Below are 51475 nucleotides of genomic sequence, written 5' to 3'. Positions count from 1 at the left end.
GCAACCGCCTCGTCGGCATCCTCCACGGATGCCTCAAAACCCGCACCCACTACGACGAAGCAACCGCCTGGTCACACCACGCCCAGCCTTATCCCTCTTGACATGAAACGGCATGGGATGTCTGACCTGCACCAGCCACTCGTTCGGGCAGCCCTCCTGTCATTCCAAGCCCTGTCGATGGCCATGGTTGGCGAAGGGTCGACAATGGCAGGCGGCGTAGCCCCCCTCGTCCGCGTGGTCGCGCTCGCGGTGAACTTATGGGGCACGGCCTGGTCGCTCAAGAATCACGCGGGGAGTCGGGCGGCCCCACCACAGGACAGTTCTGTGCCATCAGGCGGCGGCGAGGACCTGTTGGGAGCGGTGGAGGAAGCTGCTGACCGGTGGAGGAAGCTGCTGACCTTCGGCTCCTTGGACCAGGGCTGGAGTTCGCGGTTGAGGGCGCGGAGGTAGTCGTGGGCTCGGGTGGAGCGGACCCGGCCGAGGATGTTGACGGCTCGATCGCCCATGTCGAGGCCGAGATCGAGTTTGTTGGCTTTGAGGTGGGCGGAGGCGACGACCGCGGCGCGGATACCGACGGCCCGGGTGAAAACCCCAGGCGGCATGACTGCGGCCTGGGCGTCCAGCGCAGCGCGGCCGCGGGTTTGCCGAGGTCGCGGTGGCTTTCGGTGGCATCGGCGCTGATCCGTGCGTGGGTGAGGTAGGCGATCCACTCGGGTCGCGGGTGCCCGGGCGGTCCTGGAGGTGCTGGACGGTTCGTCAATCACTGAGGTCGCCCTGCGGTACCGGGTTTCCCGGCAGTCGGTCTACACGTGGAAAGCGAAGTACGCCGCCGGTGGCATCGAGGGCCTGCGGGAGGCTTCGCGTCGGCCGAAGACCAGCCCGACCGGGCTGCCGGCCGTCGAACGGGTGGGTGACCTTCCGGCCCACCAGGCGCTCGAAGTCGACCGAACCGTGGACGCGAACGGCTGGATCATCTTCGATAGGCAACGCGTGAAGATCGGCGCCGAACTCGCCAACAAGCGGATCACCGTCCGCCTCGACGGCCAGCTCCTGCACGCGGTCCACGACGGAGCCCGGGTCAAGACGCTGCCCTCACCGTTCACCGCAGACGAGCGCCCCAAAGTGCTCGGCGCCCGCGCTGCGGCAACCCAGCTGCCACCACTCCCGGCTGCCGTCAGCGTCGAGCGGAAGGTCCCCCGCGACGGCGTTGTCATGGTGGCCCGCCAGCGACTGCGGGTCGGTCGCACCTACACCAACCGGATCGTCACCATCTACGTCGAGGACACCCACTTCCGCGTCACCTACGAGGGCGCCGAGCTGTCGCTTCACGCGCGCAAGGACGACCATCCCGTGAAGCGCTGGAAGGCCAAGATCCATACACCCAGGCTCTGGCCAGGCCAAAAATTGGCTCGGCGCGCAAGCCGAGGTGCTCTAGGTTGACCGCCATGAGCGCGTCGAGGCGAAGCTATCGGTATGTCGGGCCCGAGCACCTGAGGGCAGCCGTTCAGCCGGGGGACGGTGGGACCGCCATCCGAACGGCAGCCGAGTTCACGTTCTGGGCAGCGGCCCGGAACGGGGAAGAACTGGCTGAGCCCTTCACCTTCGTCGTCGCCATGGACGGCGTCCTTCGCCTTGCCCCGCGCCGAAGCGAGCACGTGTCCTGCGCAGGAGGCAAGCAGGTGCTCAGCGCAGGTGAGATGGCCTTCCACAGCGAGGCCGGACGATGGGCGGCCGAGGAGACCAGCAACCAGTCGACCGGCTACTGCCCCGATGCGGCCTCATGGCCAGCCGTGGCGCACGCGCTTGACCAAGTCGGCCTGGAGCACCCGGACCGCTTCACGCACGAGGTGGTCTTCCGCCGCTGTCCGGACTGCCAGGAGCACAACATCGTCCGAGAGGGCTACTTCGTCTGCGTCTTCTGCGACGCGGACCTGCCCCAGCTGTGGAACGTCGACCCAGACCCTGAGGACCCAGAGCCTTCCTGATACCCGTCTCTGCCATTCCTGCGGCTGCGTCCAGCGAGTCCTGAGCCTGTCAAGGATCTGATGAGTCAGAAGTGTCAACAGACTCCTGAGACCTCACACCACAGGGACAGCCCGGACAGGCGGCAGAGCTCATGACACGACTCGTCGGAGGCATGGAGTAGTACGTCGAACGCCGTCGTCGCTGGAAGCCGCATCGGCGTTCTTCTTCACCGGGATGAGCCTGCCTCGTTCGACCCTGAGCAATCGCGCGTCTTTTGCCATCTGCACGACGTCCTGCAGATGCGGCAGGTGACGGCTTGTCTGGACACACCTGACATCCCCACCAGGCGCATGCTGCGTATCCGGCGTGCCCAGCAGTTGCACCATGACGCTGGCATCGGCGATTCGCAGTTCGCCGGTAGTGGTCAGACTTCGGCCAGCTCCAACCCAGCGAACGAGCGATCGGACCTCGGAAATCATCATGGGAGTATCGGCGGCCGTACCTACCAGCGTACGAGTCCCGAATCAGCCCCATCGGGCTTCGGTCTACCGCTCGTCAATCCGGGGGAACCTCGGCAAGTTCGCTGCCGGACCGGCGGAACACCGCTACGAGCCCACCGGGCACTTGATGCACCTGGTGGGCTATCAGGCCAGGGAAGCGATGCGGTCGAGGACTTCGACTGCGTCGCGGTTTCGACGGTGTCGGGCTAGGTGGCCTGCGAGGTCGTGAAGGTGATCGCTACTTCGTCCGGACTGCAGGTCGGCCGCTAGGTCGAGTGCTTGGTGGGCGGTGGCGCAGGCGGTGTCGATCTCCCGCTGCTGGAGTTGGGCGGTTGCTATTCGGGAGGGGTACAGCACGTGCGTGCGGACGTATTCGGGGCCGAAGGCGGCGTCGGCGTCGGCGAACTTTCCGCTCGCGGCTGCGGGATCGCCGAGGTCGAGCATGCAGGATCCGGTGAGCATGTCGATTTCGGGGTGGGTGACCCAGTATGTCCAGGACGGGTCCTCGGCGCTAGGTGTACTGACCCGTGAGGTTGGGGACGCGGCTGGCGGGTGGCTGGCCTTTGAGCGCGGTGTGTCCGCGGTGGTGATTGTAGGTGTGCAGCCAGGCGGGGTATGCGTCGCGTCGCTCGGCCTCGGTCCGGTAGGGCTGGGCGTAAGCCCATTCGTCCAGCAGGGTCCGGTTGAAGCGTTCGACCTTCCCGTTGGTCTGGGGCCGGTAGGGGCGGGTCCGCTTATGTGAAATACCGCTCTCGGCGAGGAAGTTGCGCCATGCATGCGACGTGTAGCAGGCGCCGTTGTCGGTCAGGACGCGTTCGACATTGATCCCGGCCTGGGCGAAGAACGCGTGGGCGCGCTGCCAGAAGCCGACGGCGGTTTCCTTCTTCTCGTCGGCGAGGATCTCGCTGTAGGCGAGGCGGGAGTGGTCGTCGACGGCGTTGTGGAGGTAGCTGTAGCCGGCGCCGGAGCGGGTCTTGCGGCCGGCCTGGCGGCCCAGGTTCTTGTGTCCGCCGCCGTCGGGGATGTTGCCGAGCATCTTAATGTCGACGTAGACCAGGTCGCCGGGTCGTTCGTGTTCGTAGCGGCGGATCGCCCGGCCGGTGGCGCGGTCCAGGTGTGCCAGGCGGGCGAGGCGGTAGCGGCTCAGGACCCGGTAGAGGTGGCGGGGTTGAGCCCGAGGAGGTAGGCGATGCGGGCCGGTCCCCACCGGCGCAGGACACGGACCTTGATGATCCGCCGCTCGGTGCGGGTCGGGGTCCGGCGTGGGCTGTGGTGCGGGCGCGAGGACCGGTTCCCGCATGCCCGCCTCGCCCATCTCGCGGTAGCGGCCGGCCCACCGCTGGGCGGTCGTGGGCGAGACCTGGAAGCGTTCGGCGGCCCGGCGCAGCGGCCAGCCGCCCTCCACGACGCAGCGGGCCAGACGCAGGCGTCCGGTCTCGGTCAGGGGTGCATTACGGTGGGGCATGAGGGCCTTCTGATCGTTCCGTGTAGATGTCGCAATCCACACCGAACCCGGAAGGCCCTCACTCGTACAAGATCACCCAGCCGTGATCGCTGTCACCAACCTCCATGGACAGAACAGCTAGGGCCCTTGTTGAGGTGGTCTTCGGCGGGGTTGAGGGCGCGTAGCAACCGGGTGCGTCGTGGGCTTTGGCCAGGGCGCGGGCTTGGCGGGCGCAGAGCATGGCGTCGACGAGGGGTGTGGAGCGGCTGCGGACGGCGGTCTGGGCGGTGCGGACCATGGCGTCGGCGTCGAGGGGGTTGCGATTGGGTGACACGGGACAGTGACCGTCACGAAATGTGGACCACAGCCTCGATTTTCCCCAGCCCTGCTCGCATTCCACACTTGGTTGCTGACTCAACAAGAGTGATCATGTCGGGATGACTCAACCTGGCCCGTCCCGGCAGCCACTCCAGCCCGATCCCGAGCTGTACCCCGATGTTGCTGCCACGGGGAGTCTCCGTGCAGCCCTCGCCCAGTGCGCCGCCGAAAACAACCTGAACGTCGGTGAGGTTCGGTCCGCGTCTGACGGTTCGTCGCTCATCCACGCATGGATCACCAGCCGCAACCCACGACTGGACCGATTCAGCGTAGACCTCGGGTCCGCGGATCGAGTGTTCCTTATCGCCGCCTGGGGGCAAGGTGTGAATCTCACCAGCGGCTCCACCAGCGACCTCGCTGAGCTCGCCGAAGCGGCTGCGGCCTGGCACGCAGGCGTCACACTGGCCGAACTGCATACCGCGGCACCGTTCCTGCAAGTCAGCGACCTCGCTTCGGCCCACGAACGCGGCCCTGAGCATGCCGTGGCAGAGAAGTGGAGTCGCTTCCTGACACCGGACCCGTACGAGGACCTGGAAATGCTCTATGCAGCCCACGCCGAGCCCCGACTGAGGTCGCTCTTCCCCTTCACCAGCCACGGGGCCCTGATGTCCAGCAGATGCACCGGGTTCCCGTTCTCCCCGGATGTCTCGGCGATCTACCCGCTCGGTGACCGCCGCTATGCGGTCCATCACCGCGGCGAGCCATTCTCGCGCGAACCCAACTACACGGCCCAGGAAGCCGCAGCGGTGGTCGTCGCTCGCATGCCACAGACCTGGGGGCCGGCGGTCGCAGGGACCCAGCACGACCTGCGTGACCGTGAAAGCCAGTGACCCTGAAAGGGCGCCCCCGCCGAACGCTGCAGACTGGGGAATCAATACGAGCAGGTCTGTCCACCCCCTGAGCCGGGGGTGGGGAATTTCAAGGTTCTGACCGCGATTCCGTGAAGGATCTTGGAGTTCTTCGGCCCAGTGCGGCCCGTCCGGAGCCGCCTGGTTGGATGAACGCATGACGGATTGGTCGACACTCACCGACGCGTGCGGTTCGGCAGAGCACGTGACTGCTCTCTTGGACCGGTTCGAGGCCGATCCGAGCGGTGTGTGGTCCGAGCTGATGGACCACCTGTGTCCGCAGCTGGACACCGCCTTCGCCGCCAGCTTTGCAGCGCTTCCGCGCTTGGCCGAGATCGCGACCGCGGGCAGCCCGGAGACCCTGGGCGAGGTGCTGCTGGCGGCGGGAGCCATCGCTTCCTGTTCGCCCGGGTTGTCCGATCCCAACAGCCCTCTGATGGTCTTCTCGGCTCCGATTGCAGTTCTGCATGACCTCACCGATCGCCGCCTGAGCCAGACGGCTGGGGCCGACGAATACGTGAACCTGCTGCAGGCCCTGCTCTCCTTCGAGGGCGTCGAGATCTGGGACCGCTCCCTGGATGGCCTGCAGACCGGAGAGTACGAGGTCGACTGCCCCTACTGCGGCATCAACATGTTCGTCGTCATCGGACAGGACGACTCATTCTGCTGCACCGACGACTACGCACTGCGACAAGTGCAGAAGTCACCTCTCCAACCGGCGCGAACGCAGCAGCTGGAAGGGCTGCCGCGGAGGCTGTTCACGCGGGCCTTGGCAGACGGTCAGGAGAGCCTGGCGGATGGCGTCCGTTACCTGTTCGGGCGGGCCGCATGCCCGGACTGCGAGACCGACTTCTCGGTGGCCGAGCGGGTGGTGGCCTGCTGGATTCCGTGACCGGGCCCGAGGCTATGTGCGGGCGAGGATTCGGGTCCGTAGTAGTCGGAAGCCGGCCCGTCCGTACATGGCTCGCTTGATCGTTTTCACGCGATTGACATGGCCTTCGACCCTGCCGGAGCTCCATTCGTGGGTGAGGCCGCCGGTGACAGCGTCGAGGTCCTGGCGGAGGAACGCGGCGAACTTGGCGACCGGGAGAACGTCGGACCGTTCAGCCTGGCGGATCCAGGCAGGCAGCAGCTGGCCTCGGCGGTTGCGGACGAGGTCAGTGAAGACCCGGGCGAGGTCACATGCCCGCGCGATGTCCGGGCACGCGAGGCGGGCCTGGTCGAGGTGCTCGACCTCCTGGGTGCTGAGGAGCTCGCGGTTGCGCATGATCCAGGAGGTGATCCGGCGCGGGCTTGGGATATCCGCTGGTGCGGCCGGAGCTGTGCCGGCTTTCAGGGTTCGCAGGTAGGGCGTGAGTGTTGAGTAGCCGCCGCGGAATCCCCGTTCGCGGATCTGCTGGAACAGCGTGCGGCCGTTGGTGATGCCAGCGGCGTACTGCTGCTGCAGGAATGGTTTGAAGGCGTCCAGCTTCTCAGGGCGGCGGTCGCGGGCGCTGTCGAGGAGGTGGTCGAGGCCGGTGTCGCGGTAGCGGCGGACCGTCTTGCGGTCGAGGCCGAGGCGGCGTGCGATGTCACTGAGCGGATGGCCGACCGCGACCATGCGCGCGACCTCGGCGTGGTGCTGGAGAACACGCTGCACAATCCGCGTGGGCGGCAGTGCGTCCACCAGTGGCATCTGGGTCAGGCGGTCACCTCCCCTTTCCGCGTACTTCTTCAGGCACGGCCGGTGCTGATGGCAGGTCTTCTCAACCGCGCCGGAGAGGTTCTGGAGCAGGTGCCAGCGGTCCGCGATCTCCATCGCGTCCGGCGCGGCTTCCTTGATCGCCTTCGTGTAAGCGCTGGCACGGTCGCGGCAGATGATCTCCGCTCCGGGGTGGGCGGTCAGCCAAGCAGCGAACGTCTCCGAAGTACGGTGGGGCAGGACGTCGACCACCTGCCCGGCCTCGACGTCGACCAGGATGGTGCCGTACCTGCGCCCGCGGCGGAAGGCGAACTCGTCCACCCCGAGGACCCGCGGTGCCCGCCCCGGCGCCGGAGGCTCCTCCAGCAGTCCCACCAGGCGGGTACGGCCCGCCGCCAGGTTCAGCTTGCGGCAGAGCCGCTCGCCGGCCCGGCCGCCGAGCTCGACGGCCACCGTCGTCAGCCACTCCTTCAGCCCGAGGCTGGAGCGGCGGTACCGTTCGGTCAGTCGGCCGACCTGCTCGACGAACGTCCTGCGGGCGCACGATTTTCGATCGCAGGAGAAGCGCCGTACCCGCAGACGCACGATCAACTTATGCCCGCCCAAAGGCCGCTCGGACAGATTGCGGCGGTAGGTCGAGTGCACTCTGCGCCCCCGCCATCGGCAGTCCGGGCAAGCTGGTGGTCGTCCGCACGCCGCTGCATCGACGAACAGCATCGCGGGCTTCCCCTGGTCCCAGGACCTGCCCTCGATCTTCCCCCTCGATGGTGAACGGTTTCACGTGCTACGACTGCACGAACCACAAGGCTCCGGGCGGGAGCGGATCGGCGGAGCCTTCACTGCCCAGGAGGCCGTCGAAATCGCTGCCGCACACCTTCCGGCCGGCTGGGGTCCCGCCGTGGACGGCAAGCCCGACATCCTCGAACCGCTCAGCTGACAGCCCTCCGGACTTGACGGATCTGATTCCACAGAACGCCCTGGAACCGGGTACGCGTCTTCTGCCGCTGGCGTGATCACGGCCTGGTCGGGGAGTTCCACGACCGGTTACGCGGGCAGGTCCGCACCCGTGCGGGCCGGGACACCGAACCGACGGCCGGGGTGATCGACTCGCAGTCGGTCAAGGCGGACGCGGTCGTCGGATTCGACAGTCGGGGCTTCGACGGCGTGAAGTTGATCAACGGCCATTATCTTGAGCCGGCTCGACGATCAGCATTCTGAGCTGTGGCTTTGCGATGTGGACAATGACCGCGACGCGACGGGCGGATCGTCTTCGCGGGTGCGGAAATATCGTCGATCGGCGTGTCGCGGGCAGCGCTGCTGACAGTCATCGGGGTTCTGGATCGATGGTTGCTCCAACGGAATGGTGCCGGAGGCGGCTGGCGATGAGTTCCACCTCGACCAGCGTTCCGATCAGCCCGGTCGTGCTGAGCTGGTCTGCCGTGGATCGGGCTTGCGCCAGTGTCAGCGCGTGGACTTCTCGCAGAGCGCGCAGGACGGACACCGGACTGGCCACGGGCTCTGTCAGTCGAAGTCGGGCAGCCCCGTGTTCGGCCAACAGGGCCTGGCGGATCGCCTCGGGAGTCTCGCCGCCGCTGTCCTGCTCGGACCAGGCGACGGGGCAGGACAGGCACCACCCCTCGGTTCCCCACCACAGCTGATCACGGTCGATGAACTGGCCGGTGTCGCGGATCAGCACGCCGCCGCAGGCTTCGCACCGTGCTGTGATCTTCACGCCCTGGGTGATCACCGAGCTCCTGTCATCCGATCTCCCCGAGGATGCTCTCGCAACACTTCCCTTCCGTCGACCTCGTATTCCCGCCGTGGGCCTATGCGGCCGCGCGAGCGAGCGGTTGTGGCGCCGACGCGGCGGCTCTTCAGCAGGGGCCGAGCGTCCTTGGAACTGCAGCCTTCGCGGCGGCACCGCGAGTGCCTCGGACCTCGGCAGCACGTTGTTCGCCAAGAGCCAGAGCAAGGGCTTCCCTGAGCTTATGGTTCTCCGCTTCCAGCTGCCGTTTGCGTGCGGTGGCGGCTTCCAGACGGTGAAGCAGGGAGGCGTCGGAGGCGCGTTGCCGCTCGGGGACCGGCCTGGATGCGGGGGCTGTGCGGTGTCGGGCTCGGAGGCGTTCGATCTCGGCTCTGATGTCCGGCTGGTTGTAGAGCCAGGACCTGGAGACCTTGGCCTCGCGGGCGACGGTCTCGAAGGTGATCTTGGAGCCGGTGGTGTCCATGCGCCGCAGTGCCCTGGTGGCGCGTTGCCGGGTGCTGCTGCGCGACGTGCTGCGGCGGCGGTGATCAGGCGGGTGTTGTCAGCTCGCATCGTCGGTCTCCTCGCCTGTCCCGGGTCCTCCTGCATCAGTTCGATCACGCGATCGAGGTTGTCGGCAACCTGCTGGTTCATCTCCGCGACGCGGGTGTGTCCGCAACGCGTGGCGTTGTCGATCGGCGTCAGGGTCCTGGTGCGCTGGTCGCGGAGCTCGGGCAGGAACTCGGGGCCGGTGACGAAGACCGGGCAGTTCAGGCAGGCGTTGGCGTGCGGGCAGGTCTTCTGGACGGGCAGCCCGCAGTAGCCGTTGGGCAGCGTCTGGGTGGCGATGCCGTAGCTCGTCTTGGCCCACTGGGCCTGGCCAAGCGGCCCGTCGGCCGGCCCGTCGGCGTCCAGTGCGACGCGTTCGCCCTTGATGTTGACCTTCATCGCCTCCTCCCAGCGCCGCCGCACCGTCTGATCGGTGATCCGCGCGTAGTGGGCCGTCATCTGGGACGACTCGTGGTCCAGGAGGACCCGGACCACTTCCTGCGGGACGTCGCGGTTGATCAGTCGGCAGGCGAACGTGTGCCTTGTGTCCGCAGAGACCGTGTGCGGATGAACTCGTGTGGCGATTGAGCAGGTCGCTCTTCGAGACACCGTTCGCGACGCTGATCGTCGAGCGTGTTGCATTCCGTGAGATCTCCTGTGGTGCGTATCACTTGCCTATGGTGCTCGTCGGGCAGCGTTGTCAGTGGGGGCTGGGATCGTGCCTCCATGAGTGAGCGGGTTGAGCATGTGGATGAGCATGACCGGGTGCTGGGAGTCGTCGACCGGGATGAGGCGGTGCGTGAGAACTGGCCGCATCGCATCGCAACGACGATCTGTCGTGATCGCGAGGGGCGGATCTTGGTGCTGCGACGGGCCGAGACGTTGTCCCGGTTCCCGGGCTACTACGACGTGATGGTCGGCGGCGCCGTGGACGTGGGTGAGTCGTATGAGCAGGCGGCCGTTCGCGAGCTGACTGAAGAGCTGGGGGTTCGTGTGCCGGTGCGGTTCCTGTTCAAGTTCCTTTGCCGGGCAGGGATTAGCCCCATCTGGTTCGGGGTGCATGAGGCCGTCGTGTCGGAGGCTCTGGTGCCGGACCCGGTTGAGATCGAGTGGCAGGACTGGATGACAGTGGACGAACTGCGTGAAGTCGCTGATGAATGGCTCTTCGTGCCGGGAGGGCGGGAGGCTTTGCGCCGATATCTGGAGTCCGGATTCGGCAGCGGTGCGGGCGGGCCAGCGGCCGGATGATCGGCGATGAGGGTCGCCGCGGTTCAGGGCAAGCATCAGCTGCAGGAGCCGATGACGGCGGTTCGCGGCGTTGGAAGGCGCCGGACCTTGGATTCCCCGGCGGTAGCTTCGCGGAGCCGGACGACTTCCGGACGGGCGGCGCTACGGCCCCGCGTTGGTGCCGGGCGCGACCGATGAGGACGTGCTGGGCATCGGAACCTCTGACCCGGCCTGGTTCGACCGGCTGTGGCTGCGGGGCATCGGCATCGTCGTCGAACCGGCATCATTGCGGTGCAGTGGGAGGTACAGAGTGAAGGCCGACCCAGCGTTCAACTCGCTGACCACATGAATCTCTCCGCCAAGGAGCCGGGAGACCTCTCGGCTGAGCGTGAGACCCAAGCCCGTGCCCCCGTACATCCTGCTCGTGATGCCATCGACCTGCTTGAAGGCCTCGAAGATCACATGCAGATCGCTCGCCGCGATTCCGATCCCGGTGTCGGTGACAGAGAAGGCGATCAGTTCCGCGCTCGGGTGGCTCAGGGAGCCGGCCTCCAGCAGTTGTTCCCGGATGTCCGACGGCACGTCGGCTCCGGCTGCCCTGATCACAAGCTCTACTGCTCCGGCCGGGGTGAACTTCACCGCGTTCGACAGAAGGTTGCGCAGTACCTGCAGTAGCCGCCGTTCGTCCGCGTACAGGGCAACCGGCAGATCAGGGGACACCCGTACGGAGAAGGTCAGGCCCTTCTCCATGGTCAAGGGGCGGAAAACGGACTGGAGGTATTCGACCAGCCGATCGAGCGCGATCCGGGTCGGGTGGATATCCATCTGTCCTGTCTCCAAGCGAGACTGGTCCATGATGTCGTCGACCAATTGCCGCAGATCACAGCCTGCCCCATGAATAGTCTCTGCGAACTCGACATCCTTGGGCGTAAGGTTCCCGTTCGGATTCTCGGCGAGCATCTTGGCCAGGATCACAAGAGAGTTGAGTGGTGTTCGCAGCTCATGCGACATGGTCGCCACGAATTCTGTTTTGTGTCGCATGGATACCTTCAGCTGTTCGGCTCGCTCCATTAGCACTTGTCTGGCTTCGTCTATCTCCATGTTTCTGTGTTCAATTTCCCGATTCTGGCGCGCCAGTTCTTCGGCTTTTTCTTCCAATTCTGCGTTGGAGGCTTGAAGGGCTTCCTGTCGCATCATCAATTCTGCCGAACTCATGCGAAGCTGTTCGGTGAGTTCCTGAGACTCTGTCAGTAGCCGCCGAGTCTGCTGTTGTTCGGAAATCACCGAAATGCTGTTCTCGATGAGGCCGGTAACGTTCTGCGGAATATCCGTTCGCCGTTCCCCCATCCAGCGCTGCGCCTCTGCTACCCGGGTAGCAGACAAGAGATCACCTTCCGTGGCACGCTCTTCCACCACAGCCAGCCACTGCTGGAAATCGGCATCCTCATCGACCCAGTCGGCCAGTCTCCGCCATTCCCGGATCAGAGCTTCATGCGCGATCTCCGCAGTGTCGGGGCCACCGGGGCCGATCACCACGAGGCGCTGCTCGGGGGCGGCGAGAAGCTGAGCAACGTGCCAGTCCGCGTCAAGGTGGGACCGCTGTACGGTGACACGCACGGCGCTTGACGCGCCGCCCCGAGCCCTCACCATGGAGAGCAGGACGCGACGGATGCGGGATTCCTCCACCTGCTCCGACAACTGCTCGTACGCCTTCTCGGCGTGGCGGTTGAGTGCCCCCGCCACTCCTCCCAGGCCGTAGTAGCTGTCGAAGCTGATGCGTCGCCCTTCTTGGAGCGGCCACAGCTCAGTGAGCGCGAACTCCAGGAGGGGCAGGCTTCCCGCAGCTCTGCTGGCCTCGTTGGCGATGACTGCGGCCAGGCCGGGTGTGAAGCTGACTCCCGTCAGTTCTGCGGGCTCGACGATCACGCGGGTCAAGGCGGTTTCGTCCAGCGGCGACACATTGAGCTGCCTGTCTTGGAGGCGCGGTCCCATATCTGGCATGCACAGGAGATCGGGCAGGAAGTCGGCGCGCAGCGTGCATACGAGCCGTACGTTCTCATTCTGCGGTGTGTCGGGCGGCGGAAACATCTGCTGCAGAAATTCCAACGGCTTCTCGCTGCCAGGGCCACCGTTGAGGATTTCCTCGAACTGGTCGCCGATCACCGTGATACGCCGGTTGGTCAAAAGGGAGACTTTGCCCGCAGTGGCCCAGAACCCCTCCTCCCTCAGCGAGCGCGTGCGCTGCTCCAGACGTTCAAGAGAGTGCCCAGCCTCAGGTTGCTCAAGGTCGAGCAGCGCCCGGGCCACGGCCGCATAGGGGGATGGGCCGGGGCGAAAGGACGCCACGGCCCATCCCTCCTGCGCGAGGGCCGGCTGCAGGCCCGCGGCCACCAGCGAGGACTTGCCTACTCCCGAAGGGCCCGCCACTACGACGAGCGGCTGTACACGCACCATGTCGCGCAGGCGTCGAACTTCACGTTCTCGCCCTACGAAGTACCCCGCCTGGGCATCAACGGCCGTGAAGGTCTGCAACCCCCGGTATGGGCAGGGCGGTAGTACTCGGCGCTCCAGCGCCGTCGGCCACGCTGCCACGATCTCCGATAGCGGTACGGCGTATGCGTCCCCAGTGGCGCCGCCGCGGCTTGCGATGGCCAGCATCCCGACAACGGCATCCCCCCAACGATCCTGCGTGATCACCGGCGCCCCGCTGTAACCGGGCTGCGCTCGGAGCGCCGACTCGCTGCCGGAATCCAGCTGGAGCAATCCGCCGCCGACGGAGCCCCGCAGGATGCAGGAACTCCAGGCCCCGTTGGCTTCTCGGGATGGGGCACTGGGGTAACCGAACACGGAGACCTGGCCGTCGCCGAAGACACCCGCTCTGGCATCGAGAAGCCGAGCGGCCCCAGCCCCTACGGGAACGGTGTCGCCGCCGACGATGACCAGCCCGGCCACGTCACGCCCTTGCGCGCCTCCGCCTGCTGGCGGGTCCCAGGCGTCAACCCGACAGTTGCGTACCGGGCCGCCTTCGGTGTCGCCGAGCAGCACGAATTCCACTTGTACTCGCGCTCCGACGGCCGGGCGGCTTCGGTCGTCCTTCTCCCGTCTGAGCGCCGCGTTGACCACATGGGCACACGTAACCACCTGGTTCGGTCCCACCATGAAACCAATGCCGACGGGCCCCTCAGAGGCAGCAGCGCGGACCTTGACGATGAACCCCTCGCGTCGCACTCCCACGGTCAGGGACGTGTCCAGACCAGGCGCACCGCGAAGTTGACCTCGGCTGTTCCCTTGGCAATCACCACGCCCGTCTCGCCGCCCATCTTGAGACCGAACTCAATCTCCGCCTCCTGCGGCCTCAGCTCCCGGACCATGTCGGCGACCTTCGATAGTGCCGGCTTCACCTGGTCCAGTGCTTCTTGGAGGGAGACCTTCGCACGGGCAACGAGGTCTCCGCCTGCCGCTAACTCCAGGTCCGAGCTCGTTACGTCGCTGGCCACCTCGAACACCGCCGTCTCCCCGGCACCGTTCTCCAACGGGATGGCGTACAAGTGCTCCATAGGATCTCCCCCAACACCCACCTCGCTGGACGTTCCAGCGCGATTCGCAATCGTCCCCATTCTTGAACGGGGACCTTGCCGTCTGCAGGAGAACCAGTGATCTCAAGTGCGGTGGTGCTACAACATCCTTCGCTGACCGGGCCGCCGGTGGCGTAGACCGCTGGCGCCCTCGCTGTGCTCGCGTCGGCCGCCACCATTATCGGCACCAGCTCGCACAGATGACCGGCCGCGAACCGGCCCGCGGCCACTGTGACCGTACGCGTGATGGCCATCACCGGGGCCGGCAGGACATGATGAAACGGCAACGGTGCTCCTCAAGTACAAGCTGTCTTGGGCGACTGCCTGTACCAACGAGCTCCCTTGTTCTGCGTCGGAAATCCTTCAACTGGCTTGCGTGACCTGCGAAAACGTTAACTACCCGGCCTTGGTTCAAGGCCCGTTCCAGTGCACGAACTCGGGTTCCCCGCGCAGGCTGAACGGCGGGCCGGCATGTCCACGCAGCAGGAGCAACACGGTCAGGGCCCAGATACCGACGCCATAGAGCCAGTGCGGGCCGAGTTCCGGAGTGAAGTCGGCGAGGGCGAGCGGGCAGTAAGCCGCGCCCAGCAGACCGGACCCGACCAGTAGGCAGGCCGGTTTGGGCGGCATGCCAGCCCTCCGTAGACTAAGCGGCCCAACTCCGGATAGGAGCGGGCCGGCCAGGGAGTGAGCGCCCACACCACGTGCTGTGTGCCGACCGCGGTCAGGGCCACCGCGGCGATCATGGTCGTGCCGTCACGCCACATCGGCGTGCTCCTTGCCCTGGCGGGCCGTCACCAGGGCCAAGACGCCGATCGCGATCAGCAGCCACGCGCCGGACGCGGGCTCCAGCAGTGCGATCGGTATCCCGAGCCCCAGCAGGATCCATCCGGTCTCGACGGGTACCTTCCCGGTGCGCATCACGGATGTGCGGGTGAGGATGCCGGGGCCGAAGAGGGCTATTCCGCCGATCATGAACCAGAGGGTCGCCACACGGGTGTCGTTGCCCGCGCCCACGGTGTTCCATAGGCCGTCGGAGAAGATGCCCCGCCACCTCGAGTTGGCTGCGGCCCCCACCATGTGGACGATGGCGCCAGCGAGAATCAGGCGGGGAACCCAACGCGCGAGCCGCGCGGACTCGGGTATGCGGGGAGTCGAACGGGCCGAGGTGCTCATTTCGGTGTGATCCTCTCTACAGTGCCAGGGGCTGGGCGGCTGCCCGCGTTGGTCATGCTGCGGACCACCAGGTGATGGAAGGGACGGATGAGATTGAAGTAGAGCGGACCGGTCCAGCGGCGGTAGCGCACGATCGTGACCCCCTCGAACCTGGTGCGACCACCTGCCGACGGCCCAGCGAGGACAGCGAGATACCCGATCAGATGCGTGTCGGCTGACTCCAGGACGATGAACCGGTCCTCGGCGGCGGCGCTGACGGTGAAGAACGCGACCTTGTCGCCCGGTGTGAAGGAGATATCCTCGGGTCGCAACGGCACGCCGGCCGGGACGCCCGGTTCACGCAGCCGCAGCAGCCGGGCGACGACCGCCCTGCCGCGAAACAGGGTCCTCATCCAGGCGGGCCGTCGCCCCATGGCCACTGCGAGGAACCGCGAAGAGTGGACTCGCACTCGGCTGCCTTCACGTCGACGTGGTCGGCGTCGGCGAGCAGAGACGCCAGCTCGGGCACGGTGCCAATGAGGCTCACGGCGCACTCTCCTCGATGGCCGAGGCGTACGAGGTGGGCCGATTCAGCAGAGCGAGCATCGCCTCGTACAGGCCGCGCAGCCGCGCGCCCGGAAGCGGGGGCATCAGGTGCGCCGCCCCAATCCACATCACGTACAGAAGCGTGGCCATCTGTTCCGGCTGGGGGTGCCCGGCCTCATGGCAGAGATCGCGCAGATAGGCGATCCGAGTCGCGTCCACGCGTCCCTGGACCGAAGCCGCTTCAGGGTCCTGTTTCGCCCAGGCCCGCATGGCGATCTCCAGATCCGGACCGGTGTCCTTGATCGCCTCCACGACGAGTCGGCCCAGCCGCTCCCGCGCGGACAGCTCGGCGAGCGCCTGCACCGCATCGATGATCGCCGTGGTGTGTTCAGCCTCGAAGTGGGAGAGCAAGTCGCGCCGCTGATGGTTCCGGGCATGACGCTGCCGGCGGCCCACTGTCACCGGGATGCTCACCGGCGCGGGTCTGTCCCGCCTCTGGCCGCACCGCCGCGAGCACGCCTTCTTCGAGGAAATCGGAGCGGTTGTGCGTGCATGGGAAGTTGCGACGGCGTCGCTCCAAGACCGCGGTTTGCAACAAGGTTGAGTTGATGTGCGGCGATCGTGAGTTCGCGTTGACGGTCTTCCCGACGTCGTAGCGGGGCGCCCGGTGAGGGTTCGAGGATCCGGTGAACGTCCGGTGCCCGTGCCGTTGGATGAACACGGGTCGGGAGAGCAGGCGGGCGCGGATGTTCCTGAACCTCGACGGAACCAAGCCGGGGTCTGCTGCTCCGCCTTGACCGGTTCTCCCAGGGACGCCGGAGGGTCTCCCGCGACTGGCCAGGCGTGCTGGAGCTGGGTGCGTCGGACATCCGATACACATTCTCCCCCGTATGGGGAACAGGTCATCCTGCGTGCTGATGTGCGACGACCTGCGCCTCAGCACGATGAAACGCATGCTGAAGATCGACGCGCTGCCCCAGGTTCCGCGTTGGGCTGTCCTCGCCGCCCACGCCGTACCCCTCGTTACCCTGCCGTCCGGCCTGTGGCGAATCGCCCAGGTTGCCGGGCTCCCGGTGGCCGAGCAGTCGGGCCGGAACGGCCGCGAGGTGGTGTTGGCCGTCTCGCTGACCGTGATATCCGAAGGCCTCGCCCTGCTCGCACTCGGGTTGGTGCGACCTTGGGGCGAGATCGCACCCCGCTGGCTCCCGCTCATCGGCGCGCGGCGAGTGCGTACGCTCGCGGCAGTGGTCCCAGCGCTGCTCGGGGCGGCGGCGCTGTGCACGATAGGAGGCTGGTTCGCCTGCTCCCAGGCGGCAGGCCTGATTGCGCGCGTCACGCAGACGCCAGCCCAGCAAGTGCTCCTCGTGGCTTGCTACTCTCCGCTGCTGGCCTGGGGGCCCCTCCTGGCGGCCACGACGATCGCGTACTACCGGCGCAGGACGGCCGTGCTGTAGGGGTCCACGGGGTACGGCGGCTCGTCGGCCATCGCAGGGGGAGTGGTCCCCAAAAGCCCTACGACAAGGGACAGTGGCAACAGTGCGAGGCTGAGGTTTTGCACCACGCGCGATGCCCTTCCCGGACGGATTGTCCGGGGCTCTACTTTTCTCACGGTGACTCATCTCACTGACCGGCAGTCAATTGCTGCCAGGGGCCGTGCGTCGGCGCCGCAACCGCCTTCGCTGACCTGCTCCACGACTATTTGCGGGTGCTGGGCCCCGCCGTTGTAGTGGGGGCCACCGAGGTGTCGGGCTGACGGTAGGCAGCGATCGTGCCCTCCACGTCGCCGTGCTCCTCACGTATTTCGGCCGAACGCTGCGCGGCGTGTCCGTGGTCCTCGGGCTCCGCGTACGCGAGCAGTTCCTCGATCCGGTTGTGCGTGGCCGGCGGATCGGCGACCTGGTAGCGACTGTTGACAGAGGTGACGTGCCGGGTACGCAGCAGGGCGATCGCGTCATTGGTGCGGTCCTGGCGTTCCCGGATCGTGGTAAGCAGGGCGAGCGCAGTGTCGGCGTCGAGGCCGCGGCCGCACCACAGCGTGTCGCATCGGTGGTCGGTCGGGATCCAGGTGGTCAGCAGCGAGGCGGCGAGGAACCGGTCTTCGACGACGGGGCACAGCAGCTCGAATGCCTCGGCGCCACGGTCGTGGCGGGCGAGCAGGCGCCCCACGAAGGCGAGGGCCATCCGGTCGCCGGCCTGCGCGCACGAGAGTAGACGGCGCTGGGGTCGGGCCTGATTCCGTACGCCTCGCTGAAAGCCGCGGTTGGTAGGCGGCTACCAACGGCCGCCTGCCCGCGAGCCACCTTCGAGCCTCCCTCGGCGAATGCCGGAGCGGCGTTGCATGCGCATGGCCTTCCCCGTCTTCGCCCGCGGCGTCATCCCGATCCCGGGCGCCAAGTCGGCCGCCCAGCCCCTCGGCATCCCGGTCCGCTGCGGCGGTGTGGATGTACACCCAGGCGACGTCGTCGTCGCGGACGAGGAGGTCATGGTCGTCGTACCGGCCGCCCGCCGGGACGAGAACCTGGGCGTCGCCCGGGCGAAGCTCGCCAAGGAGGCCGGGGAGTTCCTCGACGTGGGGGAGGCGGCCCACCGAGCCCGTATCGAGAAGGCCATCGGAGGGCGGATGGACATGCCGCGCCAGGACGACTGATCGGTAGACGCCGTATTCGACTTCCGTTCACCTGTCCGTTCCCGGTGAGACGCGCGCTGCGAGCAGGCTGCTTCGGCACGGTCGAATTCACCGAGGAGACAGATGAAAAGAAGGTCGTTTGCAGCCGTGGGCCTGGCCCTGGCGCTCAGCGCGATATCGGCCACCGCCATGACGGCGAACGCGACCGCCTCCGGGGCCGGGGCCGGGGCCCGTGCGCCGTTCACGCTCGCCGTGTACGGCGACGCCCCGTACGGCACCTCGCCGACCGACACCTCCGAGTTCGACGCGACGCCGGCGTTCATCGCCAACGTCAACGCCGACCCGGACGTCGGCACCGTGATCCATGTCGGCGACATCCACTCCGGCAAGCAGTACTGCACCGCCGCTTACGATCAGTCCGTCGCCGCGCTGTGGAAGACCTTCGCGGATCCGATGGTCTACACCCCCGGCGACAACGAGTGGGCCGACTGTCACAAGGCCAAGGAGGGCGGCGGCACGTACAACCCGCTCACCGGGAAGATCGACTACGTGCTCGATCCGGCCACCGGCCATTCAGTGGCCTACGCTTCCGGCAACCCGGCCGCGAACCTGGATCTGGTCCGCAAGACGTTCTTCCCCAAGCCTGGCCACACCCTCGGCAGCGGGACGCTGCGCGTCCTGTCGCAGGCGCAGCTGCCGAACTGGGCGCACCCCGAGGACGCCAAGTACGTGGAGAACGTGCTCTGGGTCAAAAACGGCACCCTGTTCGTGACGGTCAACGTGCCCGGCGGCTCCAACAACGACGCTGACCCCTGGTACGGCGCGCCGACGGCCTCACGGCAGCAGCTCGACGAGGCCGCCCAGCGCACCGCGGCCGACCTGCGCTGGCTGGACACCGCATTCGCACTCGCCAAGGCCGGCGGCATGTCCAGCGTCGTCGTCACCACCCAGGCCGACATGTGGGACGTTGACGGCAAGACGGCCGACCACGTGGCGAACTACGAGCCGGTCGTCTCCAGTCTCGCCAGGCACACCGCCGCCTTCGGCAAGCCGGTGCTCCTGCTCGTCGGCGACTCGCACGTCTACCGCTCGGACAACCCGCTCACCCAGGGTGCGCCTTGCACGGGTGACGAGGACGTCTGCGCGTACGACGCATGGAACAGCCACCCCGGCTACGCCGTCCCGAACTTCCACCGCATCGTCGTGCACGGAAGCACCACACCCCTGGAATGGCTGAAGCTGACCGTCACCCCAGGAGCCCACAACCCGACGACGTCCACCTCGTTCGGCCCGTTCACCTGGACCCGCATCACCGAGAGCTGAACAGCAAGCCCGGAGCTGAACAGCAAGACCAGCGGCGGCCCGAGGATTACCTCGGGCCGTCACTGCCATGAGGAGTCAAGCGGCGCGAGCCGGGCGTAGAGCCCGTACGCTGTGGGCCACACCACGCTGACACTGTTCCCGATGCACAGGGTTGCCATGTGCTCGGGCAAGGCATCGGGTACGAGCAGCGTCATGCCGTACGCGTCGAAGAGCCGTCGGATATCCAGGAGCGTTGAGAGGCAGCTTCGGATCGACAGCGTCTACGAGGGCGACTCCTACCGCAGCATCGAGCTGTTCGATCCAGACGGACAGCGTCGCAGCGAGGTGAAGACCAGCCTGGACCGCGTCGCCCGGCTGATCGAGGGAGATACCCATGGCCGCCGTGAAGCGCTCCGTCTCCTCACGGAAACGGGCGACTTCACTACGAGCCGCGATCTCACGGGCCTTCCGCCCTACAGGGTCTTCGCCATCCGGCGCGATGGGGAGCAGTTCGATCAACAAAGGATCGCTATCCATGGCGCCACCGAGGGCAGCAGGATCCAGGTGACGCTGCCCCGGGGTACGGACTGAACCGGACCGACAGTCACCCGGCCGTGCGCCTCATCGTGCTGATCCCCGACCGCCGGGACTGAGGCGTGCAAGGCGCTGGATGGAGGAGGTGGTTGTCTCCCAATGCAGGGGGGCCGCACGCCAGAAGCTGGAGTTCTGGTGCGACCCGACGCCAACGGATTTAGCACTCGTTCCGGGATGAAACACCGGGAGAAAACGACCTCGAAGAGGGAGCGTCCCGAAGCGGCGGAAACCTCGAGGGGCTGAGTACCGGGGCGGGACCCGCCGGCGGACCGGCCGTAGTAGTGATGACGTCCCTGTAATGGGGGCGGAGCGAAGGGGCCGGGTCATCCGTGGCTGTGTTCGTTCGATCAACCAGGTGTTCCCTGGGAGGAGTCGCATGGGCGAGCTGAAGTTGGCAGAAAAGCCGTTACCCCGGGTACACCGGACCAGGCGTCCGGCACCTGACCAGGAACGAAATCCGGTCCCGAGGACGGCCGGCGTTCATGGCGGGGCTCCTGGCCTACGGGTTGGCATACGGCGGCGACCGCTACTGCTCGGTGGGGCCGAGGTCCGGGGTCGGGCGCAGCTCGACGGTACGGGGGCGGTGGGCGGCGTGCAGTTCGAGCACGACGATCTCGTTGGCGCCTGCCCGCAGCACCGGCTTCGGCACGTACAGCGACCCCTGTGGGCCGCGCGACCAGTAGCGGCCCAGGGCGAAACCGTTGACCCAGGCGTTGCCCTTCCTCCAGCCGCGCAGGTGGAGGAAGGTGTCGGCAGGCTCGGCGAGGTCGACGGTGCCGCGGTGGAAGGTGGGCCCGGTCGGCGTCGTGGTGGTGTTGGTGAACGGCAGCTGCGTCAGGGAGGTCAGCGGCAGGGGCCGGCTGCACCACCCGGTCAGTGCGGATCCGTCCAGGAGGATGGCGCCGAGCAGGCCTTTGCGGTCGTGGATGCCCGGCCCGTAGTTGACTCGCCCCTGGTTCTCCACCAACACGCTCAGTACGGTGCCCGCGCGCGGCACGGTGAAGGCGATGGCCCGCTCGTGGTTCTCGCGCTCCAGCACCCCGATGGGCAGGCCGTCGAGGAACACCTGGGCGCGGTCGCGCACCTGCTCCACTTCCAGCAGCACCGGCCCTGCCGCGGGCAGCGCGGTCTCGTACAGTACGAATCCGAAGTCCTGCCCGAGCTCCTCCATCGTCAGTGGCCGCTCGGACGCCACCGCGTCACCCAGGTCGGCAGCGCACGCGAGCAGGGAGGCGCTGTCGGTGAGCGCGATGGTGTGGGGGGCGAGTTTGGCCCCGGGGTGGGGGACGGGCTCGGCGGGCACCGGCGCGTACTTGGCGAGGACCCGGCGGAACGCGGTGAATTTCTCGGTGGGGTCACCGGCCTCGTCCAGCGGTGCGTCGTAGTCGTAGGAGGTGATGGTCGGCCGGTAGGTGTGTTTGTCGTTGGCGCCGTTGGTGAAGCCGAAGTTGGTGCCGCCGTGGAACATGTAGAAGTTCACCGAGGCCCCGGTCGCGAGCAGTTCGTCCAGCTCCTGGGCGGCCTGTGCCGGGTCGCGGATGACGTGGTGGGCGCCCCAGCGGTCGAACCAGCCGTTCCAGAACTCGGCGCACAGCAGCGGGCCGGCCGGCTGGTGTGCGCGCAGGGCGGCCAGGCTCTGCGCCGAGCGGCTGCCGAAATTGGCTGTCGCGAGCACGCCCGGCAGGGCGCCCCGCTCCAGGTCGGCGGGCTGGTCACAGGTGAACAGCGGCACGTCGACACCGCACCGGCGGAGCGTGGCGGCTAGGTGCTCCAGATAGGCGGTGTCGTCGCCGTAGGCCCCGTACTCGTTCTCCACCTGCACCGCCAGCACCGGGCCGCCGCGGGTGGCGAGGTAGGGCTGCAGGGGGGTGAGGAGCTGGGCGAGGTAGCGGTCCAGCGCGGACAGGAACCGGGGGTCCCGGCTGCGCAGGGCGATGTCCTGCTCGGCCAGCAGCCAGGACGGCAGGCCGCCGCCCTCCCACTCGGCGCAGATGTACGGGCCCGGCCTGAGCAGTACGTGCAGCCCCTCGGCCGCGGCCAGGTCGAGGAAGGCCGGCAGGTCCAGTTCGCCGTCCATCCGGAAGGAGTCCGGGCGCGGCTCGTGCAGGTTCCACGGCACGTACGTCTCGACGGTGTTGAGGCCCATCAGGCGGGCCTTGTGCAGCCGGTCCGCCCACTGCGCGGGGTGGACGCGGAAGTAGTGCAGTCCTCCGGACAGGATTTGGAAGGGTGCGCCGTCGAGCCGAAACCCGTTGTCGTCGAAGTCAAGAACGGGCATGTGCGAGTGCTCCTGTGCTGTAGGGGGAGTGTGGGGTGGGGCGATGTCGGCTTCGAAGAGGCGGGTGGGCCGGCCAGCCGCGCGGAGGGCTCCCGCGCGGCCGGCCTGGTACCCGTACGCGCCGGCGATCTGTTACGCCGCCGAACTGCTGGGCCGGTGAACTGCTAGAGGGTCTGCCACTTCTGGTTGTCGCCCGCCCAGCAGTCGTAGAGCTGGCCTTTGGCGGTGGTCTGGTCCAGGTCGAGGCAGCGGCCCGACTGGACGCCGCGGATCGTGCCGTCCGAGGAGAACGTCCACTTCTGGTTCGCGCCGCCGTTGCAGTCGTAGATGCCGACCGCGCTGCCGTTGGCCGTCGCCTGGCCGCCGACGTCCAGGCACTTCTCGCCGTTGTAGACGGTGAGCTGTCCCGACGGCGTCCTGGTCCACTTCTGGTTGTCGCCGCCGTTGCAGGTCCACGCCATGACCTGGGTGCTGTTGGTATGGGTGGCGCCGGGGACGTCGAGGCAGCGGTTGGTGCCGCTGAGGCTGTGCAGGGCGCCCGTGTGCGCGCCGGGATCCAGGCCCCAGGCGTACTTGAGCCGGTCGATGCCGCTGATGTTGCGGACGCCCAGCGACAGGTTGGTGCCGCTGCCCTGAAGGGCGAACAGGGAGTAGTAGTCGTAGGTGGGCCGCTCGTTGTGCGGGCCGCCGAGGGCAGGCCAGTAGACCGCGCCCACGCCGAGGGCGCGGACGGTGTCGGTGTCGGCACGCAGGTAGCGGATGAAGTTGTCGGTGCTGGTGGTGGTGTTGTAGTTCAGGCCGTCGTCCATCGGCGCGCCGAACTCGTCCAGGACGGTGCGTGAGGCGCAGGAGCCGATGCCGTCCTTGAAGTGGGCGACCCATTGGTCGTAGGTCTTGGCGGCGCTCATGAAGGCGTAGTGGTGGTAGGAGAGGTAGGTCCCGTCCAGGCGGCTGTCGCCGCACACGGGCTTGACGTCACCGTTGTAGCCGACACCGCTGATGAAGATCCGGGCCCGGGGGACCGAGGGGCGGTCGGCGAGCCAGGTGGCGGCGAGGTTCGTCCACTCGGTGGCGTCGTAGCCGTGGGGTTCGTTCATCGGCTCGAAGTAGACCAGGCCGTTGGAGCCGTACTTGGCGACAACGGTGTTCCACATGGTGTTGAAGGCGGCCATGTCGACGATCCGGCCGTTGGAGGACGCCCCGTCCTCCCAGTAGGACAGGACGACCTTGAAGCCCTTGGCGGTCGCGGAGTCGATGGCGCCGGTGTAGGCGTTCCACCAGGCGGTGCCGACGGATTTGGTGTTGACCGGCAGGCGGACGGTGTTGGCGCTGAGGGTGGCCTTCAAGCCGTTGTAGACGGCGTCCGCCTTGGCCTTGACGGTGGCGTAGCTGTCGGTGACGTTCAGTCCTTCGAGGACGACGGGTCCGTCGACGTAGTTGTCGCCCGGGCGGGCCCAGTTCACGCCCTGGAACTGTGCGGCGGCGAACGGCGGGGTGTCGGCTGTGGCCGGGGACGCGTCGGTCAGGGCGGTGAGCGGTGCGAACAGAGCGGCGCCCAGCAGACAGGCCAGGACGCGGTGGACGGTGCGGGACGGGGAGGGGTGGGGCATGGCTTTCCCTTTCTGTGAGGCAGTACCTCGGGGCAAGCACGACGACGAGCAGGAGGAAGCGCATGGCGATGCCGGGGCGCGGTCCGGTGGGCCGGCGGGAGCGGGGCCCCGCCGCCGGTCGGGTGCACGTCGGCGGGGCGGGCACGCGCGGATGATCGCGCGCCGGGGTCTACTTGACGGTGAAGCCCTGGTCCTTGGCGTACTTGAGGGAGGCCTCCTGCCAGGCCTTCAGCCCGCTGTCCAAGGTGGTGCCGCTGACGTACGCCTTGCCGACGGTGTCGTTGAAGACGCTGTTGGCGTAGACCTGGAAGGGCAGGTAGGACCAGCCGGGGGCGACTTGGGTCGCCGACTGCGCGAGTACCTGGTTGATCTTCTGGTTGCCGAAGTACGGGTCTTGCTTGTCCAGGAAGGCGGGGGAGTTGAGCTGCTTGGTGGTGGCGGGGAACGCGCCTGCGTCGACGCGGCTCTGCGCGCCCGCGTCGACGGTGGCGTACTGCAGGAAGGCGTAGGCGAGTTTCTTGTTGGCGCTCGCCTCGGTGAGGGCCAGCGAACTGCCGCCGTTCTCGGCGGTGACCTTGGCCCCGCTCTGCCACTGCGGCATGGGCGCGACACGCCACTTGCCGGTGCCGCCCTTGACACCGGATTCGAGGGGGCCGGGCATCCAGGCGCCGGTGACGAGCGAGGCGATGCTGCCGTCGCCCAGCCCCTGGTACCAGGCGTCGCTCCAGGCGGTGACCGGGGAGAGGAGCTTGCCGCTGACGAGCTGCTGCCAGGCGGCGGTGAACTTCTTTGTGCCGGCCTCGTCGAAGTTCACGCCGACCTGGGTGCCGTCGACGGTGTAGGGCTTGCCGCCGGCCTGCCAGATCATGCTGGTGGCGAATCCGGCGTCGCCGGTGTCACTGGCGAGATACGCCTTGGGGTCGGCCGCGTGCAGCTTCTTGGCTGCGGCGAGGTACTCGTCCCACGTCGTCGGCACCGCGATCTTGTACTTGTCGAAGACCTCCTTGTTGTAGAACAGGGCCATCGGGCCGGAGTCCATCGGCAGGCCGTACACGCCCTTGGCGCCGGCCTGGACGGAGCCCCACGGGCCAGGGGTGAAAGTGGAGTTGAGCTGGTCCGCGCCGAACGCCGTGAGGTCGGCGACGGACTTGGCGAGCGTGAACTGCGGCAGCGCGTAGTACTCGATCTGCGCGAGGTCGGGGACGCCCTTGCCGGCCTTGACCGCGTTCTGCAGTGCGGTGTACTCGTCCTTGTTGGTGCCGGCGTTGACCAGCTTGACCGTGACCTTGGGGTACTTGGCCTGGAAGTCGGTGACGACCTTCTGCAGAGTCGGCTCCCAGGCCCACACCGTGATGCTGCCGCCGGTGTCCAGGGCGGCCTGGAGATCGGCGGCGGACGCGGGCTGCGCGCCGCCCGAGTCCTTGGAGTCGGAGGAGCCGCAGGCGGTCGCGGTGAGAGCGACCGACAGGGCGGCCGCGCCCAGCAGGAGGGCGCGACGGCGGGCTATCGCCATGAGGGTGTTCCTTTTCATGAGGGTGTCTTCAGACGTGGATCGGGGTGCGGGGGAGGGGGGTGAGTGGGGCCGTGCGCCGGTCAGCCCTTGACGCTTCCGGCGGCCAGGCCCGACTGCCAGTACCGCTGCAGCAGCAGGAACGCCGCGATCAGGGGCACGATGGTCAGGAGCGATCCGGTGATCACGAGGTTGAACACCACATCCCCACCGACGGTGGCGGCCTGGGCGTTCCAGCTGTTGAGGCCGAGGGTCAACGGATACCAGTCGGGGTCCTTCAGCATGATCAACGGCAGGAAGTAGTTGTTCCAGGTCGCGACCACGTTGAAGAGCAGGACGGTGACCATGCCGGGTGCCAGCATCGGCATGCTGATCGAGAAGAACGCGCGGAACTCGCCGGCACCGTCGACCCGGGCCGACTCGAGGATCTCCTTCGGGACGGCGTCAGTGGCGAAGGTCCACATCAGGTACAGGCCGAACGGCGAGATCAGCGATGGGATGATGATCGCCCACGGGGTGTCGGTCAGCCCCAGCTCGGAGAACATCAGGAACGTGGGGACCGCCAGCGCCGTGCCGGGCACCGCGACCGCTCCGATGACGGTGGCGAACACGGCCCGCTTGCCGACGAAGTCGAACTTGGCCAGCCCGTACCCGGCGAGCGTGGCGAGCAAGGTCGCGCCACCCGCACCGACCACCACGTACAGCAGGGTGTTGAGCAGCCAGCGGGTGAAGATCCCGTCGTTGTAGGTGAAGGTGTCGGCGATGTTGCCGAACAGGGCGAAGTCACCGTCGAGCCACAGGCCGAAGGAGTTGAACAGCCCCTGCTGCGTCTTGGTGGCGTTGATCGCCAGCCAGGCCAGCGGCAGCAGCGTGTAGATCAGCATGATCGCCGTCAGGGCGGTCAGGGTGGCGCTGCGCCGCTTGTGGCGTGAGGTGCTGCGGGTGGCGCGCAGGGTGAGCGGGCCGGAGCGGGTACCGGGGCGCCGTGCCGGGCGGGGTGCGTGCCGCAAGCGGGGAGTGGTGGTCGCCATGGTCAGAGTTCCTTCCGCATGCCGCGCAGCTGGACGGCGTAGGCGATGATCATCGTGATCACGCCCATGACGATGGCGATGGTCGCCGCGTAGTTGAACTGCTGCCCGGCGAAGGACAGGGAGAAGGCGTACAGGTTCGGGGTGAAGTCGGACGTGATCGCGTTCGGCGCCAGGTTCTTGAGGATGCTCGGCTCGTTGAACAGCTGGAAGCTGCCGATGATCGAGAAGATCGTCGCGATGATGAGGGCGCCGCGCAGCGCCGGGAGCTTGATCGCCCGGATGATCCGCAACTGTCCCGCTCCGTCGATCTCCGCGGCCTCGTAGAGCGCCGGGTTCACCGTCCGCAGCGCCGAGTAGAGGATCAGCATGTTGTAGCCCACGAACTGCCAGGTCACGATGTTGCCGATGGACGCGAGGACCAGGTCGGGCGAGAGCGGGTCCGGGAGGGTGATCCCGAACGCGTCGTTGAGATTGCCGACCAGGCCGAAGCGCGTGCCGTACATGAAGCCCCACATGAGTGTGGCGACGACGGCCGGCACCGCGTAGGGCAGGAACACCGCGATCCGGAAGAAGCTCGATCCGTACAGGCGGCCGCTGTCGATGGCCAGCGCGAGCAGGAGCGCGAGGAACAGCATGATCGGCACCTGCACGGCCAGGAAGGCCGCCACCCGGCCGAAGGACGACCAGAACTGCGCGTCGCCGAACGCCTCGGTGTAGTTGTCGGCGCCGACGAAGCTCGTTCCGCCGATCAGCCGGGTGCGGAACAGGCTCAGGTAGATCGAGTATCCGATCGGGGCGAGGAAGACCAGGGCGAACACCGCCATGAACGGACCGACGAACTGCCAGCCGGTCCACGACCGCCGTTCGGGGGCCGATGGCCTCGCGGCGGGTCGCGCCCCCGCCTCTGGTACTGCGGCCACCATGTCGCTCCTTGCTCCTCGCTGCTGGGACACCGACCTGTCCGGACGATGGGTGTTTACGTAAACATCGTGCCGAACACAAGGCGCCGACCCGATCCGTGCAGGGAGGCCGAGCGGGCCGGGCGGCGCGATGTTTACGTAAACTTGTGCGGTAGCGTGGCACCCGTCACGCCGATCGGTCAAGGTTTCGCGGACGTTACGTTTCCGCTGGCCGCACCGGCCGGCGACGGGCGGACGGACAGGAGTGAAGGGGTGAGGGACCTGAGTGAGCGGGGAGCACAAGATCCTGTTCCTGCCGGCGGCGCGCAGCGCGGCGGCTCGGGCATACCGGGCGGACGCCGCAAGCAGCGCGTGTCCATGGCCGACGTCGCGCAGCGCGCGGGCGTGTCGTCCCAGACCGTGTCGCGGGTGTCCAACGGCCACCCCGGCGTCATCGGCTCGACCCGCGAGCAGGTACTCACAGCCATGCGCGAACTGGGCTACCGCCCCAACAGCGCGGCACGCGCCCTGCGGTACGGACAGTTCAACACCATCGGCGTGATCCTCCACGGCCTGTCCACCACCGGTAACAGCAACACCGTGGAGGCGATCGCGACCCAGGCCGCCGCCGAGGGATACGCCATCACTCTGATCCCCGTCGACATCCCGACCCAGGACAACGTGCTGGGCGCCTTCACGCGGATGGGCGAACTGGCTGTCGACGCCGTCATCGTGTTCATGGAGATCCACCTGCTCGACGCCGGCACCGTGGCGCTGCCGCCCGGCGTGCCCGTGGTCGTCGTGGACTCAGACGCCGGAGACCGCTACCCCGTCGTCGACACCGACCAGACGGGCGGCGCCCGGCGTGCCGTCAGCCATCTGCTCGACCTCGGCCACGCGACCGTCTGGCACGTGACCGGCCCGGAGTCGTCGTACGCGAGCGAGCGGCGCGCCCGGGCGTGGCGGACGGTCCTGGAGGACGCCGGCCGGCCGGTGCCGCCGCCCCTGCGGGGCGACTGGTCGGCCGCTTCGGGCTACGCGGCCGGCCTCGCGCTCGCCGAAGAGCCGCAGTGCACCGCGGTGTTCGCCGCCAACGACCAGATGGCCCTCGGCCTGCTGCGCGCCTTCCACGAACGAGGCAGGGCTGTCCCCGGCGATATCAGCGTGGTCGGGTTCGACGACATCCCCGACGCGGCTCACTTCATTCCGCCCCTGACCACGGTGCACCAGGACTTCGCCGAGGTCGGCCGGCGCAGCGTCCAGGAGGTCCTGCGCCAGATCCGCGAACACGACGTCCCGCGCTCGGGCACCGACATCGTCTCGACGCGCCTGACGGTCCGGGACAGCACGGCGCCGCCGTCCCGGCCCGCATAGCGGGTGGCACGGCCGGGCGCGCGGGTGAGGACACCGATCCTCTCCAGTGCCGTCAGGTGATGGGCCACGGTGGAGGGGCTGCGCAGTCCTGCCGCGTCACTGATCTCACGGACGGACGGCGGATAGCCGTAGAGGTCCCTCCACTCGACGATGACCCGCAGAATCCGCCCCTGCCGGGCGGTCAGGAACTCGGACCCGCTCACGATCGGGAGCCCTTCACCGGTGGGTGAGGGCGGGGTCGCGGGCCAGCTCGCGCAGCGCCATCCGCGCCGCCGGCGGCCGCCCCGGGTGCGCAGCCCAGTACGGGTGGGTGGAGATCCGGACCGAGAGCCGGGTCAGTTGCCGACGGAGCACGGTGGTCTGCGCCGCAGTGCTGTGCGACGGGCGGATGGCGAGCTGCCCGTACGCCGCGTACCACGCGCGCTGGGTCTGCACGAGGTCGTCGGGGAAGGAGTACATCACCCCTCGATTCAAGCATGTGTTCGAATTATGGCGCAGCACACGGAAGGGTGACATTGGACCGCATGTGTGACTGAGCGATTCAGTTGGCCCCTGAGCGTTGTACTTGGCCCGGCTGAGCGCGACGGTTGGCCCGGCCGTTCGCGGGTGGCGCTCCTCCGACCTGATCGGCTGCAGCGTCATGGGTTTCTCGTTACTCCACAGCGCGGCCGATGAGTTTGTAGCTCCCGGCCGGTCCAAGCTCGTGACACCCGAGGAAAGGACACCGCCATGTCGGAGCTTCTCGTCGACTTCATCACCTCCCTCGACGGCCACGCATCGGGAGAGGGGTGGCCCGGGTTCTGGGGCCTCGAGGGTCCGGAGTACCTCGCCTGGCTCGGCGAGCAGCCCGAGGCCACTTACCTGATGGGAGCGAACACCTACCGCCTGATGTCGGGCTTCGCCGCAGGCGAGGTCCCCAATGGCCAAGACGAGTTCAGGCCCGAGGAAGAGGCGTCCGTCGACGAGCTCACGCAAGCGTCCAAGCTGGTGTTCTCCTCCTCGCTCGAGGAGCCACTGACGTGGGCCAACTCCACGCTCGTCCGCGACGACGCCGTCGAGGCGGTCCGCGTCATGAAGTCGAGTGCCTCGGGACTTCTCAGCACGATCGGCAGCCTCAGCTTGTGCCGGTCCCTGCTACGGGCCGGACTCGTCGACCGCTTCCGGGTCGTGATCTTCCCGGTGATCACCGGGGCCACGGGCGAAGAACGCATCTACGACGGCTATCCGGACGTTGCCCTCGAGATGATCGAGCACCGCACCTTCGACGGCCGCATCCAGCTGGTCGAGTACAAGCCCCGCGTGCTCGAGCACCCGCCGCTCGGAGTCCCTGCGTAACGTCGCCCCGCCAGCGCCGGTCTGGACGGTTGCCAGGCCGGCGCCGGCGGGCGCGGAGTAAGACCTCATTGGGGCGAACGGCCAACGTCAGGACGGTCCGGTCCACCTGGCCCCGAGCCGTCGCAGGTCAGCCCATGTACGCCCTCCCAGGCCGCAGTCTCCGCAAAGATCCTCCTTCCGGATACGGATGCGCTGCTGGACGCTCCCTGGGCAGAGCCTCGCGAGCTGAGCGCTCTACATGGCCGATGGGGCCAACTGAAGCGCTCAGTCACACCGGTGCAGTCCGCTGGCCTCTGCAAACGCTCGCAGGTCATCTCCGGCGGCCTCAGTCGCCGCTGCGCAGCCGCACGAATCTTCGCGTCGCGTGCCGCCCGAGGCCGGCACGCACCTCCGCGACCGGACCCTCACCGACCGGGATCACCGTGAGGTCGAGGGCAGCCACGAACTCCGGCTTGCCCACCCGACCATGGATGGCAGCCGCGTCGGCGGCGGCCTGCGCCCCGTCCAGTCGCGGTGTCGTCACCACCGGCTGCCCCGTCCATTTCCACCACCACCGCGACCGGCCGCCGCACCGATCCCACGACGCCGATCACCCGGGCGTCGATCGTCTCCGACCTTCGGTACTTCAGCCACGCGGTCCGGTTCTGCGCGTTATAGGTTGTGCCCAACCCTTTGATTACGAGACCTTCCACCATGCGCGACCAGGCCCGTCATCCACGCCAGAGCGGTTGGCCGATCCGGCGTGCTGAGCACCGGCTGAATCTGCGGGCCGAGGCCATCCAACAGGCCGGCGGAGACCCTCTCGCGCAGCGGCCGGCCCCGTACGTCCTCACCCCGCACCCGCAGCACGTCAAAGGCGACGTACGACAGGCTGACTCCGACCGGGGGCGGTCGGCCGGGTTGGAATCGCTGGAGAGCGCCGAAATTCATCCGCCCTTCGGCCGACGCGACCAACTCGCCGTCCACGATCGCACCGGGCCCCAGCCGCGCGAGTGCCGCAGCCATCTGCGGAAACCTGCTGGTCATGTCCCGACCGGCGCGCGATTGCAGCCGGACGGCGCCCCCGTCATCGACGATCGCCGCCACCCTGTACCCATCGAGCTTGGCTTATGCGCTTGTGAAATGTCCGCAGATAGTGTCCAGCGTCATGTCGAGCACGAGATGGCGGGTGCACTTCACCCGTCGGGAGATGGCCTGGCCACGCGAGGTCACGCCGCTGATGCGTGAGTTCGCTGAGGTGTTTGCCCGGCTGGATGTGCAACTGGATGAAGGCCGGGTGCCTGAAGGGCAGCCGTTCTTGATCGGTCCGAGAGGGCATTTCGACGTTGCGTTGAACCGGTACTTCTCGGCGTGGATGGCGCACTCGCCGTGGAACACCCAAGCCGCGCATGCTCGGGACCTGCGCACGTTCTTCAACTTTCTATGGTCTGCACGTGGCGCATGCGATTGGCGGGACGCCTCACCGGAGGATCGGGCGGCATACGGATGGTGGCGCCGGCGCGACGATGCAAGGCCGCGGGTGGAGGACAGCACCTGGGACCGCGAGGTCGCTACGGTCAACCAGTTCTACCTGTGGGCGTTTGAACAGGACCTCGTCCGGGTGAACCCCATCACACAGCGGGACGTCGCGGCCTGGGCGCCATGGTTCGGTGGTGTGGCAGCGAAGCAGGCGCCGGCGGAGGCGTCGCGGGTGGGACCGCGACGGGATGTGAAGTGGCTGCCGCCGTTGTCCTACCGGCGGTGGCGGGATACCGGCCTGCGGGGGTTCGACGCGCAGGAGCTGCCGCGGGGACGGTTTCGCGGCAGGTGGGCCTCACGCAACGCTGCCTTTGCCGATTTCATGGTCCGCACGGGGCTGCGGTTGGGGGAGCAGTCGGCGCTGACGGTCTTCGAGCTACCGGAGCTGCCGCCGCCCGGGTCGGGGATCGTCAACGCCCGGACGGTGCTGCCGAACGAGATTTCCAAGGGGAACTCTGGGCGGGCGGTGTATGCGCCGGTGTCGGTCCTGCGCGATGTGTGGGACTACATGGAGTGGGACCGCAAGGAGATGCTCGACCGCGGCCGGGCCCAGGGGCTGTACGTTCCGTCGCGCCGGTCGCTGGTGGTGGAGGATCCGGCGCGTGCGTCGGTGCGGATCGCAGGCCGCTGGATTCCGGTGGCGCGGTTGGGTGCGGAGGAGCGGCGCCGGCTGTTGGTGGCGGGGCCGGACGGGTGGGCCCGGCGATGGTGTGGCTGAACCAGTGGGGCTTGCCGATGTCGGTGTCGGGCTGGAAGCAGGTCTTCGCGGACGCCAATGCGCGGTGCCGCGCGCAGGGGGTGGCGGTACGGGCGACCCCGCACGTGCTGCGGCACAGCTACGCGGTCACGACCTTGGAGCTGTTGTGGCGCGGCCACCTGCAGGTACTGGGCGAGATGAACGGGGAGCAGCGGCTGACGTATCAGCGTGTGTTCGGCGATCCGTTGAACTGGGTGCGGATCCGGTTGGGCCACCGGTCGGCGACGACGACGGCGATCTACCTGCACACGTTGCAGGAGCTGGAGATGCGGACCCGGCTGGAGTTGGTGCCCGAGGGTGCGTGGGAGGCGTCCGGTTGCAGTGCGGAGGGCTGGCTGGAGGCCGGGGCGGTGACGGCGTGAACGACGCGACGCCCAGGGCGGCGCGCGGAAGGTCGGCGCCGATTCCCCCGGGCTACTACGAGCCGCCTGCGCTGCTGGTCGTGCCGCGGGAGGGGGGCAGCCCGCTGGTGCGGTTCGTGGGAGAGGACCAGCGCGAGAGCGTGTTCCGTTTCGCCCTCCTGCCGCTGGCGGGTCTGCACGAGGACTTCGCCCGCGCCCTGGCGGCACGGATCGGCCCGGACGGGGGCCGACGCACACAGCGTGCCGCGATGGGGCAGTGGCAGTCGATCCGTCGCTTCTTCACCGTGCTGGCTCACCTCGCCGATCCGCCGCAGCGGGTGGAAGACCTGCGGGTGCGGCACGTGGAGCGGTATCGGATGTCCCGGCTGGAGACCTGTGCGGAGAAGACCGCGCTGAAGCACGTACAGGAACTGATGCTGCTGCTGCGCGACCTGCCCGACCAGGAGCGGCTGGAAGGAACTCTGCGCGGCTATCTCTGCCAGCGCGGGCACGGCGTCAACGTACAGCAGCCTGGCCTGCCCGGATACTCCGACCGCGAGTTCAGCGCAGTCATGGCCGCCGCACGGTCCGACGTGGTCGCCATCCGCGACCGCCTCGCGGCCGCAGAGCTTCTGCTGGAGCGGTACCGCGAGAATCCATCCTCGCTGGCGGCCCCTGCGCGTGAACGCGGGGCGCTCTTGGCCGCGATGGCCCTGCAGGGGCGGGTCCAGGTGGACTATCGGGGGCTGGTCATCGGGGCGTACGCGGCGGCCAACGACGAGCAGGCCCGGCAGTTGTTCGTCGTGGATGACGACCTCGCCCCGTTGATGATCTACGCGGCGGGGATGACCGGCCGCAACCCGGGACGCTGAAGGAGCTGCCGGCCGAGCACCGGGTCGTGGAGGGGCGGGCGGTGGCGGTGACGCTGACCAAGCGCCGCCGCGGCAAGGCCAACGCGCGCACCACGGTGCACTGGAGTGTCGATCCCGATCCGGCACGCCAGCTGAAGAGCGCGGGCAGCTTCTACCTGTTGCTGCACCAGCTGATGGCGCGCAGTCGTACGTGGTCGGGCACCTCGTGTCTGTGGTCGATTTGGGCGGGCAATGGGCGCGGTGGTGCCCGCAACGCCGGCACTGTCGGGCACGTCGGCCCGTTCGACGCTGAGCTGGCCCGCAAGCTCCGCTTGGGCGCGTGGGCGGCGCGCCATGGGCTGCTCGATGACGACGGCAAGCCGTTGCAGATGCGGCTGACCCGGATGAAGAAGACGGTGGAGGTCCGCGCGGCCAAGGAGGTGGGCGGTCATCTGCCTTCTGCACGGCTGACCAATACCGCCGAGACGTCGTTCACGCACTACTTGCGGGGCGATCCCTTCGTCACTGAGTGGGCCGCCCAGGTCCTTACCGAGGCGATCACCGACGCCGAACGCCACGCCGGTACCGCGCTGCGGTTGGGCGGCGGGCAAGAACAGGCAGTGGACGCTGCGCTGTGGCGGCAGGCCGAGGCAGGGGCGCTGGACACCCTCGCCAGCTCGTGTCTGGACATCGCGCACCACCCCGGCCACGGCGGACCATGCCGGGAGTCGTTCTTGACCTGCCTGCGCTGCCCCAACGCGCTGGTGCTGGAGCGGCACCTACCGATGCTGCTGGCCCTGGTCGAAGCGCTGCGGGCCGATCTGGAGCAGCGGGACGCCGGCCAGTGGGCCAGCCGCCACGGGGCCACGTGGCAGATCATCACCGCCGGAATCCTGCCGCGGTTCACGGCAGCTCAGCGGGCTGCCGCGGCCCGCACCCAGCCGCCCACCCTGGCTCTTCATCTGCTCGACGGCCCGCAGGAGGCGCCATGAACACCGCTGCACACCTCGCCCCGCACGAGCAGCCCGTCGGACGCTACGTCCTGGCAGGGCGGCCGCTGCAGGAGGGCATGCGCCTGGAGGAGACAGCGGTCTTCGAGGACGACGTCTGGCGTTTGACGCCGGCACTGCTGCGGGCGGACCGCCACTCTCTTGCACTGGACTTCACCACCCTCCCTACTTCCCGGGTGCTGGTGGCCAAGCAGTTGTGCTTCGCCCTGCTGACCCAGGACACCCCGCCCGGCGAGACGCCGATCTCCATCACGAGCATCCGTACGTACTTCAGCTCCGTCCGCCGCTTCCTGTTGTGGGTCAACGCCCGCGATATGGCCCTGGCCGAGGTCGACCCGCAGGACCTCACCGCGTATCACGAGGATGTGGTGGCTCTGCGGTTGCAGCTGGCCGGCACGAACACCCACCGCCGGTGCGTGCGGATGCTGTGGGCCTACCGCACCCGCCTACACGACCACCTCACGGTGGACCCGCTGCGGGTACCCGCCTGGCAGGCGTGGAGCCGTGCCCAGCACCGGGGCCGCGGGGAGAACCGGACCGACCGGATCCCCGAACACGTCATGGCGCCTTTGCTGACGTGGGCGCTGCGCTGGGTGGACGACTTCGCCGACGATGTCTTGGCCGCCTGCCGCGAGCGCGACGCCCTCGACGCCCGGCCGCCCGACGGGCCGGACCCGCTCGCATCGCTGCAGCGCTTGCTGGCGGGTTTTCACGCCCGCAACCAGCCCCTGCCGATCCCACCCGCCCGGCTGCGCGGAAAGCACGGGATCAAGCCCTGCGTCGGTTACCTGGCCCGCCTCATCGGCCACCGCGGCAAGCGACTGGAGACCAAAGCCGCTGCCACCTTGATCCATGAGGCGGCCCGCACGCTGGGCCTGGATACCGGTAGCTACCTCGATCACCGCGAGCGCGGGACACTCGACGGACAGCCTTGGCACGGCGCGATCTCCTACTACGACGTCGCCCCCTATGAGCGGCTGCTCCAGGCATCGTGCTGGGTCACGATCGGCTACCTCTCCGGCATGCGCGACTCGGAGATCAAACACCTGCAGCGCGGGTGTGTCCGTGTCCTGCGGGACCCGCAGGGCCGCATCTACCGCCACCACGTGCAGAGCTTGGCGTTCAAAGGGGAGAACGACCCGCGCGGTGTGCCGGCAACCTGGATCGTCACAGCGCCCGTCGCACGGGCCGTCGCTGTCCTCGAACGCCTCCAGCCCGACGACCAGCCCTATCTGTTCGCCCTGCCGCGGAGCTCCCGCCGGGCCGCGACGGTGGCTGGGGAGGTTCCTGGCAGCAACAGCACTGCCAGCGGCCTGTCCGCCCTGATGACGTGGATCAACCAGTACTGCACGAGGAACGACCGCGCCGACGCCATCCCCCAGGTCCGCGGCCGCCAGCCGCACCTGACCAACCGCCAATTCCGCCGCACCCTTGCCTGGTTCATCGCCCGCCGCCCCGGCGGCACCATCGCAGGAGCCCTCCAATACCGGCACCAATGCATCCAAATGTTCGAAGGATATGCAGGTACCAGCGACTCCGGATTCCGCGACGAAGTCCAAGCCGAGCAGGCGCTGACCCGCGGCCAGTTCCTCGCCGACCTGAGCGCCGACAGCGACCGGCCGCGGCTGACAGGCCCCGCTGCCACGGAAGCTGAACAACGCCTCGCCGCCTACGCTCCACACGTGGACTTCCCCGGCCAGGTCGTTGTCGACGAGGCCCGACTGCGCCGCATCATGGCCCGTCACGACCCGCGCATCTACCCGGGCGCCTTCGTGACTTGCGTCTACAACCCCGATCGGGCGCTGTGCCGGCGGGAGGGCGCCGACGCCGGTGAACCGGTGCTGGGCGGCTGCCAGCCCCTGGCCTGCCGTAACACCGCCCTGACCGAAGCCAACCGAGACGCGCTGGCCGACCAGCTCACCGATCTGCACAGCACCCTCAACGACGGCGACCACCTGGCGCCCTACGTACGCCACCGCCTGGACCAGCAACGCCAGACCACTGCCGACTTCCTCACCCGCCACCGCCCGGAGCCGGCATGAAACGCCCGGTTCCCACCGCCGACACTGTGCGCGCCGCGATGGACACCGTCCTCAGCGAAGCCGCCGCGTCCGGCACCCGGCCCACCATCGCAGCCGTGGAACGGCGCCTGGGCCTCACCCACGCCACCTTCTACCGCCACTTCCAGCACCTGGTCACCGACTACTTCCAGCCCCGCATCGCTGACCGCGCGGCAACGACCGACGTGTCGGCGCCGGCGGGAGGGTCGGCCGACAACCTGCGCCGTCTGCGCCAGGAGAACGCCGACCTGCGCAAAACACTCCAGCTCTACGAGGAAGCCATCCGCCAGCTCGCTCTGGAGAACGACGCCCTGCGCAACAATGCCACGGTCACGGCGCTGCCTCGCCGTGGCCGCAGCGGTTCGACCGGTGTGCCGCTGTGACCGTGCGCAGGGCGGCCTTTCACAGCCGCGGGCTGCGACGCTCCAGCAGGAGAACATCGCGCCAGAGTCCGCCGTGCTGCCCGATGCGCTCGCGGGTGCCGATCGTGCGGAATCCGGCCGCAGGCGCAGGGCGATGCTGGCGGTGTTCTCAGGGAAGATCCCCGATTGGATCGTCCAGATACCGGCCGCCTCCGTGGAAGCGATCAGTGTGTCCAGCAGGGTGCGGGCCACGCCGCGCCCGCGGGGATCGGGGTGTACGTAGACGGGGTGCTCGACGACACCGGCATACGCGCAGCGATCGGAGACGCAGCTGGCAGCTATCCAGCCCAGGATCCGGTCGTCGGCCGATTCCCGTGCGACGAAGCGGTGATCCGCCAAGCGGCCGGTGTCGAAAGCCTCCCAGGTGGGCGCGTGCGTCTCGAAGGTGGCGTTGCCCTCGTCGATGCCCGCCTGATAGATCGCCAGAACGTGCCCGGCATGCTCTGCGGTCATTGGCTCGACGCGCACGATGGCGCCTTCAGCGGGCACCGTCGGACTCCTTCGGCGCAGTGGCCTCCGTCCTGCCCCACGACGTCGTCCAGCCGCGTGGGGCGCAGGCGGTCGACGAGGGGCCGGGCGGGCTCCTCGCCGAAGAGCGGCAGAGTCGCTTCGGTCGGTTCCATCGGTCTCTCGGGTGGCGGGGGGCGGGCGTCTGCGGATGTGACGAGCCCACCACGGGACACTGACAGGCGGGGGCTCAGCCGCTCGGGGGGAAGCTCGCGGCACTCATCGGGCACCGGGGCGGTCGCGTTGCGGCAGCCGCTCGGCGACCAGGTCGTAGGAGTTTTCGACCGCGTCGGTGACCAGTCGCTCGGTGATGCCGGGACCCGTCCCGAGGGAGATCCAGTGCCGTTTGTCGAGGTAGCGGCCCGGGGTGATCGAGGGGTAGCCGCGTCCTTGCGCGCGGGCGTGTTCGGGGTCGCACTTGACCGTGATGATCTGTTCGTCCGGGTCGTCGGTGACAATCAGAAACACTTTGCCCGCGACCTTGTACACGTCGAGCTTGTCGACGAACGGGCGGCCGTGGCTGACGCCCGGCAGGGCGAGGGCCGCCTCGCGCGCCGTGTCCTGCAACCGGTCTCCGGCTGCGGTCACCGGGCCGCCTTGGCGCGGCTGCCGTAGGTGTGGGGGTCGACGGGCTGTTCGGCCTGGGGCAGGTGGGCGACGACGAGCAGGTAGGACTCGGTGACGAGTTCACGGACGAGGCCCTTGTCGACGGTGTCGCCGCCCTCCAGGGTGATCCAGTGCTTCTTGTTCATGTGGTAGCCGGGGGTGATGTGGTTGTTCTCGTCCCGCAGCGCGCAGGCTTCGCCGGGATCCGACTTGAGGATCACGACGGGACGGCCAGGAACCTCGGTCATCAGCATGAAGACCTTGCCACGGACCTTGAAGACCTTCCAGTCGTCGCCGAAGGGGTGGTCGAGATCCGCTCCGGGGAGTTCCTCGGCGCAGTCGGCGGCGGTCTTGTGCAGGGTCTTTCCGTTCATGACTTCGTACTCCTCGCGGGATGGGGGATACCGGCAGAGGCGCCCGGTGGCGGCGGACTGTGCGCACCTGCGCGGCGACTCCCACCATCCTCACCCGAAAACCGGTAAATCGGACGGTAGGCTGCGGACACATGATGGTCAGTGGACGACAGCCCGAACAAGACAGCGTGCGGCTGTACGACTTCCAGCCCCCGGTCGGCACCCCCTTCGGCCTCGAGGTGACCACTGTCGAGGACTTCTTCGCCCAGCACGCCGACTGGCCGTGGAACCCGCCGGTCCCGGGCCGGGCCACCTTCCACTACCTCATCGCGGTCACCGAGGGCGAGCTGTCGCACGACGTCGACCGCGTCACCCGGACCGTCGCCCCCGGCCAGTGGCTGTGGGTGCGCCCCGGGCACACGCAGTGCTGGCACCCGCCCGGCGCAGCCCGCGGCCCGTTCATCCTGTTCGAACCGGAGGTACTGCGGCCCGACATCGCCCGCCTGCTGGCCCCGCTCACCGCACACGAGGCTCCTGCCGTGCTGAGCCCGCACCCCGACGACGCCGCCTGGCTCCAGGAGACGGCACTGCAGCTTCTGGACGAACACCGCGCACTGGGGCGCCGACCCCTCGACGTCCACCACGCCCTGCGGCGCAGCCTGCTCGAATCGCTGCTGCTGCGCCTCACGAACGCCCCCGGGATCACCCCCGCCGACACGAGTGCCGGCAGAAAACGTGGTGACGCCTACGGACGGTTCGCGGACGCTCTGGAGCTGCACTTCCGCGAACTGCACCGGGCCGCGGATTACGCAGAGTTGCTCGGCTGCTCGGTCCGCACCCTCAGCCGCGCCGCCCGGGAAACCACCGGCAAGGGAGTGCGTGAGCTCATCGACGAGCGGCGCCTGCTCGAAGCCCGGCGCCTGCTGGGAAGCGCCCAATGGGATGCCCGGTCTGTGGCCGGCCACCTCGGCTTCACCGACCCCGCGAACTTCGGCCGCTTCTTCCGCGACCGCACCGGTCTCACCCCGGCCACCTTCGCGGCCGAGGAGACCACGCCCCTCTCCCCTCCTCCCCCTGGTTGACGATCCCGAGCCCCCGCGTGCCGCCTTTGGCCGACAGGCCCAGCCTCGCACGCGCGGGTGCCGACACGGTCAGTCTGTGGTGAAGCTGGACAGCACCGCGGCCGGGAGGCGGCTGCCCGCCGAGCCGTGGGGAAGGATCTCCGTGATGCGGGCCAGATCGGTAGCGGAGAGCTGGACGTCGGTGGCGCCGGCGTTCTCCTCGATGCGCTTGGTGCTGCGGGTGCCGGGAATGGGCGCGATGTCCTCGCCCTGGGCGAGCAGCCAGGCCAGTGCGAGTTGGGCGGTGGTGATGCCTTTGGTGTCGGCCAGATTCTTGAGCTGTTCGGTGGCGTGCAGGTTGTAGGTGTAGTTCTCGCCCTGCCAACGTTCGTCCCAGCTGCGCATGTCGTCCGCGGCGTACTCGCTGGCGGGCTTGACCTGGCCGGTGAGGAAGCCGCGGCCGAGCGGGGAGTAGGGCACCAGGCCGATGCCGAGTTCCCGCAGAACGGGAAGGATCTCCTCCTCCACCTCCCGCTCGAAGAGCGAGTACTCGTACTGGAGCACGGAGACCGGGGTGACGGCGTGGGCGCGGCGGATGTACTGGGGGCCGACGTTGCTCAGGCCGAAGTACTTCACCTTGCCTTCGGCGATCAGTTCGCCGACCACGCCGGCGACCTCCTCGACCGGAATGTCGGGGTCGGAGATGTGCTGGTAGAAGAGGTCGATGTGGTCGCTCCGCAGGTAGCGCAGGCTGTTCTCGGCGACCTTGCGGATGTTTTCCGGGCGGCTGTCGAAGGCGGGGCTGATCGCCGGGGCGGTCATGTCGAAGCCGAACTTGGTGGCAAGGACCACCTCCTCGCGGAAGTCCTTGACCGCCTCGCCCAGGAGCATCTCGTTGCTGCCGGTACCGGCGCCGTACAGCTCGGCGGTGTCGAAGAAGTCGATCCCGAGTTCGTGGGCGCGGCGGATGGTCGCGATGCCCTCGTCGTCGTTCGAGGCTCCGTAGGCCATGGACATGCCCATGGTCCCCAGGCCGAGCGCCGAGACGCGCAGATCCTGAGAGCCCAGATTGCGGTGCTGCATGAGTTCACTCCCTGAGTAGTTCGCCGGCTTCACCCGCAGAGGTCAAACCGAACTGTTCCGTTTGACTCTACGTGCCGATCACCCGGATGCCAAACCAAACGGTTTGGTGCTCTATCCTGGGGCCATGTCCCAGTCCCGCGACTCCGGCCAGACCGCAGCGCCCGCAGCCGCCGCCGGCGATACCACGCGCGAGCGCATTCTTACCGCTGCCATGGAGGAGTTCGCCCGCCACGGCATCGCCGGCGCCCGCGTGGACCGCATCGCCAAACTCGCCAAGACCAGCAAAGAACGCGTCTACGCCTACTTCCGCAGCAAAGACGCGCTCTATGCCGACGTCGCCGCACGGGAGTACGTCGTCATCGCCGAGGCCACCCAGATAGACCCGTCCGACCTCCCCGGCTACGCGGGCCGCCTGTTCGACTACTTTGTCGCCCGTCCAGACCACCACCGCCTGATCACCTGGGGCCGCCTCGAACTGCCGGGCACCACAGCCGTTGCCGACGATCCCGACCAGGCAGTGATCGCCCGCAAAATCGACCAACTCCGACAGGTGCAGCGGGCAGGACAGCTCGACCCCGCCTGGGACCCGGCCGACGTCCTCGCCCTGGTCAACCAGATCGCCATGACCTGGGCATCACAACCCGAACTCAGCGAGGCCGCCGCCGCACACGCCGTGGACCCCACCACTGCCGCCCGCCGCGCCGCGGTGGTGACCGCTGTCGAGCGGCTTTTCCCTCGAGCGCGCTGAGGTCCCCCGAACGGCGTCGGCCGCCCTTGCCGCTCACCCATGGGCACATCCTGCTGACGAATCAGCGCTCCTGAGCCAGGCAAACATCACGCGGTGGCCGCTCTGCTACCCCCGGGCCTGAACCAAGATCTCAAACGGCGGCTGCCGTACTAGAACGTACTAGAACATGGTGTTGCCGTTCGCGGAGGTCTCCGGCAGGTTCTGGCTCACGTCCTAGTGCTCGGCGATCTTCCCGTCCTGGAAGCGGAAGATGTCGAACACCGCCGTGCCCCGCGCGCCCGGCGTCGTCACTATGTTCGAGTGGACCAGCACCAGCTCGCCCTCGGAGATCACCCTTTGACGTCGTACTCGGCGTCCGGGAACTGCTGGTGAAAGCCGACGCCCAGATTCTTCAGCGTCTCGGCGCAGTCCGGTGCGAGCGGGTTGTGCTGGAACGGGCACCACCGACGCTCACCGCCGGGCTGAGGCACCCACTGCGCACGGTGTGTGCGATGACCTTGTCGAGTCCCGCGATCAGGTCTCAGTCGTCCAGAACGACGACGTGCTTGCCCGGCGTGGCGCCGGATTCGAGGTCGGCCTGGGCGTCGCGGACCTGTTCCAGGCCGTGGTAGACCTTCGCGACCGGCACGTTGAGACGTCCGGCGGCGATGGCCTGCAGCTGGTGAGCGAAGACGTTGGCCGGGAGGTCGGCGGCCTCACCGCCGTAGGACGTCAGCCGCACCCCGCCCGGGATCATGAACGGGCTGAAGTCGGGGATCGTCCACTGGCCCGCCAGGGCTCCGGTGAAGCAGACCGTGCCGTGGCGGCGGACGGCGTTGAGGGTATCGGGGAGGACCGAGCAGCCGACCAGTTCCAGGGCGGCGTCGACGCCGCCTGGGATCAGCTCGCGCACCTGGTCGGCGAGGGTGCCATTGTCGACGAGTGCGTGGTCGACGCCCGCGGCCCGCAGTTCCCCAGACCTCGCCGGGGTGCGGGTGGTGGACAGCACGGTCGCTCCGAGGTCCTTCGCGATCGTGGCCGCGCTCAGCCCGACCGTGGAGGTGCCGCCGCGGATCAGCAGCGTCTGCCCGGCCTTGAGGCCCAGGCCGCGGGTCAGCGATCCGTAGGCAGTCTGGAACATCTCCGGCAGCGCACCGACGACCTCCCACGGCAGGCTGGTCTCGAACGGGATGACCTGCGCCGCGGGGACGGTCACGTACTGGGCGTACGCACCGTCGTAACTGCGGCCCATGTCGCCCATCATCGTGGCCACCTGCTGTCCCGGCCGCAGACCGCTGTCCTCGTCGGCCTCCTCGACCACGCCGACGCCCTCGATGCCGGGAACACGCGGGTAGGTGACCACCGCGTCCGACTTTCCCTTGCGGGTGGTGACCTCGGATTCGTTGACGCCGAACGCCTTGACCTTGATCCGCACCCAGCCGGGCTTGCGGACGGGCACCTGGACGTCCTTGATCTCCAGTGCCTCCAGGCCGCCGGGCCGGGTGACGACGACGGCCCTCATCGTCGCCGGTGCGGCGTCGCCGGCTGCTGTCGGTTGGCTCATGTCGAGTACCTCACTCCGTGTTGTCCCCTGCGTCGTCCGTATCGCCCGCCGGCCGTCAGGGGCGGTCGATGCCTTCCCACAGGTCGAGGACCTGCTGGTAGTGGGCGGTGCCCTCGAAGGGAGAGTTGCCGACGGTTTCCGAGGTGGGCTTGTCCGTGACCGCGGGCCACAGACGGGAGTGCTCGCCGGTGGCAAAGTCGAGCACGATGTCGCGGATACGGGTGTCCCGCTCGGCCTGCTCCGCGCTGCGGCCCGGCTTTTCCTGGCCGACCAGCGCGTACATCTCGGTGCCGTGCACGGCGGGCGCGCCCTCGACGGGGCCGATCAGGAGAAGGTGGGCGTTGCCGCCGGCGGCGGCGTGGGCCAGGGCCCCGCGGGCTGCGGGGATCGCGAAGAGGTAGTCCGCCATGACCGCGGCGCGGACCTCGGCCGGGGTACGGCCGCCCTGGTCGTAGGTTTCGACGATCTTCTGCGCGCGGGAGCGGGAGATGCGCCACCCCGCGACCTCGTCGACGACGCGGTCGACGGTGCCCGGGTCGAACCGGTCGAGGTCGTTCGCCACCCACCAGCCCATGTCGTCGCTGGCCATGCTCAGCAGGATGTCGACGTCGCGGTGCGCGCCCGAGGCGAGGACGTCCATGGGGTGGGCGTGCACCACCGCACCGGGCTGTCCGGTGTCCAGGACGACGCCGGTGGCCTTGTTGTCCACCCCGCCGCGGACTCCGAGGTCCGTCGGGGCGACCTTGCGCAGGGCGTCCCGCAGGGAGAGCGGGTCGAGGTCCAGCAGCTTCTCCGGGTTGTCCGCGACGCCGAGTTCGGTGACGAACAGGTGGGCGAGTTCCTCGGCCCACCAGGCCGGGATGCTGCGGGCGGGCCCGCCGGAGAACCCGGCCAGGCGCCGGTACAGGCCGTCGGCAGAGGAGGCGCCGAGCAGTCCGAGGGAGGAGTAGGCGCCGCCGCTGTGGCCGTAGACGGTGACCTGGTCGGGGTCGCCGCCGAAGTGGGCGATGTTCCGCTGGACCCAGGTGAGCGCGGCGATGATGTCCTGGAGGAAGAGGTTGGTGGCCTCGGCGAGCTTCCCGCCGTATTGCGAGAGCGAGAGCGGGCCCAGGGCGCCGAGCCGGTAGTTGACGGACACGCCCACCACGCGCCCCGTCGCGGCGAGACCGGAGGCGTTGGAGGTGATCTGGGTGTTCGCGCCGTACTCGAATCCGCCGCCGTGGATGTACACGGTCACCGGGAGCGCCTTGGCGACCGGCTGCTCGGGGGTCCACACGTTCAGGTTCAGGCAGTCCTCGCCCATCCCGCTGTCCGCTTCGAGCCAATCCCCGCTGTCGGGCTGGATCGCGACGACGCCCTTCCGGTCGTACGGGAGACTCGGATCGAAGTCCGCGACCACGGGGCGGCGGTACCGATCGGCGGTGGCGTACGGGATTCCCCACCAGGACCGCACCCCTGGTGCAGTCGGAGCCTTGGGAGCGGTAGCGGTCATGGCGTGAGATTCCTTCCGGTGCGGTTCGGGGGTTTTCACATGGCGTGGCGGCGGCTGATCGCTCGCGGTGAAGCTCTCCAAGCATTCCCTGGACTCCGGCAGATCGCCCGGTGGACAGCGGTCACGCAGTGGTCGCAAGGTGACACTTCGGCCGCACGGTTCGGTGCGGGCCGTGAACCTCTCCTACGTGGCCGACGGCTGGATCGTCGGCGAACGGCGCCAGCTCGACCTCCTCCGGGTGAAGCAGCCGATCGATGCCGTACCGGCGTCGTGAACCTCGTAACGCCGGGTGAGCCTTCTGTCGTGCGGGATGGTGTGCTGGGAAGGTCCGTACAGCGCGGTGGCAGAGGACGAGGGCCCGCGCCGGAGCGGGGGCGCCAGCGCTGGTTCACCGCAAGAGGTCGGTCCTTCCTTCTTGATCCGGCGTCTTCGCGCAGACAGCACCCGCTGTGGTGAGAGCTGTAGGCCTAATAGGCGTCGAGGGCTGAGAGTTGGATCAGCTCTAGGCAGGGGTGCGAATGCTGCAACCCTCGAATACCGACACTCCACCAGTGGTCCCGAGCCACCACAGAAGCCCTGATCGGCGGAGTCTCCGGCTCGCTGTCCGCACCCACGACCGTGCTGCTGGGAAGGCGTGACGTCGACGGTCAACTCCGTTTCGTCGGCCGCAGCACCGTCCTGTCACGCCATGCCAGCCAGACCCTGGCCAAAGAGCTCACCCCCGCAGCTGCAGAGCACCCCTGGACAGGCTGGTCCTTCTCCGCCGGCTGGGGCAGCAAGGAGAAACTGCGCGTGGCCCTGGTCGAACCCCAGCTCGTGGCCAAGCTTGCTGCCGACGTATCCCTTGACCCCTCCGGGAAATGGCGAGATCCCGTGCGCTGGCTACGGGTCAGGAGCGACGTCTCACCCGCCGACGCACCACTGTTCGGATCAGGAAACCAACCCGCAGCCGGCTGAACAGGGTGACGTCTCGCAGCGGACCCCTCGATGCGAAACAGCGCCGGACAACGGACACCCGCAAACCCTGTCCATAACTTGAGTTCGAATTGCGCAGACCCCGGCATATCCCCGGGCAGCGGCACCGTAGCGACCGCCGTCGGCCGCATCAACTCCACGACCCATAACCCCAGAATGCGCCATGACCAGCGGAAACGGCGTGAGAGGGTCCGGCACCCGGCCACGAGCCAGGATCGACGGGTGTGAGTAGTTGGCGGCGAATAGCCCCAACGCCCACCTGACCCCTGCCGTACAGAGGTCCCGGTGGATTTCCCTCCACCGGGACCTCACGCGTGCATGCGCTCAGCGGGCCGGAAGATCGATGATCGCGATGCCGTCCGGCTGCGCGAGGGCCAGGCGCGTTCCGTCGGAGTGCAGGGCCGCGACGGGCGTCGGGACATGGGTGGCTCCGTAGCTGCCCTCCCTCTGGGAGACCTCCACGTCGGGCCACTCATCCACCACGGCGCCCGTCGCGAGGTCGACCAGCCGTGGGTGCCCGTGGAGGGCGACGACCGTGTCGCCCCGGGCGATCAGCGTGCCGAGGGTGAAGTCGACGGCGCTTCGCCCGAGCCACCAGCCTTCCGCCAGCGACCACACACCCAACTGCCGGCGTTCCTTGCCGTCGTAGGCCCCGAACACCGCTGTCGCGATGGCCAGCCGGTCCCCGTCGAGCCAACAGGCGGAGACCACCTCGTCCTCGATGCCCCCGTCGGCGGGCAGCACGCCGCGGCCGTCGAGCACGGCGGAGTCCGTCAGCGCGTCGTCCAGGTCGAACACTTCGACAATCCCGTACGGATGCCACAACCAGCCGGCCGACAGCAGGTGCCTCCCATCCGGACTCACCGCCAACCGGGAGTGGAAGACGTCCCGGGGGTGGCGCTCACCGCGGGTGAGCCGTTCGCCCGTCTCCAGGTCCTCGATCTCCAGGACGCCGTACTGCTCCGGACAGTGCACCAGGACCTCGCGGCCGTCCCGCAACACCCCGACCGCCACGGGATAGTCGAATTCCCCGGCGTTATCGTCATCGCGCTCCAGCTCGCGGATCAGCTGATCGCCTTCGAGCACCAGCGCCTCGATGCCGCGCTCTGCGTAGACGACGGTGAAGCGGCCCGACGGGGAGACGAGACCCCGGTCGAACGGGAAGTCATGGATGAATGAGGAGGGACGCTCCACACCGTCGGCCCCCCACCGACGCCCGCCACCCACCACATCGAGCAGCTCGTCACCGTCCCACACCAGCGACTCGACCTCAGCCGTCGCCTCCAGAAACCGCGCGCCCGGCTCACCGTCCATGTTCATCACACCCAAGACCGTACGAGCCCCGCCATCCCAGACCAACCCGATTTACCGGCCAGCATCCGGAAGCCGGGCAGCTCCTCACGCCGCTGGAGCCGCCCGGCCGCCCGCTCGGTCCGCCAGCAGCAGGTAGACGCGGTTGCCCACGGCTGCGTCGGTGGTCCACAGCACCCTGAACCAGGTCAAAAGCCCGTAGCAGTACGCCCGGCAGGTGTTCACGCTGGCGTCGCCGACTATCAGATCCGTCGTCCACTCCGAGACCGGACCGACCGGCTGACCGACCACGTCCAGGAGGAGAAACGGTGCCTCCGGCTGATCCGTCCGCACCACACGACCGACCAGGACAGAGCCTGTACGTCCAGGCGCGGTGTTTGTGGGCCTCCGGCTGTGCCGTCGGAGCTGGGCGCTGACGCAGGAGCGCAGCTTGCGAGTAGGCGACGGCGCAGGCCGGGCACGTCGTCCAGAGCAGGATCGAGGACCGTGACATCGCCCGGGCACATGTTCAGTCGTGCGGTGAGCCGCCGTCAAAGCGGCGTCCATGGCCTTGTCGGGGCAGCTGCCCGCGGGGACCGTGCGGCGTTCTCGAGAGTGGCCAGCGGACGGGAGACGTACCGGGTCATGTACCAGGCCAGAGCCCGTCGAACCCCGCGTTCGGGTAGCGGTTGCACCGCGGCCGCGCAGACCCGAGGGTGCGTGCTGAACACCCTGAGTACCGCCTAGCCCCCTCCAGGGGCCTCTTCTTAACGGTGGCCAAAGCGAAGGCCTTTGCCACCGCGAAGGTCTCCGGCAGGAGATCCGAGGTGGACCCAGAGCCACGCCCCAGGCCCTGCTGTTCCAACGAGTCCACTCGGACGTTTCCCGACGGGGACCCGATGCTCGATTCGGTGATCTCGTCCCAGGCTTCTGCTGCGACGGGGCCGGGCGAGGTGGCGGACCGGTCATCGCTGGAGAGTCGGATCCCGCCGGCCATGGTGGAAGAGGCTCACGCTGGCCTCGAGGCTCTTGCAGCCGGCGGGACACCGCCGCGAACCCGGTTCGGGTGACCGGCGGCGACGGATACCCGCTCGGGTCGGAACAAGGGCGCGGCTGCGGGCTTCCTGGCAGGAAAGCCGAGCAACGTGGGAATCGACGACGGCTTCATCCGGTTCGCGAAATCGCGGGTGACCGTAGTACCTCGGAGCCCTTCCCGCTGACTCGGGACGAGTGCTCGATCGCGTGAAGGGGCTTTGCCCTCCGAGCATGCCCAGCTGATCCGACGGTGGCAGTTAATGCGCTCAGGGACCAAGGTCAGGGCACACAGAGATAAGTCACCCTCTTGTGCGAGCAATACCTTCACTTCCGTACCCGCGGCTTTAGCCGAGGGTCGGGGCACATGCCAACCGATCGGTTTGCCCTGTTACGGGGACCGGGGCTGCTTCCGGACTCACCGACGCGAGATCCGGAAGTCGTCAGACCCACCGGTCCGTCCCGAGTCCCCGTAGACGACCGATCGCACTGACTAGCAGGAGGAACGAGCCCGATCATGTCGCGTTCAGAGAAGCCGACCGTTGTTCTGGTGCATGGTGCGTTCGCGGACGCGTCCAGCTATTCCGCCGTCATTCCCGAGTTGCTCAAGCGAGGGCTGAATGTCGTTGCTCCGGCGGTTCCCAACCGCAGTCTGATCGGGGACGCCGCGTACGTGGCGTCGGTGGTCCGTCAGATCGACGGCCCGGTGGTACTGGTCGGTCACTCCTACGGTGGTGCCGTCATCACGGTGGCCGGTGTGGAGGAGAACGTCGAGGCGCTGGTCTACCTGTCGGGCTACGCGCTGGAGGTCGGCGAGAGTCTGGGTGAGTTGCAGGGCCGGTTCCCGGACTCGGATCTGGCGGCAGCGCTGGTGTACACGCCGTTCCCGGTCGAGGGTTCGGACGCTCCGGGTACGGATGTGTCGGTGGAGATCGACAAGTTCCCGGCGATCTTCGCGGCGGATGTCGAGCCGGAGCTGGCGAAGGTGCTGGCGGTCTCGCAGCGTCCCCTGGCCGCACAGGCGTTCGCGGACGTCGCTCCGGCCGCGGCCTGGAAGACGAAGCCCTCCTTCGGTCTGGTGTCGTCCTCGGACCACACCATCAACCCCGACGTGGAGCGCTTCGGCTACAAGCGTGCCGGCATGACCACCATCGAGGTCGACTCCTCGCACCTGGTCATGCTCGCCCACCCCAAAAAGGTCGTCGTCTTCATCGAGGAAGCCATCAAAGCCACCTCGAAGTAGCCCCTTCCTCCTCCACCGCCGGCTCTCTCTCCCGGCACGGCCCGCAAGCCGTGCCCACGGCGGCCCGCACGGCTTGCGGGCGAACCGTCCCGAGCAGAAGGACAACGATGAGTACATCGATCTCGCGTCGCACCATGACCCTGTCCGTGGTGGCCGGTGCGGCCGCAGCCCTCGGCGCCACTGGCATCGCCCACTCGGCCCCCTCCGAGACCTCGGCCGCCGCAAAGGCGTCCAAGCAGAGTAAGCAGCTTCCCACCATCGTGCTGGTGCACGGCGCCTTCGTCGACGCCTCCAGCTGGACTCCCGTAGTGCAGCTGCTCCAGCGCCAGGGCCACCGCGTCGTGGTTCCGCCGAACCCGCTGCGCAGCGTGGCAGGCGACGCCGCCTACGTGCGCAGCGTCCTGGACAGCATCGAGGGTCCGGTTCTGCTGGCGGGACACTCCTACGGCGGTTCCGTCATCAGCCGAGCCGCGGTCGGCCATGCCCAGGTCAAGGGGCTGGTCTACATCGCGGCCTTCGTCCCGGACGTCGGCGAGAGCGCCGCCGAGCTGAGCGACAAGTACCCGGGCAGTTCGCTTGCCGGGACCACCGTCGTCCAGAAGTATCCGCTGCCCGGCGGCGGGCAGGGCGATGAACTGGTCATCAGGCAGGACCTGTTTCCCCAGCAGTTCGCGGCCGGCGTTGCGAGGGTCACCGCCCGGACGATGGCCGTCGGACAGCGCCCGATCACCGTGGCGGCGCTGAATGAATCGGCCACTGCTGCGGCCTGGAAGAAGCTGCCCACCTGGTACCTCATCGCCACCGAGGACCGGAACATCCCGCCGAAGGCACAGCGCTGGATGGCCGCGCGGGCCAAGGCGCACACGGTCACCGTTCACGCACCGCACGCGGCCACGGTGAGCGCCCCGCGTGCAGTCGCCGATCTGCTCGACAAGGCCGCGCACGCCGTCTGCGCCGGTCACTGACCGCACACCGGACAGAGACGCCGGCCCCTTCCGAAGCGGACCCGGCACGCGAGAAGTAGCGCACGAGGGCGGTCGCGGACCGCCCTCGTGCGGGTCCGCCCCCTCCGGGCGAACGCGCGGCATGCCATCACCCTCCATCTGGCTTCGAGATAACTGACATCACAGACCATCGTGACGGGTGAGGAAGGGGCAGCCCGGGGCGCTGGTTGCAGATGTGTGACGAAAGAAGGTGCACATGTCCAGGACAAGCAAGCTCCCCACCCCGTCCCAGACGTCGAACCCCGCTCGGGACGTGTCCGGATGGCTGATCGCGCTGCTGGCCGTGGCCAGCGGCCTGACGGTCGCCAACCTCTACTACGCCCAGCCCCTGCTGTCCTCGCTGAGCGACGTCTTCGGCGTCAGCACGGCGGCGACCGGGTCCCTGATCACCCTCACTCAGGTCGGCTACGTCATCGGCATGCTCTTCCTGGTGCCGCTCGGTGATCGGCTGGAGAAGCGGCAGCTGGTTACCGTCCTGCTGTCAATCACGACCGTGGCACTCGTGGTAGCGGGCCTCGCCCCCAACTTCCCCGTGCTGCTCATCGCCTCACTGATCAGCGGGGCCACCTCGGTCGTCGCTCAGATCCTGGTGCCGTTCGCCGCGAACCTCGCGCCCGACCACGCCCGGGGGCGCGTTGTGGGGCGCGTCATGAGTGGTCTGCTCACCGGCATCCTGCTCTCCCGCACGTTGAGCAGCCTGGTCTCCGATATCACCAGTTGGCGGGTTGTCTTCCTCGGCTCCGCCGTCCTCATGGCCGTACTCGCGGTGGCCCTGCGCGCTGCCTTGCCGGAGCATGTCCCTACCACCTCGGTCCCGTACCACCACGTACTGCACTCCACATTCCAGCTCCTGCGCACGCATCCGGTGCTGCGGCGCCGCGGTTTGTATCAGGCAGCCATGTTCGCTGTCTTCAGCGCCTTCTGGACCACGGTTTCCTTCGTCCTGACCGGGCCCCGATTCCACTACTCCGCGGTCGGCGTGGGCGTCTTCGCCCTTGTCGGAGCCGCGGGTGCAGCCGTAGCCCCGCTCGCCGGGCACTGGGCCGACCGGGGACTGACGCGTCCCGCCACCGGCATTGCACTCATGGTCGCCGCGCTGGCCTTCGCCCTCGCGGGCTTCGGCGGACACAGCATCGTGCTGCTGGCCCTCGCCGCGATTCTCGTCGACGTGGCGGTGCAGACCACGCTGATCCTCGGTCAGCACACCATCTACGCCCTCGACCCCAGTGCCCGCTCCCGTCTCAACAGCGTCTTCATCGCGATGTTCTTCGCCGGTGGCGCGATCGGCTCCCAGCTCGGGACGGTCGTCTACGAAACGGCCGGCTGGAGCGGACTGACCCTGCTGGGCGGCGCCTTCCCGCTGATCGCCCTCGCCTACTGGGCCTTGGAACGGCGGCCGCAACAGATC

The 51475-nt window shown here is 68.3% G+C and carries 52 protein-coding genes and 7 pseudogenes (1 of these 59 running past the window's edge); 24 read left to right on the top strand and 35 right to left on the bottom strand.

Annotated features, from left to right (window positions below; genetic code table 11):
- Window positions 1-284: 284 nt before the first annotated feature.
- A complete protein-coding gene (locus G3I60_RS30400) occupies window positions 285-602 on the bottom strand; it encodes a hypothetical protein (RefSeq protein WP_164292088.1) in 318 nt (105 codons plus the stop codon).
- Between the two features lie 133 nt (window positions 603-735).
- On the opposite strand from G3I60_RS30400, the gene G3I60_RS46560 reads away from it, so the two are divergent.
- Both G3I60_RS46560 and G3I60_RS30390 read left to right on the top strand, forming a co-directional pair.
- Window positions 736-1440 (top strand): helix-turn-helix domain-containing protein, encoded by a 705-nt coding sequence (locus G3I60_RS46560; protein WP_275405856.1) that lies wholly within the window; start codon window positions 736-738, stop codon window positions 1438-1440.
- Window positions 1441-1445: 5 nt separating this feature from the next.
- On the top strand, window positions 1446-1985 hold the full coding sequence (locus G3I60_RS30390; protein ID WP_164292086.1) for a hypothetical protein: 540 nt from the start codon (window positions 1446-1448) through the stop codon (window positions 1983-1985).
- Window positions 1986-2609: 624 nt separating this feature from the next.
- Here the strand turns inward: G3I60_RS30390 and G3I60_RS30385 are convergent.
- From G3I60_RS30385 to G3I60_RS30375, 3 genes are read right to left on the bottom strand one after another with little or no spacing between them, the layout of a single operon-like run.
- Complete coding sequence (locus G3I60_RS30385; RefSeq protein WP_203674244.1) at window positions 2610-2927, bottom strand: hypothetical protein; 318 nt, start codon at window positions 2925-2927, stop codon at window positions 2610-2612.
- 49 nt (window positions 2928-2976) lie between these two features.
- On the bottom strand, window positions 2977-3930 hold the full coding sequence (locus G3I60_RS30380; RefSeq protein ID WP_239070419.1) for an IS481 family transposase: 954 nt from the start codon (window positions 3928-3930) through the stop codon (window positions 2977-2979).
- Between the two features lie 58 nt (window positions 3931-3988).
- The gene (locus tag G3I60_RS30375; protein WP_164292076.1) at window positions 3989-4243 is read right to left on the bottom strand and encodes a hypothetical protein; all 255 of its coding nucleotides are present in this window, start codon (window positions 4241-4243) and stop codon (window positions 3989-3991) included.
- A gap of 367 nt (window positions 4244-4610) precedes the next feature.
- On the opposite strand from G3I60_RS30375, the gene G3I60_RS46555 reads away from it, so the two are divergent.
- Together G3I60_RS46555 and G3I60_RS30365 are read left to right on the top strand one after the other, a co-directional pair.
- Window positions 4611-5117, top strand: a complete 507-nt coding sequence (locus tag G3I60_RS46555) for a DUF6193 family natural product biosynthesis protein (protein WP_164292085.1) — start codon at window positions 4611-4613, stop codon at window positions 5115-5117.
- Window positions 5118-5280: 163 nt separating this feature from the next.
- On the top strand, window positions 5281-6027 hold the full coding sequence (locus G3I60_RS30365; protein WP_164292084.1) for a hypothetical protein: 747 nt from the start codon (window positions 5281-5283) through the stop codon (window positions 6025-6027).
- Between the two features lie 12 nt (window positions 6028-6039).
- Here the strand turns inward: G3I60_RS30365 and G3I60_RS30360 are convergent, their stop codons facing one another.
- Window positions 6040-7533, bottom strand: coding sequence for an ISL3 family transposase (locus G3I60_RS30360; protein ID WP_164608002.1), 1494 nt, complete (start codon window positions 7531-7533; stop codon window positions 6040-6042).
- Between G3I60_RS30360 and G3I60_RS44715 the strand changes: the two genes are divergently transcribed.
- Complete coding sequence (locus tag G3I60_RS44715; protein ID WP_275418085.1) at window positions 7463-7753, top strand: DUF6193 family natural product biosynthesis protein; 291 nt, start codon at window positions 7463-7465, stop codon at window positions 7751-7753. The genes G3I60_RS30360 and G3I60_RS44715 overlap by 71 nt on opposite strands.
- A gap of 937 nt (window positions 7754-8690) precedes the next feature.
- Here G3I60_RS44715 and G3I60_RS46550 read toward each other — a convergent pair.
- Window positions 8691-9044, bottom strand: a complete 354-nt coding sequence (locus G3I60_RS46550) for a DUF6262 family protein (protein ID WP_275406029.1) — start codon at window positions 9042-9044, stop codon at window positions 8691-8693.
- Window positions 9045-9547: 503 nt separating this feature from the next.
- Window positions 9548-9751, bottom strand: a pseudogene (locus G3I60_RS45805) (tyrosine-type recombinase/integrase); the annotation flags it as partial.
- Window positions 9752-9835: 84 nt separating this feature from the next.
- On the opposite strand from G3I60_RS45805, the gene G3I60_RS30340 reads away from it, so the two are divergent.
- Window positions 9836-10357, top strand: coding sequence for an NUDIX hydrolase (locus tag G3I60_RS30340; RefSeq protein WP_164299178.1), 522 nt, complete (start codon window positions 9836-9838; stop codon window positions 10355-10357).
- A 261-nt stretch (window positions 10358-10618) separates the two neighbouring features.
- Here G3I60_RS30340 and G3I60_RS45800 read toward each other — a convergent pair.
- From G3I60_RS45800 to G3I60_RS30305, 8 genes and pseudogenes are all read right to left on the bottom strand, one after another.
- Window positions 10619-11641 (bottom strand): annotated as a pseudogene (locus tag G3I60_RS45800) (sensor histidine kinase); the annotation flags it as partial.
- A gap of 102 nt (window positions 11642-11743) precedes the next feature.
- A pseudogene (locus G3I60_RS46905) lies at window positions 11744-13495 on the bottom strand (AAA family ATPase); the annotation flags it as partial.
- Between the two features lie 77 nt (window positions 13496-13572).
- Window positions 13573-13893, bottom strand: a complete 321-nt coding sequence (locus G3I60_RS30330; protein WP_164299182.1) for a CU044_2847 family protein — start codon at window positions 13891-13893, stop codon at window positions 13573-13575.
- 429 nt (window positions 13894-14322) lie between these two features.
- Window positions 14323-14541, bottom strand: coding sequence for a DUF3995 domain-containing protein (locus G3I60_RS30325; RefSeq protein WP_164299185.1), 219 nt, complete (start codon window positions 14539-14541; stop codon window positions 14323-14325).
- 126 nt (window positions 14542-14667) lie between these two features.
- The gene (locus tag G3I60_RS30320; protein ID WP_275406028.1) at window positions 14668-15087 is read right to left on the bottom strand and encodes a DUF6463 family protein; all 420 of its coding nucleotides are present in this window, start codon (window positions 15085-15087) and stop codon (window positions 14668-14670) included.
- Complete coding sequence (locus G3I60_RS30315; RefSeq protein WP_203674242.1) at window positions 15084-15479, bottom strand: DUF2867 domain-containing protein; 396 nt, start codon at window positions 15477-15479, stop codon at window positions 15084-15086. Before G3I60_RS30315 ends, G3I60_RS30320 begins: the two co-directional genes overlap by 4 nt.
- Window positions 15476-15613, bottom strand: a complete 138-nt coding sequence (locus G3I60_RS30310) for a hypothetical protein (RefSeq protein ID WP_164299191.1) — start codon at window positions 15611-15613, stop codon at window positions 15476-15478. Before G3I60_RS30310 ends, G3I60_RS30315 begins: the two co-directional genes overlap by 4 nt.
- Complete coding sequence (locus G3I60_RS30305) at window positions 15610-16086, bottom strand: hypothetical protein (RefSeq protein WP_164299193.1); 477 nt, start codon at window positions 16084-16086, stop codon at window positions 15610-15612. The genes G3I60_RS30310 and G3I60_RS30305 overlap by 4 nt, the downstream gene beginning before the upstream one ends.
- A gap of 443 nt (window positions 16087-16529) precedes the next feature.
- On the opposite strand from G3I60_RS30305, the gene G3I60_RS30300 reads away from it, so the two are divergent.
- Window positions 16530-17066, top strand: coding sequence for a hypothetical protein (locus G3I60_RS30300; RefSeq protein WP_239070417.1), 537 nt, complete (start codon window positions 16530-16532; stop codon window positions 17064-17066).
- 241 nt (window positions 17067-17307) lie between these two features.
- Here G3I60_RS30300 and G3I60_RS30295 read toward each other — a convergent pair whose 3' ends face one another.
- Entirely contained in the window at window positions 17308-17793 is a 486-nt protein-coding gene (locus G3I60_RS30295) for a hypothetical protein (RefSeq protein ID WP_164299195.1), read from the bottom strand.
- Window positions 17794-17962: 169 nt separating this feature from the next.
- Here G3I60_RS30295 and G3I60_RS30290 point away from each other — a divergent pair.
- From G3I60_RS30290 to G3I60_RS30280, 3 genes and pseudogenes are all read left to right on the top strand, one after another.
- Window positions 17963-18259, top strand: a pseudogene (locus tag G3I60_RS30290) (RraA family protein); the annotation flags it as partial.
- 102 nt (window positions 18260-18361) lie between these two features.
- The gene (locus G3I60_RS30285) at window positions 18362-19561 is read left to right on the top strand and encodes a hypothetical protein (protein WP_164299198.1); all 1200 of its coding nucleotides are present in this window, start codon (window positions 18362-18364) and stop codon (window positions 19559-19561) included.
- A 111-nt stretch (window positions 19562-19672) separates the two neighbouring features.
- A complete protein-coding gene (locus G3I60_RS30280; RefSeq protein ID WP_164299200.1) occupies window positions 19673-20131 on the top strand; it encodes a DUF6042 family protein in 459 nt (152 codons plus the stop codon).
- 529 nt (window positions 20132-20660) lie between these two features.
- On the opposite strand, the gene G3I60_RS30275 is transcribed toward G3I60_RS30280, so the two are convergent.
- The 5 genes from G3I60_RS30275 to G3I60_RS30255 form a co-directional block, all read right to left on the bottom strand.
- Window positions 20661-22412, bottom strand: coding sequence for a beta-galactosidase family protein (locus G3I60_RS30275; RefSeq protein WP_164607999.1), 1752 nt, complete (start codon window positions 22410-22412; stop codon window positions 20661-20663).
- Between the two features lie 164 nt (window positions 22413-22576).
- Window positions 22577-24022: a ricin-type beta-trefoil lectin domain protein gene (locus G3I60_RS30270; protein WP_164299204.1), complete on the bottom strand. Its 1446-nt coding sequence runs from the start codon at window positions 24020-24022 to the stop codon at window positions 22577-22579.
- A gap of 169 nt (window positions 24023-24191) precedes the next feature.
- Window positions 24192-25535: an extracellular solute-binding protein gene (locus tag G3I60_RS30265; protein ID WP_164299206.1), complete on the bottom strand. Its 1344-nt coding sequence runs from the start codon at window positions 25533-25535 to the stop codon at window positions 24192-24194.
- A gap of 80 nt (window positions 25536-25615) precedes the next feature.
- Window positions 25616-26563 (bottom strand): carbohydrate ABC transporter permease, encoded by a 948-nt coding sequence (locus tag G3I60_RS30260; RefSeq protein WP_164299208.1) that lies wholly within the window; start codon window positions 26561-26563, stop codon window positions 25616-25618.
- A 2-nt stretch (window positions 26564-26565) separates the two neighbouring features.
- Entirely contained in the window at window positions 26566-27483 is a 918-nt protein-coding gene (locus G3I60_RS30255) for a carbohydrate ABC transporter permease (protein ID WP_244809744.1), read from the bottom strand.
- 357 nt (window positions 27484-27840) lie between these two features.
- Here G3I60_RS30255 and G3I60_RS30250 point away from each other — a divergent pair, with 357 nt between their 5' ends.
- On the top strand, window positions 27841-28836 hold the full coding sequence (locus G3I60_RS30250; protein WP_138358786.1) for a LacI family DNA-binding transcriptional regulator: 996 nt from the start codon (window positions 27841-27843) through the stop codon (window positions 28834-28836).
- Window positions 28837-28853: 17 nt separating this feature from the next.
- Here the strand turns inward: G3I60_RS30250 and G3I60_RS46545 are convergent.
- Together G3I60_RS46545 and G3I60_RS30240 are read right to left on the bottom strand one after the other, a co-directional pair.
- Window positions 28854-29039, bottom strand: a pseudogene (locus G3I60_RS46545) (repressor LexA); the annotation flags it as partial.
- A 13-nt stretch (window positions 29040-29052) separates the two neighbouring features.
- Window positions 29053-29295, bottom strand: a complete 243-nt coding sequence (locus G3I60_RS30240; RefSeq protein WP_203674253.1) for a hypothetical protein — start codon at window positions 29293-29295, stop codon at window positions 29053-29055.
- Window positions 29296-29565: 270 nt separating this feature from the next.
- Here G3I60_RS30240 and G3I60_RS30235 point away from each other — a divergent pair, with 270 nt between their 5' ends.
- The gene (locus G3I60_RS30235; protein WP_164299212.1) at window positions 29566-30171 is read left to right on the top strand and encodes a dihydrofolate reductase family protein; all 606 of its coding nucleotides are present in this window, start codon (window positions 29566-29568) and stop codon (window positions 30169-30171) included.
- Between the two features lie 325 nt (window positions 30172-30496).
- Here G3I60_RS30235 and G3I60_RS30230 read toward each other — a convergent pair whose 3' ends face one another.
- Both G3I60_RS30230 and G3I60_RS30225 read right to left on the bottom strand, forming a co-directional pair.
- Window positions 30497-30694, bottom strand: coding sequence for a hypothetical protein (locus G3I60_RS30230; RefSeq protein WP_164299214.1), 198 nt, complete (start codon window positions 30692-30694; stop codon window positions 30497-30499).
- A 128-nt stretch (window positions 30695-30822) separates the two neighbouring features.
- Window positions 30823-31263 (bottom strand): annotated as a pseudogene (locus tag G3I60_RS30225) (ATP-dependent DNA ligase); the annotation flags it as partial.
- Between the two features lie 55 nt (window positions 31264-31318).
- Between G3I60_RS30225 and G3I60_RS30220 the strand changes: the two are divergent.
- From G3I60_RS30220 to G3I60_RS30200, 6 genes are read left to right on the top strand one after another with little or no spacing between them, the layout of a single operon-like run.
- Window positions 31319-32407 (top strand): site-specific integrase, encoded by a 1089-nt coding sequence (locus G3I60_RS30220; RefSeq protein WP_164299218.1) that lies wholly within the window; start codon window positions 31319-31321, stop codon window positions 32405-32407.
- Complete coding sequence (locus G3I60_RS44705; RefSeq protein ID WP_203674240.1) at window positions 32395-32808, top strand: hypothetical protein; 414 nt, start codon at window positions 32395-32397, stop codon at window positions 32806-32808. Before G3I60_RS30220 ends, G3I60_RS44705 begins: the two co-directional genes overlap by 13 nt.
- Window positions 32805-33659, top strand: a complete 855-nt coding sequence (locus G3I60_RS30215; protein WP_164298597.1) for a hypothetical protein — start codon at window positions 32805-32807, stop codon at window positions 33657-33659. Before G3I60_RS44705 ends, G3I60_RS30215 begins: the two co-directional genes overlap by 4 nt.
- A 41-nt stretch (window positions 33660-33700) precedes the next feature.
- On the top strand, window positions 33701-34630 hold the full coding sequence (locus G3I60_RS30210; protein ID WP_164298600.1) for a hypothetical protein: 930 nt from the start codon (window positions 33701-33703) through the stop codon (window positions 34628-34630).
- Complete coding sequence (locus tag G3I60_RS30205) at window positions 34627-36690, top strand: hypothetical protein (protein ID WP_164607996.1); 2064 nt, start codon at window positions 34627-34629, stop codon at window positions 36688-36690. Before G3I60_RS30210 ends, G3I60_RS30205 begins: the two co-directional genes overlap by 4 nt.
- On the top strand, window positions 36687-37091 hold the full coding sequence (locus G3I60_RS30200) for a hypothetical protein (protein ID WP_164298604.1): 405 nt from the start codon (window positions 36687-36689) through the stop codon (window positions 37089-37091). The genes G3I60_RS30205 and G3I60_RS30200 overlap by 4 nt, the downstream gene beginning before the upstream one ends.
- A gap of 19 nt (window positions 37092-37110) precedes the next feature.
- Here G3I60_RS30200 and G3I60_RS30195 read toward each other — a convergent pair.
- The 3 genes and pseudogenes from G3I60_RS30195 to G3I60_RS30185 form a co-directional block, all read right to left on the bottom strand.
- Window positions 37111-37583, bottom strand: a pseudogene (locus G3I60_RS30195) (N-acetyltransferase family protein).
- 273 nt (window positions 37584-37856) lie between these two features.
- A complete protein-coding gene (locus G3I60_RS30190) occupies window positions 37857-38225 on the bottom strand; it encodes an MmcQ/YjbR family DNA-binding protein (RefSeq protein WP_164298606.1) in 369 nt (122 codons plus the stop codon).
- A complete protein-coding gene (locus G3I60_RS30185; RefSeq protein ID WP_164298608.1) occupies window positions 38222-38617 on the bottom strand; it encodes an MmcQ/YjbR family DNA-binding protein in 396 nt (131 codons plus the stop codon). Before G3I60_RS30185 ends, G3I60_RS30190 begins: the two co-directional genes overlap by 4 nt.
- Before the next feature lie 131 nt (window positions 38618-38748).
- Between G3I60_RS30185 and G3I60_RS30180 the strand changes: the two genes are divergently transcribed.
- Window positions 38749-39678, top strand: a complete 930-nt coding sequence (locus G3I60_RS30180) for an AraC family transcriptional regulator (protein WP_164298609.1) — start codon at window positions 38749-38751, stop codon at window positions 39676-39678.
- 69 nt (window positions 39679-39747) lie between these two features.
- On the opposite strand, the gene G3I60_RS30175 is transcribed toward G3I60_RS30180, so the two are convergent.
- Complete coding sequence (locus tag G3I60_RS30175) at window positions 39748-40740, bottom strand: aldo/keto reductase (RefSeq protein ID WP_164298611.1); 993 nt, start codon at window positions 40738-40740, stop codon at window positions 39748-39750.
- A gap of 124 nt (window positions 40741-40864) precedes the next feature.
- Between G3I60_RS30175 and G3I60_RS30170 the strand changes: the two genes are divergently transcribed.
- Complete coding sequence (locus tag G3I60_RS30170) at window positions 40865-41488, top strand: TetR family transcriptional regulator (protein ID WP_164298613.1); 624 nt, start codon at window positions 40865-40867, stop codon at window positions 41486-41488.
- 213 nt (window positions 41489-41701) lie between these two features.
- Here G3I60_RS30170 and G3I60_RS46900 read toward each other — a convergent pair whose 3' ends face one another.
- The 4 genes from G3I60_RS46900 to G3I60_RS30155 are packed head-to-tail and all read right to left on the bottom strand — an operon-like array spanning window position 41702 to window position 44523.
- On the bottom strand, window positions 41702-41821 hold the full coding sequence (locus tag G3I60_RS46900) for a hypothetical protein (RefSeq protein WP_343241846.1): 120 nt from the start codon (window positions 41819-41821) through the stop codon (window positions 41702-41704).
- A complete protein-coding gene (locus tag G3I60_RS46895) occupies window positions 41818-41958 on the bottom strand; it encodes a hypothetical protein (RefSeq protein WP_343241847.1) in 141 nt (46 codons plus the stop codon). The genes G3I60_RS46900 and G3I60_RS46895 overlap by 4 nt, the downstream gene beginning before the upstream one ends.
- A 50-nt stretch (window positions 41959-42008) precedes the next feature.
- The gene (locus G3I60_RS30160; protein ID WP_164298615.1) at window positions 42009-43031 is read right to left on the bottom strand and encodes a zinc-binding dehydrogenase; all 1023 of its coding nucleotides are present in this window, start codon (window positions 43029-43031) and stop codon (window positions 42009-42011) included.
- Window positions 43032-43086: 55 nt separating this feature from the next.
- The gene (locus G3I60_RS30155; protein WP_164298617.1) at window positions 43087-44523 is read right to left on the bottom strand and encodes a carboxylesterase family protein; all 1437 of its coding nucleotides are present in this window, start codon (window positions 44521-44523) and stop codon (window positions 43087-43089) included.
- A 618-nt stretch (window positions 44524-45141) separates the two neighbouring features.
- Between G3I60_RS30155 and G3I60_RS30150 the strand changes: the two genes are divergently transcribed.
- The gene (locus tag G3I60_RS30150; RefSeq protein ID WP_164298619.1) at window positions 45142-45480 is read left to right on the top strand and encodes a hypothetical protein; all 339 of its coding nucleotides are present in this window, start codon (window positions 45142-45144) and stop codon (window positions 45478-45480) included.
- Window positions 45481-45822: 342 nt separating this feature from the next.
- Here the strand turns inward: G3I60_RS30150 and G3I60_RS30145 are convergent, their stop codons facing one another.
- Both G3I60_RS30145 and G3I60_RS30140 read right to left on the bottom strand, forming a co-directional pair.
- Window positions 45823-46818: a hypothetical protein gene (locus G3I60_RS30145; protein ID WP_239070425.1), complete on the bottom strand. Its 996-nt coding sequence runs from the start codon at window positions 46816-46818 to the stop codon at window positions 45823-45825.
- Window positions 46819-46896: 78 nt separating this feature from the next.
- A complete protein-coding gene (locus G3I60_RS30140) occupies window positions 46897-47100 on the bottom strand; it encodes a hypothetical protein (protein ID WP_164298621.1) in 204 nt (67 codons plus the stop codon).
- Window positions 47101-48337: 1237 nt separating this feature from the next.
- Here G3I60_RS30140 and G3I60_RS30135 point away from each other — a divergent pair.
- The 3 genes from G3I60_RS30135 to G3I60_RS30125 all read left to right on the top strand — a co-directional run.
- Window positions 48338-49063: an alpha/beta fold hydrolase gene (locus G3I60_RS30135; RefSeq protein WP_164298623.1), complete on the top strand. Its 726-nt coding sequence runs from the start codon at window positions 48338-48340 to the stop codon at window positions 49061-49063.
- Window positions 49064-49170: 107 nt separating this feature from the next.
- Entirely contained in the window at window positions 49171-50028 is an 858-nt protein-coding gene (locus G3I60_RS30130; RefSeq protein WP_239070414.1) for an alpha/beta fold hydrolase, read from the top strand.
- A gap of 235 nt (window positions 50029-50263) precedes the next feature.
- Window positions 50264-51475, top strand: partial view of an MFS transporter gene (locus G3I60_RS30125; RefSeq protein WP_164298625.1) — the 5' portion only. 12 nt of this gene lie beyond the right edge of the window; 1212 of the gene's 1224 nt are visible here — the first part of the coding sequence; the start codon lies at window positions 50264-50266; its stop codon lies beyond the right edge, outside the window.

The organism is Streptomyces sp. SID13666 (genome assembly GCF_010548325.1).
Taxonomy (GTDB): domain Bacteria; phylum Actinomycetota; class Actinomycetes; order Streptomycetales; family Streptomycetaceae; genus Actinacidiphila; species Actinacidiphila fildesensis.
This window is presented reverse-complemented; position numbering and strand designations above follow the sequence as displayed.

Bases quoted from the DNA above. Each gene is read 5' to 3' on its own strand.
- G3I60_RS30400 (WP_164292088.1), bottom strand. From the start codon at position 602: ATGCCGCCTGGGGTTTTCACCCGGGCCGTCGGTATCCGCGCCGCGGTC.
- G3I60_RS30390 (WP_164292086.1), top strand. From the start codon at position 1,446: ATGAGCGCGTCGAGGCGAAGCTATCGGTATGTCGGGCCCGAGCACCTG.
- G3I60_RS30385 (WP_203674244.1), bottom strand. From the start codon at position 2,927: ATGCTCACCGGATCCTGCATGCTCGACCTCGGCGATCCCGCAGCCGCG.
- G3I60_RS30380 (WP_239070419.1), bottom strand. From the start codon at position 3,930: ATGCCCCACCGTAATGCACCCCTGACCGAGACCGGACGCCTGCGTCTG.
- G3I60_RS30360 (WP_164608002.1), bottom strand. From the start codon at position 7,533: ATGCTGTTCGTCGATGCAGCGGCGTGCGGACGACCACCAGCTTGCCCG.
- G3I60_RS46550 (WP_275406029.1), bottom strand. From the start codon at position 9,044: ATGGACACCACCGGCTCCAAGATCACCTTCGAGACCGTCGCCCGCGAG.
- G3I60_RS30340 (WP_164299178.1), top strand. From the start codon at position 9,836: ATGAGTGAGCGGGTTGAGCATGTGGATGAGCATGACCGGGTGCTGGGA.
- G3I60_RS30330 (WP_164299182.1), bottom strand. From the start codon at position 13,893: ATGGAGCACTTGTACGCCATCCCGTTGGAGAACGGTGCCGGGGAGACG.
- G3I60_RS30325 (WP_164299185.1), bottom strand. From the start codon at position 14,541: ATGCCGCCCAAACCGGCCTGCCTACTGGTCGGGTCCGGTCTGCTGGGC.
- G3I60_RS30320 (WP_275406028.1), bottom strand. From the start codon at position 15,087: ATGAGCACCTCGGCCCGTTCGACTCCCCGCATACCCGAGTCCGCGCGG.
- G3I60_RS30315 (WP_203674242.1), bottom strand. From the start codon at position 15,479: ATGAGGACCCTGTTTCGCGGCAGGGCGGTCGTCGCCCGGCTGCTGCGG.
- G3I60_RS30300 (WP_239070417.1), top strand. From the start codon at position 16,530: ATGTGCGACGACCTGCGCCTCAGCACGATGAAACGCATGCTGAAGATC.
- G3I60_RS30295 (WP_164299195.1), bottom strand. From the start codon at position 17,793: ATGGCCCTCGCCTTCGTGGGGCGCCTGCTCGCCCGCCACGACCGTGGC.
- G3I60_RS30285 (WP_164299198.1), top strand. From the start codon at position 18,362: ATGAAAAGAAGGTCGTTTGCAGCCGTGGGCCTGGCCCTGGCGCTCAGC.
- G3I60_RS30275 (WP_164607999.1), bottom strand. From the start codon at position 22,412: ATGCCCGTTCTTGACTTCGACGACAACGGGTTTCGGCTCGACGGCGCA.
- G3I60_RS30270 (WP_164299204.1), bottom strand. From the start codon at position 24,022: ATGCCCCACCCCTCCCCGTCCCGCACCGTCCACCGCGTCCTGGCCTGT.
- G3I60_RS30265 (WP_164299206.1), bottom strand. From the start codon at position 25,535: ATGGCGATAGCCCGCCGTCGCGCCCTCCTGCTGGGCGCGGCCGCCCTG.
- G3I60_RS30260 (WP_164299208.1), bottom strand. From the start codon at position 26,563: ATGGCGACCACCACTCCCCGCTTGCGGCACGCACCCCGCCCGGCACGG.
- G3I60_RS30250 (WP_138358786.1), top strand. From the start codon at position 27,841: ATGGCCGACGTCGCGCAGCGCGCGGGCGTGTCGTCCCAGACCGTGTCG.
- G3I60_RS30240 (WP_203674253.1), bottom strand. From the start codon at position 29,295: ATGTACTCCTTCCCCGACGACCTCGTGCAGACCCAGCGCGCGTGGTAC.
- G3I60_RS30235 (WP_164299212.1), top strand. From the start codon at position 29,566: ATGTCGGAGCTTCTCGTCGACTTCATCACCTCCCTCGACGGCCACGCA.
- G3I60_RS30220 (WP_164299218.1), top strand. From the start codon at position 31,319: ATGTCGAGCACGAGATGGCGGGTGCACTTCACCCGTCGGGAGATGGCC.
- G3I60_RS44705 (WP_203674240.1), top strand. From the start codon at position 32,395: ATGGTGTGGCTGAACCAGTGGGGCTTGCCGATGTCGGTGTCGGGCTGG.
- G3I60_RS30205 (WP_164607996.1), top strand. From the start codon at position 34,627: ATGAACACCGCTGCACACCTCGCCCCGCACGAGCAGCCCGTCGGACGC.
- G3I60_RS30200 (WP_164298604.1), top strand. From the start codon at position 36,687: ATGAAACGCCCGGTTCCCACCGCCGACACTGTGCGCGCCGCGATGGAC.
- G3I60_RS30185 (WP_164298608.1), bottom strand. From the start codon at position 38,617: ATGAACGGAAAGACCCTGCACAAGACCGCCGCCGACTGCGCCGAGGAA.
- G3I60_RS30180 (WP_164298609.1), top strand. From the start codon at position 38,749: ATGATGGTCAGTGGACGACAGCCCGAACAAGACAGCGTGCGGCTGTAC.
- G3I60_RS30175 (WP_164298611.1), bottom strand. From the start codon at position 40,740: ATGCAGCACCGCAATCTGGGCTCTCAGGATCTGCGCGTCTCGGCGCTC.
- G3I60_RS30170 (WP_164298613.1), top strand. From the start codon at position 40,865: ATGTCCCAGTCCCGCGACTCCGGCCAGACCGCAGCGCCCGCAGCCGCC.
- G3I60_RS30160 (WP_164298615.1), bottom strand. From the start codon at position 43,031: ATGAGCCAACCGACAGCAGCCGGCGACGCCGCACCGGCGACGATGAGG.
- G3I60_RS30155 (WP_164298617.1), bottom strand. From the start codon at position 44,523: ATGACCGCTACCGCTCCCAAGGCTCCGACTGCACCAGGGGTGCGGTCC.
- G3I60_RS30145 (WP_239070425.1), bottom strand. From the start codon at position 46,818: ATGAACATGGACGGTGAGCCGGGCGCGCGGTTTCTGGAGGCGACGGCT.
- G3I60_RS30135 (WP_164298623.1), top strand. From the start codon at position 48,338: ATGTCGCGTTCAGAGAAGCCGACCGTTGTTCTGGTGCATGGTGCGTTC.
- G3I60_RS30130 (WP_239070414.1), top strand. From the start codon at position 49,171: ATGAGTACATCGATCTCGCGTCGCACCATGACCCTGTCCGTGGTGGCC.